The organism is Paenilisteria rustica (genome assembly GCF_013820765.1).
GTDB classification, from domain to species: Bacteria; Bacillota; Bacilli; order Lactobacillales; family Listeriaceae; genus Listeria_A; species Listeria_A rustica.
Map to the genome: position 1 here is coordinate 57,672 of NZ_JABJVM010000006.1, position 57,671 is coordinate 115,342.

Annotated in this window: 55 protein-coding genes and 3 pseudogenes (2 of these 58 cut by a window edge); 10 read left to right on the plus strand and 48 right to left on the minus strand. The window is 44.1% G+C overall.

The genetic code is table 11. The features are described from left to right. From rpe to HPK16_RS07600, 13 genes are all read right to left on the minus strand, one after another. Positions 1 to 88, minus strand: the beginning of a protein-coding gene (gene rpe / locus HPK16_RS07540; RefSeq protein WP_181676388.1) for a ribulose-phosphate 3-epimerase. 554 nt of this gene lie to the left of the window's left edge; 88 of the gene's 642 nt are visible here — the first part of the coding sequence; the start codon lies at positions 86 to 88; its stop codon lies beyond the left edge, outside the window. After that, positions 85 to 2,106, minus strand: a complete 2,022-nt coding sequence (gene tkt / locus HPK16_RS07545) for a transketolase (RefSeq protein ID WP_181676389.1) — start codon at positions 2,104 to 2,106, stop codon at positions 85 to 87. The genes rpe and tkt (HPK16_RS07545) overlap by 4 nt, the downstream gene beginning before the upstream one ends. Before the next feature lie 39 nt (positions 2,107 to 2,145). Next, positions 2,146 to 2,817, minus strand: coding sequence for a ribulose-phosphate 3-epimerase (locus HPK16_RS07550; protein WP_181676390.1), 672 nt, complete (start codon positions 2,815 to 2,817; stop codon positions 2,146 to 2,148). Continuing rightward, entirely contained in the window at positions 2,818 to 3,471 is a 654-nt protein-coding gene (locus tag HPK16_RS07555) for a transaldolase family protein (protein WP_181676391.1), read from the minus strand. 10 nt (positions 3,472 to 3,481) lie between these two features. Next, positions 3,482 to 3,931: a ribose 5-phosphate isomerase B gene (rpiB, locus tag HPK16_RS07560; RefSeq protein WP_181676392.1), complete on the minus strand. Its 450-nt coding sequence runs from the start codon at positions 3,929 to 3,931 to the stop codon at positions 3,482 to 3,484. A gap of 201 nt (positions 3,932 to 4,132) precedes the next feature. After that, the gene (locus HPK16_RS07565; protein WP_181676393.1) at positions 4,133 to 5,164 is read right to left on the minus strand and encodes an alcohol dehydrogenase catalytic domain-containing protein; all 1,032 of its coding nucleotides are present in this window, start codon (positions 5,162 to 5,164) and stop codon (positions 4,133 to 4,135) included. Between the two features lie 8 nt (positions 5,165 to 5,172). Continuing rightward, positions 5,173 to 6,219, minus strand: a complete 1,047-nt coding sequence (locus tag HPK16_RS07570; RefSeq protein ID WP_181676394.1) for a galactitol-1-phosphate 5-dehydrogenase — start codon at positions 6,217 to 6,219, stop codon at positions 5,173 to 5,175. Between the two features lie 27 nt (positions 6,220 to 6,246). Then, positions 6,247 to 7,527: a PTS galactitol transporter subunit IIC gene (locus HPK16_RS07575; protein ID WP_036060425.1), complete on the minus strand. Its 1,281-nt coding sequence runs from the start codon at positions 7,525 to 7,527 to the stop codon at positions 6,247 to 6,249. A 69-nt stretch (positions 7,528 to 7,596) separates the two neighbouring features. Further along, complete coding sequence (locus HPK16_RS07580) at positions 7,597 to 7,875, minus strand: PTS sugar transporter subunit IIB (protein WP_220132282.1); 279 nt, start codon at positions 7,873 to 7,875, stop codon at positions 7,597 to 7,599. After that, positions 7,872 to 8,360 (minus strand): PTS sugar transporter subunit IIA, encoded by a 489-nt coding sequence (locus tag HPK16_RS07585; RefSeq protein ID WP_181676395.1) that lies wholly within the window; start codon positions 8,358 to 8,360, stop codon positions 7,872 to 7,874. Before HPK16_RS07585 ends, HPK16_RS07580 begins: the two co-directional genes overlap by 4 nt. A 12-nt stretch (positions 8,361 to 8,372) precedes the next feature. After that, positions 8,373 to 10,445 (minus strand): BglG family transcription antiterminator, encoded by a 2,073-nt coding sequence (locus tag HPK16_RS07590; protein ID WP_181676396.1) that lies wholly within the window; start codon positions 10,443 to 10,445, stop codon positions 8,373 to 8,375. A 328-nt stretch (positions 10,446 to 10,773) separates the two neighbouring features. Beyond that, the gene (locus HPK16_RS07595; RefSeq protein ID WP_343064807.1) at positions 10,774 to 11,520 is read right to left on the minus strand and encodes an aldo/keto reductase; all 747 of its coding nucleotides are present in this window, start codon (positions 11,518 to 11,520) and stop codon (positions 10,774 to 10,776) included. 125 nt (positions 11,521 to 11,645) lie between these two features. Continuing rightward, a complete protein-coding gene (locus HPK16_RS07600; RefSeq protein ID WP_181676397.1) occupies positions 11,646 to 12,002 on the minus strand; it encodes a winged helix-turn-helix transcriptional regulator in 357 nt (118 codons plus the stop codon). A gap of 181 nt (positions 12,003 to 12,183) precedes the next feature. On the opposite strand from HPK16_RS07600, the gene ygjK reads away from it, so the two are divergent. After that, complete coding sequence (gene ygjK, locus HPK16_RS07605; RefSeq protein WP_181676398.1) at positions 12,184 to 14,547, plus strand: alpha-glucosidase; 2,364 nt, start codon at positions 12,184 to 12,186, stop codon at positions 14,545 to 14,547. A 148-nt stretch (positions 14,548 to 14,695) separates the two neighbouring features. Here ygjK and msrA read toward each other — a convergent pair whose 3' ends face one another. From msrA to HPK16_RS07650, 10 genes and pseudogenes are all read right to left on the minus strand, one after another. Then, complete coding sequence (msrA, locus tag HPK16_RS16980; protein ID WP_343064808.1) at positions 14,696 to 15,298, minus strand: peptide-methionine (S)-S-oxide reductase MsrA; 603 nt, start codon at positions 15,296 to 15,298, stop codon at positions 14,696 to 14,698. Between the two features lie 15 nt (positions 15,299 to 15,313). After that, positions 15,314 to 15,529, minus strand: a pseudogene (locus tag HPK16_RS17100) (bacteriocin immunity family protein); the annotation flags it as partial. Positions 15,530 to 15,622: 93 nt separating this feature from the next. Then, positions 15,623 to 16,390, minus strand: coding sequence for a DeoR/GlpR family DNA-binding transcription regulator (locus HPK16_RS07615; protein WP_181676400.1), 768 nt, complete (start codon positions 16,388 to 16,390; stop codon positions 15,623 to 15,625). A 164-nt stretch (positions 16,391 to 16,554) separates the two neighbouring features. Next, positions 16,555 to 18,558, minus strand: coding sequence for a transketolase (gene tkt / locus HPK16_RS07620; RefSeq protein ID WP_181676401.1), 2,004 nt, complete (start codon positions 18,556 to 18,558; stop codon positions 16,555 to 16,557). A gap of 13 nt (positions 18,559 to 18,571) precedes the next feature. Next, positions 18,572 to 19,326, minus strand: a pseudogene (locus tag HPK16_RS07625) (SDR family oxidoreductase). A 24-nt stretch (positions 19,327 to 19,350) separates the two neighbouring features. Continuing rightward, on the minus strand, positions 19,351 to 19,992 hold the full coding sequence (gene dhaL / locus HPK16_RS07630; RefSeq protein ID WP_181676402.1) for a dihydroxyacetone kinase subunit DhaL: 642 nt from the start codon (positions 19,990 to 19,992) through the stop codon (positions 19,351 to 19,353). Positions 19,993 to 20,007: 15 nt separating this feature from the next. After that, positions 20,008 to 21,006: a dihydroxyacetone kinase subunit DhaK gene (locus HPK16_RS07635; RefSeq protein ID WP_181676403.1), complete on the minus strand. Its 999-nt coding sequence runs from the start codon at positions 21,004 to 21,006 to the stop codon at positions 20,008 to 20,010. Beyond that, complete coding sequence (gene rpiB / locus HPK16_RS07640; protein ID WP_181676404.1) at positions 21,003 to 21,470, minus strand: ribose 5-phosphate isomerase B; 468 nt, start codon at positions 21,468 to 21,470, stop codon at positions 21,003 to 21,005. Before rpiB (HPK16_RS07640) ends, HPK16_RS07635 begins: the two co-directional genes overlap by 4 nt. A 21-nt stretch (positions 21,471 to 21,491) precedes the next feature. Next, positions 21,492 to 22,739: an MFS transporter gene (locus HPK16_RS07645; protein ID WP_220132283.1), complete on the minus strand. Its 1,248-nt coding sequence runs from the start codon at positions 22,737 to 22,739 to the stop codon at positions 21,492 to 21,494. Positions 22,740 to 22,757: 18 nt separating this feature from the next. Continuing rightward, complete coding sequence (locus HPK16_RS07650) at positions 22,758 to 23,870, minus strand: MDR/zinc-dependent alcohol dehydrogenase-like family protein (protein ID WP_181676405.1); 1,113 nt, start codon at positions 23,868 to 23,870, stop codon at positions 22,758 to 22,760. A 503-nt stretch (positions 23,871 to 24,373) separates the two neighbouring features. On the opposite strand from HPK16_RS07650, the gene HPK16_RS07655 reads away from it, so the two are divergent. Together HPK16_RS07655 and HPK16_RS07660 are read left to right on the plus strand one after the other, a co-directional pair. Further along, positions 24,374 to 26,089: a toxin Cry1Ac domain D-VI-related protein gene (locus tag HPK16_RS07655; protein WP_181676406.1), complete on the plus strand. Its 1,716-nt coding sequence runs from the start codon at positions 24,374 to 24,376 to the stop codon at positions 26,087 to 26,089. Positions 26,090 to 26,222: 133 nt separating this feature from the next. After that, on the plus strand, positions 26,223 to 26,963 hold the full coding sequence (locus HPK16_RS07660; RefSeq protein ID WP_181676407.1) for a WxL domain-containing protein: 741 nt from the start codon (positions 26,223 to 26,225) through the stop codon (positions 26,961 to 26,963). A 108-nt stretch (positions 26,964 to 27,071) separates the two neighbouring features. Here HPK16_RS07660 and HPK16_RS07665 read toward each other — a convergent pair whose 3' ends face one another. Next, on the minus strand, positions 27,072 to 27,506 hold the full coding sequence (locus HPK16_RS07665) for a hypothetical protein (protein ID WP_181676408.1): 435 nt from the start codon (positions 27,504 to 27,506) through the stop codon (positions 27,072 to 27,074). A gap of 668 nt (positions 27,507 to 28,174) precedes the next feature. Here HPK16_RS07665 and HPK16_RS07670 point away from each other — a divergent pair. Next, the gene (locus HPK16_RS07670) at positions 28,175 to 29,047 is read left to right on the plus strand and encodes a helix-turn-helix domain-containing protein (RefSeq protein WP_181676409.1); all 873 of its coding nucleotides are present in this window, start codon (positions 28,175 to 28,177) and stop codon (positions 29,045 to 29,047) included. A 340-nt stretch (positions 29,048 to 29,387) separates the two neighbouring features. On the opposite strand, the pseudogene HPK16_RS16815 reads toward HPK16_RS07670, so the two are convergent. The 8 genes and pseudogenes from HPK16_RS16815 to HPK16_RS07705 all read right to left on the minus strand — a co-directional run. Beyond that, positions 29,388 to 29,477: pseudogene (locus HPK16_RS16815) on the minus strand (recombinase family protein); the annotation flags it as partial. A gap of 199 nt (positions 29,478 to 29,676) precedes the next feature. Further along, positions 29,677 to 30,021: a hypothetical protein gene (locus tag HPK16_RS07675; protein ID WP_181676410.1), complete on the minus strand. Its 345-nt coding sequence runs from the start codon at positions 30,019 to 30,021 to the stop codon at positions 29,677 to 29,679. Beyond that, entirely contained in the window at positions 30,018 to 30,299 is a 282-nt protein-coding gene (locus HPK16_RS07680; protein WP_181676411.1) for a hypothetical protein, read from the minus strand. Before HPK16_RS07680 ends, HPK16_RS07675 begins: the two co-directional genes overlap by 4 nt. A 739-nt stretch (positions 30,300 to 31,038) precedes the next feature. Continuing rightward, positions 31,039 to 31,674, minus strand: a complete 636-nt coding sequence (locus HPK16_RS07685; protein ID WP_181676412.1) for an alpha-amylase family protein — start codon at positions 31,672 to 31,674, stop codon at positions 31,039 to 31,041. Between the two features lie 82 nt (positions 31,675 to 31,756). After that, on the minus strand, positions 31,757 to 32,104 hold the full coding sequence (locus tag HPK16_RS07690; protein WP_181676413.1) for a DUF3139 domain-containing protein: 348 nt from the start codon (positions 32,102 to 32,104) through the stop codon (positions 31,757 to 31,759). A gap of 809 nt (positions 32,105 to 32,913) precedes the next feature. Beyond that, positions 32,914 to 34,572: a sugar phosphorylase gene (locus HPK16_RS07695; protein ID WP_181676414.1), complete on the minus strand. Its 1,659-nt coding sequence runs from the start codon at positions 34,570 to 34,572 to the stop codon at positions 32,914 to 32,916. A 4-nt stretch (positions 34,573 to 34,576) separates the two neighbouring features. Next, a complete protein-coding gene (locus tag HPK16_RS07700; RefSeq protein WP_181676415.1) occupies positions 34,577 to 37,153 on the minus strand; it encodes a glycoside hydrolase family 38 N-terminal domain-containing protein in 2,577 nt (858 codons plus the stop codon). Between the two features lie 70 nt (positions 37,154 to 37,223). Next, a complete protein-coding gene (locus HPK16_RS07705) occupies positions 37,224 to 39,227 on the minus strand; it encodes a fructose-specific PTS transporter subunit EIIC (protein ID WP_181676416.1) in 2,004 nt (667 codons plus the stop codon). A gap of 181 nt (positions 39,228 to 39,408) precedes the next feature. Here HPK16_RS07705 and HPK16_RS07710 point away from each other — a divergent pair, with 181 nt between their 5' ends. Beyond that, complete coding sequence (locus tag HPK16_RS07710; RefSeq protein ID WP_181676417.1) at positions 39,409 to 40,164, plus strand: MurR/RpiR family transcriptional regulator; 756 nt, start codon at positions 39,409 to 39,411, stop codon at positions 40,162 to 40,164. A gap of 9 nt (positions 40,165 to 40,173) precedes the next feature. Here the strand turns inward: HPK16_RS07710 and HPK16_RS07715 are convergent, their stop codons facing one another. The 3 genes from HPK16_RS07715 to HPK16_RS07725 all read right to left on the minus strand — a co-directional run bounded on the left by HPK16_RS07715 (position 40,174) and on the right by HPK16_RS07725 (position 42,187). Next, positions 40,174 to 41,007, minus strand: coding sequence for a class I SAM-dependent methyltransferase (locus HPK16_RS07715; protein ID WP_181676418.1), 834 nt, complete (start codon positions 41,005 to 41,007; stop codon positions 40,174 to 40,176). Positions 41,008 to 41,099: 92 nt separating this feature from the next. Further along, entirely contained in the window at positions 41,100 to 41,531 is a 432-nt protein-coding gene (locus tag HPK16_RS07720) for a hypothetical protein (RefSeq protein WP_181676419.1), read from the minus strand. Beyond that, positions 41,519 to 42,187, minus strand: coding sequence for a type II TA system antitoxin MqsA family protein (locus HPK16_RS07725; protein ID WP_181676420.1), 669 nt, complete (start codon positions 42,185 to 42,187; stop codon positions 41,519 to 41,521). Before HPK16_RS07725 ends, HPK16_RS07720 begins: the two co-directional genes overlap by 13 nt. A gap of 358 nt (positions 42,188 to 42,545) precedes the next feature. Here HPK16_RS07725 and HPK16_RS07730 point away from each other — a divergent pair, with 358 nt between their 5' ends. Next, complete coding sequence (locus tag HPK16_RS07730) at positions 42,546 to 43,439, plus strand: tyrosine-protein phosphatase (RefSeq protein WP_181676421.1); 894 nt, start codon at positions 42,546 to 42,548, stop codon at positions 43,437 to 43,439. Between the two features lie 63 nt (positions 43,440 to 43,502). Here HPK16_RS07730 and HPK16_RS07735 read toward each other — a convergent pair whose 3' ends face one another. The 13 genes from HPK16_RS07735 to HPK16_RS07795 form a co-directional block, all read right to left on the minus strand. Beyond that, entirely contained in the window at positions 43,503 to 43,760 is a 258-nt protein-coding gene (locus HPK16_RS07735; protein ID WP_181676422.1) for a hypothetical protein, read from the minus strand. 49 nt (positions 43,761 to 43,809) lie between these two features. Continuing rightward, positions 43,810 to 44,604, minus strand: coding sequence for a Cof-type HAD-IIB family hydrolase (locus HPK16_RS07740; RefSeq protein ID WP_181676482.1), 795 nt, complete (start codon positions 44,602 to 44,604; stop codon positions 43,810 to 43,812). Positions 44,605 to 44,631: 27 nt separating this feature from the next. After that, complete coding sequence (locus HPK16_RS07745) at positions 44,632 to 46,692, minus strand: PRD domain-containing protein (RefSeq protein WP_181676423.1); 2,061 nt, start codon at positions 46,690 to 46,692, stop codon at positions 44,632 to 44,634. A 40-nt stretch (positions 46,693 to 46,732) separates the two neighbouring features. Beyond that, positions 46,733 to 47,449 (minus strand): L-ribulose-5-phosphate 4-epimerase, encoded by a 717-nt coding sequence (locus HPK16_RS07750; RefSeq protein ID WP_425487926.1) that lies wholly within the window; start codon positions 47,447 to 47,449, stop codon positions 46,733 to 46,735. After that, positions 47,397 to 48,299, minus strand: a complete 903-nt coding sequence (locus HPK16_RS07755; RefSeq protein WP_220132284.1) for an L-ribulose-5-phosphate 3-epimerase — start codon at positions 48,297 to 48,299, stop codon at positions 47,397 to 47,399. The genes HPK16_RS07750 and HPK16_RS07755 overlap by 53 nt, the downstream gene beginning before the upstream one ends. A gap of 6 nt (positions 48,300 to 48,305) precedes the next feature. After that, entirely contained in the window at positions 48,306 to 48,944 is a 639-nt protein-coding gene (locus HPK16_RS07760) for a 3-keto-L-gulonate-6-phosphate decarboxylase UlaD (RefSeq protein WP_181676425.1), read from the minus strand. A 9-nt stretch (positions 48,945 to 48,953) separates the two neighbouring features. After that, complete coding sequence (locus HPK16_RS07765; RefSeq protein WP_281368028.1) at positions 48,954 to 49,433, minus strand: PTS sugar transporter subunit IIA; 480 nt, start codon at positions 49,431 to 49,433, stop codon at positions 48,954 to 48,956. Positions 49,434 to 49,435: 2 nt separating this feature from the next. After that, complete coding sequence (locus tag HPK16_RS07770) at positions 49,436 to 49,726, minus strand: PTS sugar transporter subunit IIB (RefSeq protein WP_181676426.1); 291 nt, start codon at positions 49,724 to 49,726, stop codon at positions 49,436 to 49,438. Positions 49,727 to 49,747: 21 nt separating this feature from the next. Next, on the minus strand, positions 49,748 to 51,172 hold the full coding sequence (ulaA, locus tag HPK16_RS07775) for a PTS ascorbate transporter subunit IIC (RefSeq protein WP_181676427.1): 1,425 nt from the start codon (positions 51,170 to 51,172) through the stop codon (positions 49,748 to 49,750). 32 nt (positions 51,173 to 51,204) lie between these two features. Next, entirely contained in the window at positions 51,205 to 52,269 is a 1,065-nt protein-coding gene (ulaG, locus tag HPK16_RS07780; RefSeq protein WP_181676428.1) for an L-ascorbate 6-phosphate lactonase, read from the minus strand. Positions 52,270 to 52,523: 254 nt separating this feature from the next. Then, on the minus strand, positions 52,524 to 54,665 hold the full coding sequence (locus tag HPK16_RS07785; RefSeq protein WP_181676429.1) for a right-handed parallel beta-helix repeat-containing protein: 2,142 nt from the start codon (positions 54,663 to 54,665) through the stop codon (positions 52,524 to 52,526). Positions 54,666 to 54,879: 214 nt separating this feature from the next. Then, a complete protein-coding gene (locus HPK16_RS07790; protein ID WP_181676430.1) occupies positions 54,880 to 55,122 on the minus strand; it encodes an AbrB/MazE/SpoVT family DNA-binding domain-containing protein in 243 nt (80 codons plus the stop codon). Between the two features lie 46 nt (positions 55,123 to 55,168). After that, on the minus strand, positions 55,169 to 55,510 hold the full coding sequence (locus HPK16_RS07795) for a DUF1433 domain-containing protein (protein WP_181676431.1): 342 nt from the start codon (positions 55,508 to 55,510) through the stop codon (positions 55,169 to 55,171). A 133-nt stretch (positions 55,511 to 55,643) separates the two neighbouring features. On the opposite strand from HPK16_RS07795, the gene HPK16_RS07800 reads away from it, so the two are divergent. The 4 genes from HPK16_RS07800 to HPK16_RS16985 all read left to right on the plus strand — a co-directional run. After that, positions 55,644 to 56,315, plus strand: a complete 672-nt coding sequence (locus HPK16_RS07800) for a Tle-like phospholipase domain-containing protein (protein ID WP_181676432.1) — start codon at positions 55,644 to 55,646, stop codon at positions 56,313 to 56,315. A 98-nt stretch (positions 56,316 to 56,413) separates the two neighbouring features. Then, positions 56,414 to 56,815, plus strand: coding sequence for a hypothetical protein (locus tag HPK16_RS07805; protein ID WP_181676433.1), 402 nt, complete (start codon positions 56,414 to 56,416; stop codon positions 56,813 to 56,815). 27 nt (positions 56,816 to 56,842) lie between these two features. Further along, positions 56,843 to 57,232 carry a hypothetical protein gene (locus tag HPK16_RS07810; protein ID WP_181676434.1) on the plus strand — a complete coding sequence of 130 codons (390 nt, stop codon included), beginning with the start codon at positions 56,843 to 56,845 and terminating at the stop codon, positions 57,230 to 57,232. A 297-nt stretch (positions 57,233 to 57,529) separates the two neighbouring features. Then, positions 57,530 to 57,671 carry the beginning of an LPXTG cell wall anchor domain-containing protein gene (locus HPK16_RS16985; RefSeq protein ID WP_181676435.1) on the plus strand. It continues 1,406 nt past the right edge of the window, so only the first 142 of its 1,548 coding nucleotides appear in the window; its start codon is at positions 57,530 to 57,532; its stop codon lies beyond the right edge, outside the window.

Below are 57,671 nucleotides of genomic sequence, written 5' to 3' on the forward strand. Positions count from 1 at the left end.
AATCGACACCCGCCGATTCCATTCTTTTGATTTCCTCGCCTAGTTTTAGATAGTCTGCCGCGAGAAGGGACGGGGCAATAAGTGTCATGATTGTACACCCTCTTTTGCGAGCAGGTTAGCTGTTTTTTCCGCGATGATCGGCGCGCTAAGACCATACGCTTCAAAAAGTTTATCCGCTGGGGCTGAGTCGCCGAAGTGATCGATGCCAATGTTGAGTCCAGATGTTCCTGTGAATGCTTTCCATCCAAATGTGGCGCCGGCTTCGATGGAGATTCGTGCTTTCACCGCGCTTGGCAACACGCTTTCTTGATAGGTCTCGGCAGTCTTAGCAAAGCGGTCCCAACTTGGTAAGCTCACGACGGAAGCATCAATGTTGTATTGATCATGCAAAACTTGTTGGGTTTCTAAGGCAAGCGCGACTTCGGAACCTGTCGCAATCAGGACGGCTTCTGGGATGGCTTGGCGCGATGGTGAGACTGTGTACCCGCCATTTTTGACGCCTTTATCGATGTTTTCTTGTGGATTTGAAAGCACCGGCAAGTCTTGGCGAGATAGGACGAGCGCGATGGGACCTTCTTTATTTTCTGCTGCAAGCGACCATGCTGTGCGAGTTTCTTTGGCATCGGCTGGACGGATAATCGAGAGACCAGGCATTGCTCTTAGTGACGCCAAATGTTCGATTGGCTCATGTGTTGGGCCATCTTCGCCGACTGCGATGCTATCGTGTGTGAAAACGTAGGTCACAGGCAGTTTCATAAGTGCCGCCATTCGGATTGCTGGACGCATATAATCGGAAAAGACGAAAAATGTGGAGCCAAAAACGTTAAGTCCGCCGTGCAACGCCATTCCATTCAACATTGCGCCCATCGCAAATTCGCGGACGCCGAACCAGATGTTGCGTCCTGATGGTTTTTTTGCTGTGTAAGCTGGACTGTCGTCGATAAATGTTTTATTGGAGCAGCCTAGATCTGCGGAACCTCCGAATAATTCGGGAAGCTTGGTTGCCAATGCATTAATCATTTTTCCAGATGCAGTTCGGGTTGCTATTTTTTTATTGTCAGCGCCATCAAAAGTCGGGAATTCGGATTGCCATTTTGTTGATAATTCACCTTTCACAACACGTTGAAATTCAGCGGCAAGATCTGGATAGGCTTTTGTATAATTCGCAATCAGATTATTCCACTGCGCTTCTTTGTCGGCACCTATTTTTGGATAGTTTTTGAGATATTCTTGTACTTCTTTAGGTACTGTAAAAGGTTCGTGATTCCAGTTGTAGGCTTGTTTTGCTGCGGCAGCTTCTTCTGCGCCAAGTGGTGCGCCGTGACTCGCAGAACTGCCTGATTTTGTTGGCGCTCCGTAACCGATGACCGTTTTCACTTCTATTAAGGTTGGTTTTGCGCTCCTTTTTGCTTGGGTAATCTGCGCTTGAATTTCCGTTAAATCGTTCCCATCTTCTACGCGTAAAACTTCCCATCCGTAAGCTTCGAAACGCTGTTGTACGCTCTCGCTAAACGAGGCGCTTAGATCGCCGTCAAGTGAGATATCATTGGAATCGTAAAGCACAATCAGCTTTTCTAACTGAAGATGTCCAGCGAGTGAGGCAGTTTCTGCGGCCACGCCTTCCATCAGATCGCCATCACCACAAATCGCGTAGGTAAAATGGTCAACTATCGGATAATCAGACTTATTATACTGCGCGGCAAGGTGAGATTCGGCCAATGCCATTCCAGCAGCCATCGCAATTCCTTGTCCAAGCGGGCCACTTGTTGCGTCCACACCTGCTGTAAAGCCATGTTCTGGATGCCCTGGAGTCCTACTCTCATACTGACGGAACTGCTTTAAGTCGCTTATTTCCAAGTCATAGCCAAATAAGTGCGTGAGGCTATATAATAAAGCTGATCCATGACCTGCGGCTAAAACAAAGCGATCGCGGTTGAACCAATTTGGGTTCGTCGGATTGAATTTGAGGTTTTTGGCCCAAAGCATGTAAGCCATTGGCGCTGCTCCCATCGGCATTCCTGGATGTCCTGAGTTTGCTTTTTCTATCATATCGATCGATAAAGTTCGGATTGTATCTACCGTTTGTTGGTCTAATGTTTTTTTCAATGCATTCACTCCTAATTGTGATTTTTCGCACATAAATATTTATCTTTCTACTTGCGACCAGATTTGAACGCAGCGTTCGGAATAGGTTTTATTGTCATTTTTGTGAAAAAGAGCAGACGTTCCGAGTACGAACACATCTGGAATACAGTCGCTCATTTTGCCGATCGTCGTTGCATTGATATTGCCATCCACTTCGATTAAAGGTGCATACGCGTTGTCTGCGAGTAGCCCTTTTAACGCACGCAATTTTTCTAACACATCAACTTGAAAACTCTGACCCGCAAAACCGGGATTCACCGTCATCATCAAGACCATCTCAACCTCATTTAAGTACGGCAAAATAGCTTCAAGAGGTGTTTCTGGATTAAGTGCGATGGCTGGTTTGATATGGTGAGCACGGATTTTTTGAATAACAGCCGAGACATCTTCGCAAACTTCTACGTGAAAAGAGATGTACTCTGGTTTTATCTTGGCGAACAATTCTATATATTTAAGTGGCTCTATCGTTGCCAAATGAATATCAAGTGGGATATTGGTCGCGTTTTTCACTGAGGCCAGCCATTCTGGGCCTAGCGCTAGGTTGTTGACATAAACGCCATCCATGACATCGCAATGTAGGAGATCGATTCCTGCTGCATCTAGTCTTGCTAATTCGTCTGCAATATGTAGCTGATCCGCGCACATGATAGACGCTGCAATACGTGTTGCCATTTAACGACGACCTCCTTTTGCATCGAGATTGAAGGCGTGGATGCTATCTGCTGCTAACTTATTTTGCATCATCACTGTCACTAAATCTGTTGGAATAGTGACATCCGTCGCCCCCGCTAAAAGTGTTTCTGTAATCTGTGCTGTATTTTTGAAACTAGCTCCTAGTATTTTCGTCGGTACGCCAAGCTGTTTAAAAAGTTGGGCAGTATCTGCTATCACATGCGCTGGTTGAAGTCCTTGATTCGCCATTCGATTCACGTAAGGCGCTACCCAATCGCATCCGGCAAGAGCCGCAAGATAACTCTGTTCTACTGAAAAAATCGCTGTCGCTAAAATTTCGACATCTGGGCGTTCTTGTTTTAATTGCGTCATCACGCGGAATCCTATCTCATTTGCTGGAATTTTAATCGCAATTCGGGCATCCTTTGAAAGAATTATTTGGGCATCTTCGTATAGCTCCGTTTGCGTCTCGCCTGTCGCTTGAATAAAAAGACGCTGTTCTTCACTCAAAATCGATAATATTTCCCGGGAAATATCCGCACGCGATCGTCCTTTTTCTTTGGCAAGTAAGGTTGGGTTTGTCGTAACACCCGTTATCCAGCCAAATGCCAGCATCGCTTCGATCTCCGTTATATTCGCTGTATCTAAAAACATTACCTTCACCTCACGATTCGTTTTTTAGTTCGATATCTGTGATCATTTGCAATCGGCGTTCATGACGTTCGCCTCCAAATGTCGCATCTAGCCAGGTATCTACAATGAGGAGCGCCAACCCTTCGCCAACTACACGTTCTCCGAGACATAGGATATTGCTATTGTTATGTTCCCGTGTCGCCTGTGCGCTAAAGCAATCAGAGACTACAGCTGCGCGAATTCCTGCAACTTTATTGGCCGCAATTGACATCCCGATTCCAGTACCACAACATAAAATGCCAAGATCGACCTCACCACTAACAACTTGATGCGCCACTTCCTCTGCATAAGAGGGAAAGTCTACACTATCATCGCTATACGTTCCAATGTCTGATACATCAATGGCTCGCGCCTCCAAATGAGTCACAATGGCATCCTTTAATCGTCTACCTCCGTGATCACATCCAATAGTTAATTTCATTTTATTCACCCTCATCCTAGATTTTTAACCCCTGATTCGCGTATAATGAATGGCAACAGATCTCATGTGATACGCCAATATGACATCAGATCTGTTGCTTTTTAAAGGATAGCAATATGCTTGAACGGGCTCGCCAGCTTGGTCTTGTGTATTCGTTGTCCTTTTTTTAATTGGTTCAGCATTTTTGCCATCCTCCTATTCTTAAGATTTCACTAAAACTTTAATCTCATTTCCCGCCATCACGGCCTCAAAACCGTCACGCCATTCTTCTAGATCATAGACTTTTGTAATCATGCGTTCCGTATCAATTTTTCCATTCGCTAGTAGATCAAGCGCAATATGCCACGAACTTGGTTTCTGCGAACGACTGCCGATATATGTGATTTCGCGTTGAATAATCGATTCTTCATCAATTGGATTACATTTTTCAGCAAAAAGCCCAACTTGGCCGAATGTTCCTTTTTTCGCGGTTAATGGAAGTCCTTGATTCACTGCGGGAACAGCGCCTGAGCAATCAAATACTTTATCTGCGCCGTAGCCATCCGTCATCGCAAAGACTATTTCCCTCAAATCTTCCTGCATCGTATCCACAATTCGGTCCATTCCTAGTTCAGCCGCCAACTCCAAGCGATCGCTGTCCTTCGTAATCCCCGCCATAATCACCTTGGCACCTTGCGCTTTCACGACTTGTGCCAATAAAAGTCCGATCGGTCCAGGTCCGAAAATCAATACGACATCGGTCGGCTCAATCGTCGTTTTTTCAAGCGCTGCATGGACACAACAAGCAAGTGGTTCTGTAAGCGCCGCGGCTTGATACGAAATCGAATCCACTAACTTATGGCAGCTTTCCTCTCGTGACAAGACATATTCCGCAAAACTTCCGTCCGCTTGCGTTCCAATTCCACGCCTGTGCGCGCATAAATTATACTCTTTTTCCAAGCAAAATTTACACTTCCCACACGTTTCAAAAGTCGTCTCACTTGTTACGCGGTCGCCAATTTTAAGCTCCGTCACATTTGGCCCAATCGCAACCACCTCGCCAGAAAATTCATGCCCCAGCGTCACCGGTGTTGTTGGATTTCCGTATTCGCCTTTAAACGTATGAATATCGGAACCGCAAATCCCTGTATAGGCGACTTTAATTTTCACACGATCGCCGTAAACCTCAGGCTCAGCAACGTTCTCCAATACCATTTTGTCAAATCCTGATTCTGTTTTAACAACTGCTTTCACTTTTTTCCTCACTCCTCCTGTGGTAAAATCATCACTTTGTTATAGTCCTCTTTTCGCCCTAAAATCATCGCAAAAGCGTCTGCCGTCTGATCCACTTTATACCGATGAGAAATAAGCGGTTTCAACTTGATTCGCCCTTGATTCACGAAAGCAATAGATGTCGTCCACTCTTCCCCTGGAAATGGCGCTGAATAAGAATTCCAAAAACCTTTCAACGTTAATTCGCGGCGGAAAATATTTTCAAAAGCTTCTTCTGGTAGCAAGACGTCAGCATACGCAATGCCTAAATATCCAATCTTGCCCTTTTTCTTCGTTACACGTAAACATTGTTCCTGTGTGATCTTAGAACCAGCACACTCAAGCGCAATATCCGCGCCACTTCCGCCAGTATATTCACGCACTTTTTCAGCCAAATCTTCCTGAAGCGGATTAATCGTGTAACTACAGCCAAATTTGCTCGCCTCGGCCAACTTTCCGTCGCTAATATCCACCGCGATAATATCCTTCACGCCCGCCAATTGCAGACACTGCACGACAAGAATTCCGATTGTCCCAATTCCAAAAACAACAACCGTATCGCCGAGCTCTGGCTTAATTCCTAACACGCCATGCATCGCCACAGCAAGTGGTTCCAACATCGCCGCCTCTTCAAAATCCATATCACCGATTCCGATCACATTGGTCGCCTTAAGCACCACATTCTCCGCAAAAGCGCCGTGAAAATGTGATCCTACCATTCGATAATTTTCGCATAAGGAGAACTCGCCTTGTTGGCAGTACTCACATGTCCCACAAGGAACGAGCGGGATTCCTGCCACACGTTCACCGATAGCAACACTCGTTACATCCACGCCTTTTTCCACAACAACACCTGCAAATTCGTGTCCCATAACTGCTGGAAGTGGATATTTCCACCGCGTCTGCATTTTATGAATATCCGAACCACAAATCCCAGCTGCCATGACTTTCACGCGCACTTCATCCTTGCCACAAATCGCTTCTTCCACCTGCTCTGCCTTGATTTCATTATTTTCATATAAAACCGCTGCTCGCATTTGCTAACTTCCTTTCAAAAAAAGCTTTTATTTCCCGAAAAGAGCTTGATAGCCTTCTGAGAATTTCAAAATTAACCAGTTTAAGAAGTTTCCACCTAGATCAAGACTCGATACTTTTGTTGCTCCGTCTGGCATTTTAAAATCGGCGCCGTTCATCATCGCCGTGTGTGTATCCGCGAAATTCGTTGCCATCAGTAGAGAGAATGCGATAACGATCGTCCCCGTGATGAGTGATTGCACAATATTCCCTTTTCGAGATGCTACAATAAATGCGATGTAAAATGGAATTGTCGCCAAATCCCCAAACGGTAAAACCCGGTTTCCTGGCAAAATAACCGCTAAGAAAAGTGTGATTGGTACGAGCATTAACGCCGTCGACATAACCGCTGGATGACCAACAGAAAGCGCCGCATCAAGCCCAATATAGAGCTCACGACCTTTAAATTTCGATTTCATAAACTCACGTGCCGCCTCTGAAATTGGAATTAAGCCTTCCATCAAAATTTTAACCATACGAGGCATTAGAAGCATAACCGCTGCCATCGAAATACCAACTTGGAATACTTCCCCGACATCGTAGCCAGCAAGTAAACCGATGCCAATACCTAGGATTAAGCCCATCATCATCGGCTCACCGAAAATACCAAAACGTTTTTGAATCGACTCTGGATCAGCATGAAGCTTACGCAATCCTGGTATTTTTCCAACAACCCAACCAATCGGAATTCCGACCAGTCCAAAAGCTGCCGTAGAACCAGTTGGCATCGAAATACCTTTTAGGCCATAAAAACTTGCTACCATAGGCGCTGTTTTATCTGCAATAATCAGAACCGCAATTTCGTATAAAATCGCGCAAAGAATAGCGAACCACCAGTTTCCACCAGTGACAACATAACCTGTGGCACCAGCCGCGATAAAATGCCAATAGTTCCAAATATCAATATCTAACGTTTTTGTGATTCTGAAGAAAATAAGTAATAAATTCACGATAAGACAAACCGGAATTAAAATGGCTGCTACCGGTGATGCCCACGATGCTGCAGCCGCTGATGGCCAACCCGCATCAATAATTGTTAAGTTAAGTCCGAAACGCTCCACCATTTGTTGCGCCGCGGGGCCAAGATTAGTCACGAGTAAATTAATAACGAGGTTAATCCCTACAAAACCAATACCTATCGTAATACCTGAGCGAAATGCCTTTTTAAAGCCAGTCCCAAAAATCATACCGATAATCAGAATTGCAATCGGCAAAATAACCGTCGGACCAAGATTTAAGACATATTGTACTCCATCTAAAAGCTTATCCATACCCTTTTCCTCCTTTTTAAATGGGAGCTATATTCGATTGACGTCAAGCTCCCTGTACCCATTCTCTATTTACTTCAAATTTGCTAGGATTTCTTCATCCAATTCTTCCATACCAATTCCTGAAATATAAGCCGTCGCAATAATCGCTGGGATGCTATACGTTGTTGGTAAAATAGTTGTCGATACGATTAAATCTGCTCCCGCTTGTTTCGATGCTGCTTCCGCAATCTTAATTTGTTCTACGTTGGCATCAATTCCGTTATCCTTCAACAAATTCTCCACACGATTCATAACGACTGTCGATGTTGCGATTCCTGCTCCACATGCTACCAATACTTTTTTACTCATAATTTTTCCTCACCCTTCAAATGTAATACGACTTGCGACAACGTTTCGATGATATCATCCGCCGATTTTGCCGCGAGCAGTGCTTTTACGTGTTCTTCATTTTGGATTGCGCCCATTAATTGTTGCAAAACGGCAAGTTGGCTGTGTGGCTCATTTAGCCCCAACACAAAAATTAAATTCGCCGTCGTTTCTTGATTTGCGTCCGCCATCTGCTTGAACGGAATTCCCACCTCGCTTGTTAACACCGCGATAAATTGTTCGGTCACACATTCTGGGTCCGTGTGCGGTAAAGCCACCCCGAAATTCTCTAACTGCAAACCTGTTGGAAAAATTGCTTCCCGTTCCGTGAGCTTCTCTAAAAACTGATCTGTAATCATGTCTTTAGAAGCTGCACGCGTCGATACTTCTGCAAAAAGCTCGGTTTGATCCTGGCAAGGCGTCTGCACCCAGATCAAATCTTTCTTTATAAACTGTACTAAATCCATTCCCATTCCTCCTTATTTCGCTTTTCCCTCGAGTTCTACGATGAATTTTTGAATTGTCTGATGGATGATTTGCGGTTCCTCTAGTTGCGCGATTTTTTTCAATGTTTTTTTATGTCCAGCAAGTTCCATCAATTGCAGTAAAGCTTGAAAATGAGCGTTTTTATCAATAGCCGCAATCACTACGACAAAATGCAATGTGCCACCAGATTCAAGCGCGAGGCCTTCTTCGATATAAAGCATGCTCATTCCGAGTTCTTTCACGCCTTTTTCAGTTTCTGCATGAGGAATAGCAATGGTCTGCCGTAACACAATATGCGCTGCTGGCGTGACATGTTGCCGCATCATCTCGTCAACATATGCTTCTGTGATCGCTCCTTTTTCAAGTAACGGTTCGGACGCCATCTGAATCGCTGTTTGCCAATCTTTCACTCTTTTCGTTCGTTGAATCATCTCTGGTTGCAATAAATCAATTAACTGTTTTTTTTCGTCTATCAAATTTTCAGTCATATTCATTGGCTGCGTTAAGCATTCCGCAAGCGCCCGAGCCAGCCGCTCCTTATCCTGAACATCTGCGTATTTTTCGACTGCCCGCATCAACTGTTCCACGCTCACACCGCTTTCGCCAACCATATAAACCGTTCGCATCACTCGACGTCTAAGCTCCAATCGTTCCTGCTCATCCATCAATTGATTTATTAAGAAAATTTTCTTGTCCGATTGAAGTGGCACTGCCGAAAAAATTAAATCATATCGCACGTTTGTCCGTTCAAACTCACGAATCGACATGGCTTGATAAAAAAAGATTTCTGGAAATAAACTGCGCAACGTCTTTTCCATCAGGCGCGAAATTGACAATCCGTTCGGGCAAACAACGACGGCTTTCAGTCTCGTCTGCAATCGCTCCGTCGTATCAATCAAATGACCACCAATAAACAACGTGATAAAAATACTCTCATTTTCAGGAATACGCGTTCCAATAAATTTTTCTAGCGGTTTGAGGGACTGCTTCACAATATAATGTACCGCTTCAAATTCCTGATCAATCTTGTCCAAAAGACTATAATCCGTCGTTAAATGGTATTTTATCCGATAATACGCCGGTTTGATGTGCGCAAATAACTTTTCAAGTAGCGAATCCTTATCCACAAATTGAATGCACGCCTTCTTCTCAAACTCACTCAAAACCTGAGCCACAGCCATTTTCAAGCGCGGCGATGTTTCATTCGTTAAGTCATTTTTCGGTAACACGTTCGAAGTTAGCAGTTGCAGCGAAATGTATAGCCGCTCCGTCTCCGAAATATACGGTTCATCCTCGATCAAAAGCTTGGCCGCACCATATTCCTGCGTATCCGACAGCTCGTTAAAATCAATTAAAAATTCCGTCGTAATACGCTGCCCTTTCCGGATTCGCCTGAAAATACTTTCCAGAATATACGGTAAAATCTGCATTTTGTTATCGATAAACGTCAAATTCAACTGCACTTCCACCGCCACTAAATGATCCCGAATCTGCTCCACGCGCGCCGTTTCAATCTGCATAAAATGACGCAATAACTGCTCACCATTATAGCTCGAAATAATATGTCCCGCCGCGTAAATCAAGGCCGAACGCTGATTCCACTCGTCACCGCAGACCTGATAACCGTTCATCCTCGAATAATGCACCTCAAGCCCAAACGTATCGAAAATCGCCTGCACACCCTTCAAATCTCGCAAAACTGTATTTTTACTTACTTCGAGTTCACTAATAAAATGATTAAGCGACAGCTCCTCTTGACTCGTTGAAAGCATCAAAATAATCAAGCTCGCCCGTTCCTTTTCGGACAAAATATACCGATCTTCCTCCTCCCCATTTGCCGTGCCTTCCACTAACTGAAACAGGTCAGGTTCCACAACAAAACGCCCATTCGCCGACCGATGAATTTTCGGATATGCCTGCTCTTCCAACCACTGATTCACCTTCTGAAAACTATAATCCACCTGCCTGCGGGTCAATCCGAACTTCTCCTGTAGCTTGGCATTCGATATATTAGGATGCCGCAAAATCTCTTTTAACAGCACATTGCTTCGTTCATCCAAATACATGATATCCCTCCTGTTCTCTTTTATTATAGAACGGTTTCCACCAAAATTGTACACGCTTTCATCCCAACATCTCGTTAAGAAATTGTACAGCATGGGGCTTTACTTGTGATTCTCTTAACAGAATCGCGTCTATAAAAACGCAAAAAAGCTCGTCTGGCGCACAACTTGCGTGCCCAGCGAGCAAAACAAAAACCACGTCTACCATAACTATACGGGGCAGACGTGGAGATTTCAATAAGAATTATTTGACATGATTTATAATTCTAAAAAAACGGTTCTACATACAAACTCAAATATTTGCCTCACAATCGTCTCTTTTCATTTATTATTAACCTTTCAGAAATGTTGTAAACCATAAGAAGAATTTATTATGTGGATTTGGTCCTGTTCTTTTATCCTTATCTAGTTTAGCGATTGCTTCCATATCCGTTTGTTCGAGAGCGAAATCCCAAAGGTCAATATTCGATTCAAGTCTTTTTTGATTGGATGATTTCGGGATAACTATCGTATTTCTTTGCAAATGCCACCTCAATATAATTTGCCCAATGTTTTTATGATATTTTTCAGCTAGAGCCTTCAATGTTGGTTCTTCAAAAAGTCCTTTATTCCCTGCTCCAAGAGGGCTCCATGCCTCGTGCGCAATATTATGCTTTGTTAGGAAGTCAATCATCTCATTTTGTTGGAAATATGGATGTATCTCTATTTGGTTTACTGCCGGTACAACGCTCCCATGCGCTAATATATCTTCTAAATGTTCCAGCGTAAAGTTAGAGACACCAATCGATTTGGCCTTACCTGCTGCGTAGATTTCCTCCATCGCTTTCCAGCTTTCCATGTATTTTTTCGACGGCCAATGAATAAGGTAGCAATCCACGTAATCTAGTTGTAGTTTTTTTAGTGATTTTTCAAATGCTTTTTTAGTCTGGTCATAGCCATGGTCCGAATTCCAAAGCTTCGTCGTAATAAATAATTCTTCTCTCGTTATATCCGTTTTATTAAGCGCATTACCCAGAATATGCTCGTTTCTATAAAACATTGCCGTATCAAATGGCGATATCCAGCCTCGAGTGCCCATAAAACTGCATTTTCCAACTCTTCTTCTTTTTTCAAACGGTATAATCCTAATCCAATTTGCGGCATGGCAACTTTATTATTTAAAATTATTTCCTCCATTTTTGATGCTCCTTTTTAGTAGTAAAATTATTTGGTATCTGATTTTCTAGCTAATCGAGCCTCGCCCCACGCACATAATTCATCTAATACTGGTATGAGCGACTGCCCATCTTCGGAAAGACTATACTCCACTTTAGGCGGTATTTGACTGTATTCTTTTCTTATGATTAATCCGTCCTCTTCCAATTCCCTCAATGTATTCGTCAGTGTTTTGAACGAAATATTTACGAGTTCTCTTTTTAGCGCGTTATATCGAATCGGCTCTTTATAGGAATACAGCACGTACAAAATGAGCATCTTATACTTGCCGCAAATCAAAGACCATGTGTAGCCAAAGCCTGTCTTTTCTAAATCTACATTCTTCGTATTGCAATCTAATTCCATTTTCACACTCTCCTCGTATAATAAGTTTATAGTTATTGTTTCCCTGCCGTATCACATAATACACCTGTATGATGATTGGAATCAAATAAACACCAACTAGCAATTTCACCCAAAATACGTTATACTTACATAGTTAACTGAAAGCGTTACCATAAATATTAGAATAATCAGGAGGTATGAAATGAAAAAGAAGCATTACTTATTTATCAGTTTGGGTATTATTCTGCTAATTGTGGCCGGAGTTGCGGGCTTTAATCTGCTGAATAAAGACAAAAAAGAGGAACAAACATCGGATTTAATCGAAAAAGCACCGAAACCAGAGGTATCCAATTTTAAGAATGTTATTGATATCTCGGCAAATCCGACCGAAAATATGTACGGAAATTATGATACGAACAGGTTTAATAACTTCTCGGATCTTGGCGCTTGGCACGGCTATTATTTACCGGATGGCAATTCACCTGAAATACTCGGCGGCTTTGCTGGCCCTGTCATCATCGGTGAAGAGTATCCAGCGAATTTGGCGAAGACTTTCAACAAAATTCAAATCGCAAACGATGATACAAAAACGACTTATGATTTGAGCAAGGCCAGTACTGATTTTGCGTATTATCCTGGCAAGCTAGCCCAGACCTACGAACTCGACGATTTAACGCTAGAATTAGACTTGATTTTTACTAGTAATCGTTCGGCCCTCGTTAAAACGAATATCACAAACAAAACAGAGAAACCGCTTCATTTATCGCTTTCTTGGCAGGGAACGTTGCTTAATAAGCTGAATGACGGCAGTGAAACGATCGACTTGAAGCAAACACTCGAATCAACCGCTAATGGAGTTCAAGTTAATTTTCCTGATATGAGGGAAATTTGGACGTTCTTCTCCACGAAACAAACGAAGTATTCTATCTACCATGATATGCCCGTCGTGAATGATGTTGCCAATAATACATATACATCTAAGGCGAAAAGTCCGATCACAATCGCGCCAAATAAGGATTTCGCGACGTTTGCCGTAGAAAGTTATACGTTCACGGATCAAGAATTGCAGGATGAAAAAGCGAATTGGGATTCCTATATCGCGGATCAAGACAAGCTTTTCCAGGATAACAACAAGCGCTGGCAAGGCTATTTAGACAAGACTTTTGCCGATAAAAAAAGCAAGAACCACCCGGAATATAAAAATGCTGCCGTGAAAACAATCGAAACGCTGACAACGAACTGGCGCAGTCCGGCTGGCGCGATCAAACATGATGGTATTGTGCCGTCGATGTCCTATAAATGGTTTATTGGGTTGTGGTCATGGGATTCATGGAAAGAAGCCGTTGCAACGGTGAATTTCAACCCCGAACTGGCAAAAAATAGCGTGCGTGCCTTATTTGATTACCAAATTCAAAAAGATGATCCGAACTTGCCACAAGATTCCGGCGCGATTATCGATGCCATTTTCTACAATAAAACACCAGAACGCGGCGGAGACGGTGGGAACTGGAATGAGCGCAACTCGAAGCCACCACTTTCTGCTTGGGCAGTTTGGAATATTTATACAGAGACAAAGGATAAAGCTTTCCTCAAAGAAATGTATCCGAAGCTCGTCGCTTATCACGATTGGTGGTACACGAACCGCGACCATAATAAAAACGGTATCGCGGAGTACGGAAGCATGGTCAGTGACGCCAACTGGAAAAAAGACGCGAACGACAAGAATATCAAGGATGCGACTGGTAATTTCGAGCTGAATGACGAAGCCGTTATCGAAGCCGCGGCATGGGAAAGTGGTATGGATAATGCCGTCCGTTTTGACAAAGATGGCGTTGGGAAAAATGATCCCGGCGTGCTCGTTTTTGAAAATAAAGATAGCGCAGATAAAGTCATCGGTTACTCGATCAACCAAGAATCCGTCGATTTAAATGCCTACCTTTACGCGGAAAAGGGCTTCCTAGTTTCCATGGCAAAAGAGCTCGGCAAAGATGACGATGCGGATAAATACAAAAAAGAAGCAGAAAAAGTACAAACCTACATCGAAAAAAATATGTACGACAAAGACACCGGTTTCTATTACGACCTGCAAATAAACGATGATGATTCCAAAACAAAACTGCTTGTCAATCGTGGCAAAGGAACAGAAGGCTGGATTCCACTTTGGGCGAAGCTTTCCGATGAAGACAAGGCAGCGAGCGTCCGTGAAAACATGCTTTCGCCAAATAAATTCAATACCTATGTGCCGTTCCCAACCGCATCAAAAGACAATTCACGATTTAGCGCAACAGAATACTGGCGCGGACCGGTGTGGCTCGATCAAGCATTGTTTGGCGTCGAAGCCTTGCAAAACTATGGCTATAAGTCAGACGCAACCTTCCTATCGAAAAACTTATTTAACCACGCGAATGGCTTAATGGGCAACGGACCGATTCACGAAAACTACGATCCGCTTACCGGAGATGGCCTGAGTACAAAAAACTTTAGCTGGTCCTCTGCCGCGTATTATTTAATGTATCAGAATACGATTGTAGGAGACGAAACGACCAGTCAAACCGGGATAAAATAAGACACAAAGAATAAGTGGGGCTGGGACATAACTAAAATCCACCTCTAAAAACCTAAAAGCAGGAACCTCTGTATAGAGCCATTATAAAAAATGGGGTATACGAGATTCCTGCTTTATTTTTCGTTCTAAAGATCCTTTTATCTCAATCTCACTCTTTTTTTCTGCCAACGCGTTGCCAAATCTTGTTTTGAATCCGCTGAAACGACAAAAACTGTCCACGCGAACGCTTAAGTTTCTTGTACCTTTTCGGGTTTTTCTGATAAAACTGTTGATGGAAATTTTCAGCTGGCCAAAAGGTGCTTGCCGGTTCAATGGCGGTCACGATGGGATGTTTGTACTTCCCAGATGTCGCTAAATCTTGCTTTGACTGTTCGGCAATTTGGCGTTGCTCCTCGTTTGCCACGAAAATAACCGGCCTGTAGCTACTGCCACGATCCGCCATTTGACCAAATGCATCCGTCGGGTCAGTCAGCTGCCAGTAAAGTTCGACTAGCTTTTTATAATTCCAAACGCGCGTATCGAAAATAATCTCGACCGCCTCCACATGCCCAGTATAACCGCCAAGCACCTGCTCATATGTGGGATTATCCATATGCCCGCCGGTGTAACCTGATATAACCGAGATAATACCGGGTTGCGTTTCAAACGGCTCGACCATACACCAAAAACAGCCACCAGCAAAAATCGCGCGCGCCTGATGTGGCCCGTCTTTCGCGTAATGTATCGCTAAGTCGAATGAACTGCCTGCCATTGGATCATCCGTTATTTTTAAATAAAAATCCGTGACGTCGGGGGTTAAATTATTTCTTAGAGCTAGTGGGCGAAACTCAGCTTCAAGCTTTGCAATCTGATCGTCAAAATTCGCCCCATTATCGATGCCCAGTTTGGCCGCCCGTAATAGAGATCGTTCCCAATCTCGGGTAGCTGGATTGAGCAGTAAATTGTAGAGGTCGCCGATAATTTCAGTTTGGTTGGTTTTCATTTTTAGAACCACCTTTGTGATTTGATTGCCGCTTTATTTGACATAAAGGTATAGTGAACCCTATCACATGAACGGATATCCTTCTAATTGTCGTCAGTTTGCGATGTCTACAAGAACTTTCGCATCATCCAAACGCGCCTCTAGTTCTGTCGAGAGCGCCTGGTCTGTCACAAGTTGTTCGATGTCTTCGATTTTCGCAAAAGTCGCGATGGAGCTTTTGCCGAGCTTGCTGTTATCAATCAGCGCGATTGTTTTTCGAGCTGTGGCTACCATTTCGCGCTTGAGTTCGACTTCGTATAGGCTGAAATCAGTTAGACCATCCGCAGCATTTAACGCGTAGGCAGATGTGAATAGTATGTCCACGTTCACCTTCTTCAAAAGCTCATGCCCAATCAGGCCTTCAATCGAATTGGAGCCACTACGAACAATGCCGCCAATAATGATAACCGTCAAATTCGGATTCTCTTTTAGCATCGTGGCTGTCGTTAAGCCGCTTGTCACAATCGTTAGGCGTTTCGTGGATTCTTTAATGAATTTCGCGAGTTCAAAACAGGTCGTGCTGGCGTCGAGAATGATGCATTGGTCGTCTTCGATGTATTCAAAAGCCGCTGCTGCAATGCGCTGTTTCTCGGAGCGGTGTTTCTTTTCGCGGACGGCGTATTTTTTATCGATATCGTCTTTTTCTTTCATCATGGCGCCACCGTGTGTTCGTGTGAGTAAACCTTGCTGTTCCATGGTATTCAAATCCGCCCGAACGGTTGCTGCGGAGACGTTTAGCTGCTCACTCAGTTCGTTGACGGACACTGTTTTTTGTTCTTGAACCCTATGTAAAATCTCACTTCGACGTTGATTTGCGAACATGGATTTTCACCTACTTTTTCATATAATAGTGTAATTCATCGTTTGCTTCTATTTACTTTCAATAAATCACACTTTCATTTTACCACATGCCTGCCAATAATTGTAGTATCTGGCAACCAAAAGAGAGTCTAAGCAAGTATGTATCACGCTCAGACTCTCTTTTATCAAACCTTTTGCAATGTCGCCAAAATCTGATTTGCTATTTTTTCAGCGGAGAAACCGAAGTCTTCGGCGAGTTCTGTGCCTGGACCGGATTTTCCGAATGTGTCGATGGCGATGATTTCACCTTTGTCACCGACGTATTTATGCCATCCTTGTGATGAAGCCATTTCGATTGCGATTCGGTGTGTGATTTCGCTCGGAAGCACGGCCTCTTGGTAGTCAGCGGATTGGCGTTCAAATAGTTCCCAACTTGGCATGCTGATGACGCGGGCGCCGATTTTTTCTGTCGCTAAGCGTTGGCGTACTTCCATTGCTAGCGAAACTTCGGAGCCAGTCGCGATTAGAAGCATGTCTGTCGTTGCGGTCGGTGATTCAGCTAGGATGTACGCGCCTTTTTCGACGTCTGTCGCGGCTTTCATGTCTGTCGTCGGTAGGATTGGCAGCGCTTGACGGCTGAGCACGAGCATAACTGGGTTTTCTTGTTGTGTTAGTGCGTATTTATAGCTGGCCACTGTTTCGTTCGCATCTGCGGGCCTTAAAACGACCAGGTTTGGCATTGCTCGGAATGAGGCTAGGTGCTCGATTGGCTCGTGTGTTGGGCCGTCTTCTCCAACCATGATAGAATCGTGCGTCATCACGTATGTTACTGGAAGTTTCATGAGAGCAGCCGATCGAATCGCGCTCCTTAAGTAGTCTGAGAATACGAAGAATGTCGCGCCATATGGCTTGATTCCGCCGTGCAAAGCCATTCCATTCAAAATTCCACCCATCGCAAATTCGCGGACGCCAAACCAGATATTTTTGCCTTCGTAATGGTTGGCGAGGAAGTCATCGCTGTTTTTAAGCATCGTTTTGTTGGAAGATGACAAGTCAGCCGAACCGCCGAATAGGCTTGGTAATTGGGACGACAGCTCATTTAAAAGGGTACCAGAAACGTCGCGGGTTGCCATTGGAGCATCCTTGGTCGTGTATGTTGGTAAAACGAGTGCCTGATTCGCGGTTTCTTGATTATCAATGAGGCGTTGTAGCTTCTCCGCTTCTTCCGGATAGTCGTTTCTGTATTTGTTGAACGCTTGGAGCCACTTCGATTCGCGATGGTTTCCTTTAGATAAGTAGTAGTCTTTTTGATAGCCGACTGTTTTTGGTAGTTCGAAAGGTTCTAATTCCCAGCCGTAGTTTTTCTTGATTTGGGCGATTTCAGCTTTGCCAAGTGGTGCTCCGTGCGCTGCGGCTGTTCCTGCTTTGCTTGGACTTCCGTCGCCGATTATTGTTTTTATTTCGATTAAGGTCGGTTTCGCGGTTTCGGCTTTTGCAAGGAGAATGGCGCTGTTGATGGCCTCGACGTCATTTCCATCGGGGACGCGCAATGTTTGCCAGCCAGCGGAGCGAAAACGCAAATCGATGTCTTCGGAAAAACTTTGCGAGAGTTCACCATCTAAGGAAATATCGTTGGAGTCGTAAAGCACGATGAGTTTTCCAAGTTGCAGATGGCCGGCGAGTGAGCTTGCTTCATAGGAGATGCCTTCCATCAAACAACCGTCGCCGCACAAGACGTATGTGTGGTGATTGATGACTTCGTGGGATTCTTTGTTGAACATCGCGGCCAAATGTGCTTCTGACATTGCCATTCCGACGCCCATCGCGATGCCTTGTCCGAGTGGGCCGGTTGTTGCGTCGACGCCTGGTGTATGCCCAAATTCAGGATGACCCGGCGTGGCGCTGTCTTTTTGGCGGAAATGGCGCAAGTCTTCTTTACTAACATCGTAGCCAAAAACGTGAAGTAGGCTGTAAAGTAGCGCCGAGCCGTGACCCGCGGACAAGATGAAGCGGTCACGGTTGAACCAGCTCGGATGCGCCGGATTAAATTTCAGATGGTTTTTCCATAAGGTGAACGCCATTGGTGCCGCGCCCATTGGTAGGCCGGGGTGTCCCGAGCTCGCCTGTTCGACCATGTCCATCGATAGTACGCGTAACGTTTTTATCATTTGTTGATCCATGAGTGACATATGCGTCCTCCTTTTATTGAATGGTGTAACCGCCGTCGATCACTAGATTTTCACCGGTGATTAAATTCGCGGCGTCGCTTGCTAGAAATAGTGCTGAGGCTGCGACTTCTTCTGGATAGCCAAAACGGCCGATTGGAATCTGTTTTTTCATCGCTTCGCCGACTTCTCCAGCCCATGCTTTCTTGCCGAGTTCTGTCAGGATAACGGTCGGCGAAATGGCGTTCACATTGATTTTATAAGGCGCCCATTCCATCGCCAAAACTTGCGTCATCGAAACAATCGCGGCCTACTCGCGCAATAGGCTACGTGTTTATCCAGCGCTACGACAGAGGCTTGCGATGCCATATTGACGATTTTCCCGCCACGACCTTGTTTTATCATTACATTTCCTGCTGCTTGCGCGATTAAAAACGATGCCTTCAAATTCAGCTCCATCGTCTTGTCCCAGTAGGATTCCGGAAGGTCCGCAGCTTTTTCGAGAAGCGCAATTCCAGCTGAGTTCACGACGATATCGATACTACCGAATTGTTCTACAACCGTTGCCATCACGCCTTCTACGATTTCTTTTTTGGTAATGTCCGCTTGGATGCCGAGCGCTCGTGCACCGCCGATTTGTTGCGCGATTTCGGCTACGTCTGGCTTAATATCGACGAGCACGACGCGCGCCCCTTTTTCGAAGAACAGTTCCACGATTGCCCGTCCAATCCCGCTTGCACCGCCAGTTACGACAGCCACTTTATCTGTTAATGCAAAATTTTTATCGAACATGTTTGTCACTCCTCGTTTCGATTTTTACTCTAGTACACTTTCTGGTAAACTTACGAGAAAATTCGTCAAAATCAGATAGGCCGATGTCGCACCTGGATCTTGATTGCCAAGAGAACGATCGCCGAGTCTACTAGATCGGCCTCGTTTGGATAGCAAATCGATGGTCGAAATCATGCCAGCTTCAGCCGCGACCACCGCTACGCGAAACGCTTCTTCAAAATTACCAGACTCGGAAAAAGCGTGTTCCAATGCGATTCGCGCTGGTTCCAATGTGTCAATCATCGTTTTATCGCCAACTTCGGCCTGCCCGCGTTCCTTCACGCCGCCCATAAATGCTAGCCAAAAAGCGGTCAAATCCGCATCATTAAGTACTTCTTTGCCCTTAATCACCTTCGCGCCTCGCAAAAACCCCGTAGCGTAAAGTGGGCCAACTGACGATCCGACAGCTTCTAGGAAGGTTTTCCCCGCCAGAATCGCCAATTTTGAACAATCTAATTCTTCCTGTTTTGCCAGCTCTTTTTTGATTGCCTGCCAACCAATCGACATGGTCACGCCATGATCGCCGTCACCTAATTTTCGATCGAGTTCGCATAAATAATCTTTTTCCCGTTCCATTGTTTCCGTTACGATATTTAAAAAGTTGCGAAAATCCGCCGCATAGTACATACTCGTCACGCCTCCTCATTTCTGAACATACATCGGGCAATCCGCCGGGTAATCGATGCATTCCTTTAGCTCCGCGTCTAGTTTTATCAACGTCACCGAACTGCCACCCATCTCAAGCGACGTACTGTAATCCCCAATAAATGACCGGTAAATCTTGATACCACGCTCGCTTAAAAGTTGCTCCACACGTCGGAACATAATTAGCAGTTCCATTCGCGTCGTCGAGCCCAATCCATTGATTAGCACCGCAACCTCTTCTCCCGTCGCGATTGGCATATCTTCCAAAATCGCCGTAACGAGACGATCCACTACTTTGTCCGCCGTCTCCAATTTACCTTTTTCAATACCAGGTTCGCCGTGATGCCCCAACCCGATTTCCATTTCATCCTCCGCTAGCGTAAAACTTGGCTTCCCAGTTTGCGGTAACGAACACGGTGACAAGCCCACGCCCATCGTCCGCGTCACCTCATTCGCACGGTTCGCAAGCCGCGTCACACCCACCAAATCATGGCCCAGCGCGGACGCCACACTCGCCACTTTCGTCACGAAAAATTCACCCGCGATTCCGCGTCGTTTTGCCATCTCGTTTTTAGGAGCCGAAGCAACGTCATCCGTCACGACCACAGACGCCACCTCAATATCATGCTCCAAATCAGCCATTTCCGCGGCCATCCCGAAGTTCATAATATCCCCGGCATAGTTTCCGTAAACGTGCACCACACCTTTGCCCTGATCAATCGCCTCCGTCACAGCAACAATCGGACCCGGCGGCGGCGATGCGAAAATATTCCCGACCGCCACACCGTCCGCCATCCCCGCACCAACGTAACCCATGAAAGCGGGCTCATGTCCCGAACCGCCGCCGATCAAAACGCCGACCTTATCCGCGTCAAGCTCAGAACGCACCAGCGCCCGCGGATTTTCCAGTTGCTTCACATATTGCGGAAACGCCTTCACGTAGCCATCAATCATTTCCTCCACCACATGATCCGCGTCATTGATTAACTTCTTCATCCTTCCACACTCCCCGTCTTCAAATATGCCTGTTCCTGACTCGAAATTTGATCAATTTTCCGTTTCGATTGGCCGCCCGCGAACGCGACATCCAGATACGCGTCCACAATTTTCTTAGCCAACTCGAGCCCAATCACTTTCGCGCCGAGCGTTATAATTTGTGCGTCATTGCTCAACTGCGCGCGCTCCGCCGAATACACATCGTGGCACTGCGCCGAACGAATGCCCGGCACCTTATTCGCCGCAATCGACATCCCGATTCCAGTCCCACAAACCAAGATGCCGCGCTCCACAACGCCCCCCTGAATCGCCGTCCCCACTTGAAACGCGATATCCGGATAATCCACTTCGTCCTCCGAGTAACAGCCGAAATCAACGACCTCATTTCCCGAGCCCTCGATGTACTCCCGCAACGCCTCCTTCATTCCAAACGCATTATGATCCGCACCAATTCCAATTTTCATTTTTCCAACACTCCAATGCAATTAATCCACCGTACTCGCCGGCACAACCAAATTCTGATTTTTCGGCAAGGTTACAAATTTCATCAAGAAGGCACTAAAAACGTAAAGTCCCGCGAACACCCAAATGACGCCAACCGTGCCAAGACTTCCAATAAAAATTCCCACGACAGCAGGTCCTAAAAACGTACTCAGCCCCGCGCCCAAATTCAAAATCGACATCGCCGCACCCTTATTTTCAGGAGCAAGCGTTGGCATAATCGCCGAAAGTGGCACGTAAGCCGCCAAACAAGCGCCGAAGCAACCCGCGATCAGCATCGTCAGCAAGAAGTTCGCGCCAGACCATAGCGGCACATAGTAAAACAGCACCGTAAACGTCGCGCAACCCATTCCGCCAAACCACATCACCGTATTCCGCCAGCCAAGCCGATCACTAATGACCCCGAACAATAAGTTAAAAATAATATTCACCGACCAAAGGCACGCATAGATTTGCAACCATTCCCCACGCGTAAAGCCAATTTCCATGAAGAACAACGGCATAAACACTGTGAAACCGTACGCCGCCGATGTATTAATCGTCCGAACAATACCGCCCATCCCGATTTTCGGCTTTTCAAAAGCGATCGTGATTCCCTTCAATAAATAAGCCATCGTTGGCCGTTCGCCAGTACCTTTTTTCGCTACTTTTTCACGGTTTAAGAAAATCGCAATCGTCGCGCCGACAACAACGAAGACTAGCGCGCTCCACAATGTTGCCATCTCACCTAAGTAAGGCAGCGCAATGCTTGAGTAGAGCGCCCCCAACACATTCAGCCCGCCACTATAGCAAAACCAGAAAATTCCGACCGCTGAACCTAGTTTTTCCGTAGGCGCTTCATACGCCACCCAAACAAGGAATGAATAAGCAAAAAGTGGATAGCCGAACCCACGAAGCGCATACGTCGGTATCATCACAAATAAATTATGACTCGGTAGTCCGACAGAAATAAAGAACACCGAACCGATGATAAAAATAACCACACCCGCCGTCATCACTCGCTGCGCCCCAAACATTTCCGATAAAACACCAGATAGCCAAGCCGCAAGCGCCGCCGCAATCCCGTATACACTAAACAATAACGCCGACTGTTGAATCGAAAGTCCGCCGCTGATTAAGAACGGCGACAACCAGCCCTGCTCTAAACCTTCCCCCATCATGAAGACGACAAGTCCCGCATATCCCATCATTAATTTTGGCGGCAAACCGATTCTGTTTGTTAAACTTTTCATGTCACGTTCCCCTTTCGATTACAAGTTTGGGTTCAATACGACCTTCAGCGACTCTGCACCACTTCTTACCAAATCAAAACCAGCCTTAAAATCCTCGAGCGGCAATGTATGCGTTACGACACCTTCTGTCGGTAAATCCCCATTTTGAATGCCTTCAATCACGAGTGGATAACAATACGGTCCCAAATGCGAGCCCAGCACGTCCAGCTCCTTCCGATCACTAATAATGCTCCAATCCACTGTCACCGGCTCCTTAAACACCGAAAATTCAACAAAAGTTCCCAGTTTGCGAATCAGCGTCAGCCCTTGCTCCACCGATTTTTGCGCACCAGTTGCTTCAATATAAATGTCGCAACCATAGCCGTCCGTCAAATCCTTAATAATCGTGATAACATCGTCCTTCGCTGGGTTCAGCACCATATCCGCGCCAAATTTCTTCGCAAGCTCCAACCGATCCTCAAACAGATCCAGAACAATCAATTTCTGCGGACCAGACTTTTTAATCGCACCAATCATGCCCAACCCAAGCGTTCCCGCACCAGCCAGCACCACGACATCGCCCAATTTAATATTCGCACGCTGCACCGCATGGAACGAACACGCATAAGGTTCAATCAAAATCGCTTTTTCAATCGGCAAATCGTCTGGAACCAAATAATTTATCGCTTCTTTCGTAAATTTCATATATTCTGCCATGCCACCGTTTACATTCTTCTGAAAACCGTATAAATCATGTTTTTCACACATCCAATACTGACCACGCTTACAAAAACGACAATCCCAACACGGCACAATCTGCTCCGAAATAACACGATTCCCAAGCTCAAACTCCGTCACCTGGTCCCCATAACCAACGACGTGCCCAATAAACTCATGACCCGGAATCATCGGCGCTTTTATGTATGCCGGTTGCTTCGCGTCGCCCCAAAAACTAGGAGCCCCGTCAAAAGCCTTCAAATCCCCCGCACAAATCCCACACGATTCCACCTTCACCAAAATTTCGTGAGGTCCAATCTCAGGAACAGCGACCTCCTCCAAACGATAATCACCAGGGGCATACGCAACAATAGCTTTCATTTTTTGAGGGATATCTTTGCCTAACACAACATTACCTGTTTTCTCTTGACACATAAGAACATCTCCTTCTTTTTTAGTAAAGCGCTTTCTTGATTACCTCCCCATTATATTTTTATTTCCTCACTTTGTCAATCATTTATTTTCATTTGCTTTCGTTTTCTATCGATTGTCACTAATTTCACTAAAACAACGACAAAAAAGCCGAAACAGTTATCGATTTGTACGTCGATATTTTGTTTCCGCTTTATATTTTCAAGAAGAAAGCCTTGTCTATTCTATTCTGCTAGAGAAATACTTTTCCTTACTTTTTTCTCCTACAGCCATATTCTAATCCAAATCCCCATGATTCAATAATTCACAAAATCTACAAATAGTCATGTATTACGCCGATTTAAGACGTTTTTCCTGAATAAATATTCTTTCACGTGAACATTCCGCCCTAGATCCTTCCCCTAGATGCATTTTCACCTAAAAAATATAATTTCAAAAAGCTATATACTGATATATGTACCAACGAAAAGGAATAGCGATTGAAACAATAAAAAGAAGGTGATGTTATGAAAAAGAAATTAATAGTAGTGGTTCTTATATTTTCTATGCTAATAGAGCCAACAAGTTTTTTCGTTCATGCAGCCGAGGAATCACCTAATGAAATACATCAAACTTTACTAGGAAGCACAGCCACAGATGCTGAAACTGCTGTAAATGATTTGTTTATTGATAATGACCCCACCAAAGAACTCAAACCAACGACCGATCAAGTTGCAATTGATGCAGCGCAAGCACAGGTAAATGCGGTAACAGATGCAACATTAAAAACAGCGCTACAAAAGAAACTTCAAAGAGCAAAAGACTTATTAGAAGTAGATGCAGCAAAAGCCTCCTTCCATGATTTTATCGTAACAGCGACTGGGTGGTCCGCACTAGTTGATGAGAGTCAAAGATTACGATTTTATTATACATTCTACCTCAATGATACTTATTGTTCCTCCTTTGACGGTGGCACAATGTACTATGGCGGCCAAAAAGTGGTTGGAAACTATCGTAATATATATCAAGGTTTGAATCTGAAGGACGGCGATATTCTTAAAGCAACAGTAAAAGTGAACGACAAGTTTTACACCATACAAACCATCACTGTCGACAGAACCTATGATAATGCAAAAGCAGCAGCCGACGCCTTATTCATTGATAACAATCCCACCAACGAAATCAAAACCGCAACAGACCAAAAAGCAATCGACGCCGCTAAAGTTTTGGTGGACAAAGTTACCGATCCAACAAAAAACGCAGAACTCAATGCTGAAATCGCCAAAGCTCAAGCTCAGTTCGATATGCGAACAGAGAAAGAGGCACCAACCGCAGATACGGTCATGCAAACGTTTGATAAAAACGCCGTAATCCCTGACGCTAGCACATTTTTGACTAACGTTCACGACAATGCAGATGACATTTTACCCAATAATATCACGATTAGTTATGTCACACCGCCAACGACAGCAAGCATCGGTGTTCGCACAACGCAAATCTCCATTAAAGATAGAGCTGGAAACACTACGATGAAAAATGTCAACTATATTGTCCAAGATGAGACGGTAGCGATCAAGGACAACTACGTCATTCATAGTGACGATATCCAGCTACAAACAAGTGAGCTAGCAAATAAGACTCCCTCACAAATCGCCGAACTTCTTCGTCAAAAAGCGGGTGTGCAAGGCTGGGATAGCGCAACTGCGCAAGACATCACGAATCAAATAACCTCCGACTCCCCGACACCTCAAACTCCTGGCTCCTTCGAGATTACCTACAAACTCGGTACGGCAAGCATCACTTCCAACGTCGTGATTACAGATAATACAACCTTCAAGTTTACCGCGACACCGGCCGATTTAAATTTTGAAACAGCTGAGATTAATTCTAGCGAAACAACCATTGCCCGCGCAGATACGGATTGGAATATTGGCGTGACGGATGCGCGAAATAATGGCACAGATTGGTCTATCACCGCCACGGTCAACGGTCCTTTTACAGCCGCCGATATGAGCTCCAAAACATTAGCCGACGCGCTTACTTTTACGACAGCAACGACAGAAACTAGAATTCGAGATAACGAAGCCTTCACAATTTACAATGGCAAATCAGGCGCCCAAACAGATACTAACGTCCATTGGGCAAAAGATCAAGGCATCCGGATGAAAGTCAACACAACTGGCGTTAAAGCAGAAACGGATTATGCAACAAGTATTACGTGGACATTGAACGACACGCCGTAAATAAAAATGATTATAAAGGATGTGATGCTAAGGAAATCCCAGGATATTTCTTAACATGATAGGACAAAAGGCAAAACCAAGTGATCTCGGGGTAGCTCCATCAAATCCTGGCACTTTAAAGGAGAACTTTATAATGACTTTCAAAAAATTCGCGGTAATCGGTTTAGTAACAGTTTCAGCAGTAGCAGCAACTTTAGGCATGGGTAATCACGCATCGGCCGCAGAAGTTGGCTCTGTCACCACAAACGGTAAAGTGAAATTCACAAAACAAGCAGAAGGTAGCGTTACACCGCCAGTCAACCCACTAGATCCAGATAAAACAATCGATCCAGACGGCGGCGAAGGAACTGGAACAACAGGCCCGCTAAATATTGCTTATGTTTCATCGTTCGATTTTGGCACGCAAGAAATTTCTGGGGAAACAAAAACGTACAATGCTAAACTTGATACAGTCAAAGTGGACGGTCAAAACATCGAAGTTCCAAACAGCGTCCAAGTAGCGGATAACAGAGGTAATAACGCTGGGTGGAATCTAACCGTTTCACAAGGCGGTCAATTGAAAGATGGCTCTGCGCGTAACTTAGAAGGCGCACAAATCGCACTGAAAAAAGGAACTGCCGTTACCAAAACAGGAACAGGCGTAACCGCTCCGACATCCAATCAAAATATCACATTAAATCCAAACGGCACCGCATCTATGGTTATGAACGCTGGAGCAGATCAAGGTATGGGCCAATGGGTCAACAAATTTGGCGCAGACAACACAGCCGCAGTAGATGCCGTAACATTAACAGTCCCAGGTAAAAGCGCGAAATATGCCGATTCAGATTATACAACAACGCTTACTTGGACACTTTCTGATACACCTGAATGATTAATAGCAAAATGAGTCCAAGTCATCACTGAAAAATATAAAAGCAGGAATCCCTGTATAGAGCCATTGCAACAATGGAGTATACGAGATTCCTGCTTATTTTTCATTCTAAAGCACATTCATCAGCCAAATAATAAAGAAAACGAGGAGAAACGTCGTTGTTCTCCAAAAAAACTTAGAGCCCTTCCAAACCAGCTGACCATTTGCCCCCTGTTGTTGCTCCCGATACGTTTCCACATCAAGACTAGCCGTCCCGTCCGTCAAAATATTAACAACAATCGGCGCCTGATTCCGCGTATTTATTTTTTCACGCAACGGAAAACTATACTCCACCCCACGAATCGTGAAGTTCAGCTCACACACCGTTGAATTCGAAACAGGAAGATACAGACTCCGCCTCTCCCCAATTCGGAAAACATTCCCCCGCTGACGCTGATCCCCACTTACCAAATATGTATCAAAAAGTGTATGCCTTGTCTTATTTTCTATTTTTATCTCATGAGCAATCACCGGCCCAGCAAACAAATCCGTCAAATGAGACATGCTTTTCACCCCTTCAATAATTTACCCTTTTTTATTCCCGTAAAATTTATTACCATGATTCGGACATCTCATATGGTATCGAATGAATAATCCCAACCAAGACATAACTTCCCGACATAGCACAATAGCCGTTGCGACCAACTCCCGCAAGGCTCCCCATAAACTTCCCCGCATACGCTTCATCCCTTTTTGATTTTAGAATCATTTATAACAAAAGGATTCGAAGCAAGTTCACTACATAACATAGAAAACTACCTGAATCCTTGTCACGAAACCCTATCACATTCATCTCAAAAATTAGTGATTTTGTTTTTATTTAGCAAATAAGACCCAAATATATCATTTTTATTTACTTAAGTGCTAGCCGAAGTAAGTTGTATGTTATATAATGGATTTAAGTCTTATTTTTCACTCATTAATTAGTTTTAACTTACTTTTCAAAAATTAATTCCACCAGAAAACGATTTCAGAAACTTAAAACTCTCATCTGGAAAAATTGTGTTGCCCATTTAGTCAGGCATCAATTACCCAAATTAGTGGATCCATCATGTGTATTTCACCCCTCTGCTGTTCAACCATTACATGTTCATATTATAGCTATTCTATATAGAATTGTTGTTTTTGTTCCTTATTTCCATCAATTCACATTAAAAATTGGAGGCGTTATCATGAATTTTGGAGCGACCATTAAGAAAATTAGAAAAGATAAAAATCTAACACAGAAAGAGTTATCCGATGGTATACTTACACGCTCACACCTTTCTCAGATTGAGACCAATAATTATTTTCCATCGTATGATAAATTTTTCTTACTTCTTGATAGATTAAATGTTGTTTTTGAAGAATTCCTTTTTATTCAAAATGATCAAAAGATGCACTTTAAACAGCAAATACGCTCAAAGATTAGTGAAGCCGCAAACTTGAATGACACAGAAAAACTTAAAAATTTGGCTGTTACAGCTAAAGACTTGCACGAAAAAACTGAAGATATTACTTACTATCACTATATGTTAATCTGTAAAGCTTTGATTTCATATAGCGTGACACATACAGTTAACGATGAGATGATTCAATTTGTGAATCCTATCAAGGAATATTTATTCAAGATGGATAACTGGTATTTGTATGAACTAAAATTATTTAATAATATTATCTACTCTTTAACAGTAGAGGAAGCTTTGTTATTTTCTCGTACTTCCTTAAAACGCCTAGATAACTTTCAATATTTTATGGAATTCCAGCACACAGAACAGCATATTTATTTGAATTTATCCACACTTTGCATGGAATATGAAGATTTTGATGCTGCTAAGAATTTTGCGGAAACAGCAATTGAAAAAGCAAAAAAGTATACCCTTGTATATGAGAAAGTTTGTTCAGAAATGAATCACGCTATTGCCTGCCTCAAAATTGGACAAGATTTACAGGCATATGAAACCATAAGGAAAAATATGCTCATCATCAATTATTTAGATTTTAATAGCTTACATTCACATTTTTCAAAGCTTCTGGAGAAGTTTAAAATTGAAGTGGAAATTTAAGCTTGCTATCTCTATATCGTCACCAAATAAAAACGATGATTACTACGCTTATTCACGCTAGCAGCCATCGTTTCTATTTATACATCTCCTAAACAAATCATCTACATAATGTGCCTAAACAATATTGGGTTACAATACTTTTGAATTATGAAATTAGCTCGTTACTCTGCCATACCCAAAACATGAAAAACCTTCGTAGTTTCCTTATCATGGTTCATAAATACAGAATATCAACGGAACGAAAATGCCCATAGGCACACGCATATTAGTGCCTTATTTCGAGGTAATGTCTGTGTTTTTTTGCAGATTTTCGTGTATTAATCGCTCGATATAAAGAATCCTAGGATATGCCGGTGCGTGTAATAATCTCTTTAATGGAATAATTTTCACTATCATATATTCTTAAAGAGACTGATAATTTTTCTTCATCTTATTTTTACTAGTTCGAGTTTTTGTTTTCTATGGGCTTTTTCGTTCCATGACTACTCTGGGGAAACCCTTCAATTCAAAGCATTTTAATCGCCATATAATGCGTCTCTACAACACAAAAACTAGATACCTCTAAGGATATCTAGCTCATTGGTCTTTTTTATAGCCATATTTTTAGTACATTTTTGCAGTACTTAGAATTATGCCCCAGTTCTCGCAATCGTATTCCTCTTGCTTTGAATAACTTTTCCGGTAGTAGCGTTTCTAACTACAATTATAGTATAACCAGCATATGTACCGGTAGGTTTATTTGCAAAATATACATACGTTATTACTTTAATTGGATATTGCGCCCCTACTTTTCCTGTGAACAGTTGTTTAACAATTGCTGATCCTCCCATAATTGTTAGAACCGCTCCTACTGTTTTACCAACAACACCTAATGTTCCTGCACCCAATCCAACAATAAATTTCGCTAGTTCATTCGCAGCTTGTTCTTGATTTTGTACCTTAATAGATTTAGTATCGATCTTTGATGATTTCAAGTAATGCCCCGAAATCGCTTTTGAGCAGTGACTCCACTGTTATCAACAGGAACATTTGCCCGCAATAATGGATTGCTTGGTAATACCGCAATCTCTTCTGGAACATCGTACTCTATTGCTCTATTTTCACTTTCTAAGCTATAGAATATTTCTTCCCCATTTAATTGGTTCTCTTCCTGTTCAACCGCTTCGCTAGCATTAACAAATGTTGGTAATATCGTTGTTAGTACCAAGGTGCTAGCAAGTACGACAGGTATAAAAATTTTATTCTTTTTCATTTCCAAACATCTCCTTTTTATGTTAATATAGATAATATAACATAATAGTATATTAAAATGCAATACTCTAAATATTTTAACTTGGAAGGTGATCTTATGAACATTAAGCAATTTGTGAAATCTAACTGGCTCCTCATTCTGGGGTTAATCTTTTTTATCGCAATATTTTCTTACGTTAGCTTTACTAGCCAATTTTTTTATTATCTATTAGTGAGTGGTGCAGGTATGTTAACTTTTATATTAATGATGTTAATAGACTACTGGAAGAATAAAGACAAGTATAGAAGAATTACCTAAAGTAGATTAAGAAGCCCTATCAATGATTCTTCCATTCCCAATAAGAGCAAAAAAGAGTCTAGGACAAACTCCCATGTCAGCTTACGCTGACACCAATCACAATGAAAAAAAGCTATCGACCTACAACTGTTTTTCTATCATAATAGAGATAGAGGAATAAGTTGTAGGTCGATGGCTTATTGAGGTTCTCCAAAACCTCGCGGGACAAACTGAACCGTCATGCTCATTTGTACCATTCATTACGCTTTCAAGCATGCGTATAAAAACGCGAGATAAAGCAAAAACGCCCTTCCCTTTACTTCGGGTAGGGCGAAAAATTTTGCTTTACACAAATCGAGCGAAAGCGTTTGTATTCGGGTTATGCCCCAGACCCTTTTTACTATTGCCTCTTCACGTCTATACTATCCCATCAAGATAAGGATTCAGAGTATCTAATCACTAATTATTTTATCCAAGCATAACCATACGGTGGCAAATCATATTTCCCATCGCGAATCTGTTCACCTGTTAACAGATTTTCCATACCCGCTGTCTCAATCGTAACTACCTGGTCGCTCACATTTGTGTAGCAATAAACATCGCCTCTTTTCAGTGCGAAAACATGGCTATCACTCGGGATAACTTCTTGTGGTTGATATGGATCGAACGCGGCTTCTGCTTGTCGGACTTTCGCCAATTTCTCGAGTCCTGTAAAAATAGCTTGGCGATAGGGGTTCGTTTCTAGTTCGCTTTGTAGTGTCGCTAAATCTAGTTTTTCACGGTTGATTCGTCTTGGGATTCCGGATGTTTCGGCGGCTTTTTTGTCGTTTCTTGAGCCGAATAGGGAATGATAGTAAATGGCTGGGACGCCCATGACGGAGAAGAGGATGTGATGGGCGGCGAGCATTTTTTGAATCGCTTGTTCGTCGGATTCGCCGGTGTTGCGTAGGGCATCGCTGTAATTGATGTTTAGTTCGTAGATGGATTTGCTGCCATCTGGATTGTTTTTATAGGAAATTTGACCGTCGTTTTGGATGACTTTTTCGGCTAGTTTTTCGCGGTCGGTGTCGGTTAGAATGCCTTCTGTTGGCGCATACAATTGGAACCCTACTAGAAAGATGCCGAACACCAGAACTTGGCGAGCAGCATCTTATTTTGTGCTTAATTTGATTTTAAATAGCTTACTTCAACGGTGGATATTTCACGTCTTTATCATTCTGCCCCGATCCATATTTAAACACCAGTAGAGATATATGATGTGGATAAGAAAACTTTTTATCGTAATTATATTCATAAGTCATCTCTGGGTCATCCTTCAACTTTACCGTAGCAACATATCCTCCGCCCTTCCAATCTTTTTTCATCTTCTCTGACTTTACATGATCATCAGATAGTCCCTGTTCTTGCATATAAGCGTTGACTGCATTTGTGGCCGTGTATTTTGGAATAGCAAAGAAAAATATATAACCTCCAATGCATAAAATAAATATAATTCCTAGTGTTAACCATAAATTTCGATGCTTCTTCATTTTAATTCACTTCACTTTCCATGAATGACTTCCAATGGTTTATTTTTAATTTCATAACACCCTTTGTATTATTTTTTTCGACTAATTCTATGTCATTACTTCCAAATGCCCAAACTTCATTTGTTTTCCATTTAACTGATGCTCCAGCCTTCCAGCCCTTATTATTATTCAAATAAAAAAAGTAATTACGATTTCCCGTAGCATCCTTCTGGTTTGCTGGTGCTTTATAAAAAGTAATCTCATTTACTTCCTTTTTTCTGGTGTAAGGTATCCCTTTGCAAATTCCTTTGCTATTTTATTTTCGATTTTCCTGTCTCTTATCAGCGCTTCTTCGTTCGTCTTATTCATATAGAGTTTGCCTCCTACCAATATAATAACGATAACAGTTACAATCAAAATCAACCATATATATTTTTTACGCATCATACATCCCCTAGTTACATCATAATAAAAGCGTGCTCTCGGAAAAATTCCTGGATTAGCTGTAATGTCTCTACTACCAAACGTTAACATACCTCGAATTTTTTGTAAACGATTGCCTTATTGCATGTATGTACGTGTTCCTTCAATCACCAGTGAAAGATTATCATTTATCCGCTAATTATTTTCTTTCCTAGCAAAAACAAGATTTCTTCCTCTCTTTTATGTCATAAAAAGAACCCACTACCTAAAGAAACCTTGCTTTATCGCAAGGTTTCTTCTATAACACGGTTATCTATTTCTATTTTTTATAAGCATTTTCGATACGACTTATAGCCATCACCTAAAAAAGCTTCTCCCATCGACCAAAAATTTTTACCTATCACTAATTATTTTATCCAAGCATAACCATACGGCGGCAAATCATATTTACCATCGCGAATCTGTTCACCTGTTAAAAGATTTTCCGTTCCCGCCTTCTCAATCGTAACTACCTGATCGCTCACATTCGTGTAGCAATAAACATCGCCTCTTTTCAGTGCGAAAACACGGCTATCACTCGGGATAACTTCTTGTGGTTGATACGGATCGAACGCGGCTTCTGCTTGTCGAACTTTCGCCAATTTCTCGAGCCCTGTAAAAATAGCTTGGCGGTACGGGTTCGTTTCTAGTTCGCTTTGTAGTGTCGCTAAATCTAGTTTTTCGCGGTTGATTCGTCTTGGGATTCCGGATGTTTCGGCGGCTTTTTTGTCGTTTCTTGAGCCGAATAGGGAATGATAGTAAATGGCTGGGACGCCCATGACGGAGAAGAGGATGTGATGGGCGGCGAGCATTTTTTGAATTGCTCGTTCGTCGGATTCGCCGGTGTTACGTAAGGCATCGCTGTAATTGATGTTTAATTCGTAGATGGATTTGCTGCCGTCTGGATTGTTTTTATAGGAAATTTGACCGCCGTTTTGGATGACTTTTTCGGCTAGTTTTTCGCGGTCGGTGTCGGTTAAAATACCTTCTGTTGGGCGCATGCCGATGCCATCATGGGATGCTAGGAAGTTGAAATAGGTCGCCGTTTTGCTCATCGGGGTGATTGTTTTTGCCCAACTTGTAAGGTGGGTCGCGTCGTGGGTCGTGAAGGCGTGCAACGTGAGTGGTGGCAACGGGAATTGATAGACTTGATGGGCTTCGTTGGTGCCATCGCCGAAATAGCTGATATTTTCTTTGTGCGGCACGTTAGTTTCTGTAATGATTTGTGCGTTCGGTGCGAAATAGTCTGTTAGCAAACGCCAAATTTGGATAACGGTGTGGGTTTGCCGCAGATGAATGCAAGTCGTGCCGGATTCTTTCCAGAGAAAACCGATGGCGTCTAGTCGAATGGATGTGGCGCCGCGCGTGATGTAGACAAGTAGCGTTTCGGTTAGGCGGATGAACATCTCGGGGTCTTGGATGTTGACGTCGACTTGGTCTTTGCTGAACGTGGACCAGACTTGTTTTTCGGTGGTGCCGTATGTGTGAAAAAGTGGGCTCGTTCTCGGGCGGACAACGTTTGTGGCGTCGAATCCGGGTTCTTTTTCCACGAAAGCATGTTCAAATCCGGGTTTTCCTTGTAGGAATTGTTGGAACCAGTCGCTTGATTCGGACATGTGGTTTGCAACGAAATCGTACATGAGTCGGTAATTCCCGGCGAGGTCGTCGATGTCAGACCAGTCGCCGAGTTCTGGGTGGATTTGCAGATAATCGGTCACGGAAAAACCGTCGTCGGATGTGTAGGGGAACATTGGTAGTAAATGGACGTCCGAGATAATATCGGCGACGGTCTCGTCAAGCATGATGCGCAAGGCTTGTAGCGGTTTTTGACCAGGTGACTGGATGCTGTCGCCGTATGTGATTAGGTAGATATTTTGCTCATTGAGCGCGGCGGCTTGTGGAATCGTTTGTTGTTCTTGTGCGTCGATGAGTTTTGCTAGACGATTGCTGATATCACTGCGTTTTGGCTCGTTGAAAAGTGTAGCTATGTGGTCGTTTAGTTGCTTATTTAAATCGGATCGCTTCATCGTTTTAGAGCTCCTTTATTTTTAGTGTTAGGTGGCTTTGTGGTGCGATCTCTGCTGGGCTATTGATTGGTAATTCGGCCATATTTACAGTGATATTTGCTTGGTTGGCCTCGATGTTGATTGGCTTGTCCGTTGGGTTGAAAGCGCGTAATATGATGCCGTCGCCGTCTTCTGCTTGTTTTAATGTGCTGAAAAAGGCGTCGTCGCTGATTGTGAGCAAGCTCGCGGACGTTGGTAAATCGCGCATCGCGGCTGGTTGTGGCAATTCGAAACGCTCCACTCGTTCTTCAAAACTATTCAGCGTTTGAAGGTGGTAGCTTAGTTGGTGTGTGCGGACGCGTTCGGTTGTGCGGAACCAATCGGCGGTCGTGAAGCTTGCTGTGAAGCGATAATGGTAGCTGAATTCCAGGTCGCCGAGCATCTGTGCGTCTGGTGTTTCAACGACTTTATTGTTGATACCAGAAGCGCGGCCGGGACGCCAAGCGATATTGTCTTTGCCGAGCAGCCCGACACTCCGGAAAAGCGTGAGGGCAAGGTAATCCGTGGTCGCTTCATATTCTTTCAACCCTTGTGTCACAACGCCAATCGCGCCTTTATCGCTGAGACTTACGGCAAAATTTTCAAGCGGATAAATCGGGACTGGTGCTTCGGCAAAACGGTTTTCGCGCCAGTTCGCAAAATGTCGATTCAGGTTAGCGCGGTTGATAGCAGTGAACGCTTGATCGGCGTAACTTGCCTCGCTATTCGGCGCTTCGAACCTGACGCGGATGCGATGGTTTTTCGTTTTATTAGTAAGGCGATGCTTGATGCCAAGCGTATCTTCGCCCTTTTTGAGTGTGAACGTGGTCTCGATTTCCGTCCCTTCACCGCGCGTTAATGTATGGCGAATCGTCATTTCCGAAACGAGATCTGATCGCTTCACCGCGATACATTCCGCCGCGCTTGCAAGGTCCACAATGTCCCCCGCAAGTGGAGAAAAATCATAGGAATCTCCGTCATCTGCTACATCTTCAAATTGCATGAAATTGGAGAGTTGCGCGCCGAACTTCGTCGTTAATTGTAATTTCCCAGCGACAACCTCGATTGTATAAAATTCATTCGCAATTTTGGCGTCATCTGTTGGCGCTAATAGATTTACAGCGCCTTCGATAATTTGCAAAACTTGATAGCTAAGCGGCTTCATCGCGATTTCGGCGCTTACAACCGTGCGATAGTATCCCGGAATTTCGACTTCCCGTTCCCCGCCTGCCGTCACCACAACTTTTTTTCCACCAGAAATGTAATCTTGAGACAGAATCGTTTGCGGGACAACAACGCCTGACATATCCGCCAAACATACCGCTTTTTCGTTCGTGAAAAGGACCGTCTCGACTTGTTTTGTTATCGCTTTTGGCAGCAAATGAAAAACAAGAACGGCACCCTGCTCCAATTCCGTCCCAATTCCGCGTGCGATTTGCTTTTTCAAAACGTTGATAAGACTATCACAAATACGCTCGGCCTGCTCCAAACGATGTATAATCGCGCGGTTCGTCTCGTCCGAATTACAACCGCCGATAGAATCATGCGCGTGTACATCAAATAACAGTTTAAAAACCTTATCCAGCCAGCGTTTCGGGTACGGCGCGCCATACTTATTCGCCATCACCGCCAGTGGTTCCAGTTGATGATATATTTTATCCTCGATTCGACTATTCGCGAGTTTAATATCCACACGTTGCGACCGAATCGTATTGTGAATCCGCGATTTCTGTGACGCCAGCAGTTCCCCCTCGATCACCGTTTCGAATTCCTCGTTCTCCCACGTGGCTTCCATAAACGTCTCATAATCCGACAACACGAAGCGATAATCTGATTGCTCGGCATTCAACGCCTCCACCGTCTCTGGAAAATGTTCACGCACCAACACCTGATCGCCGCCCGCTGGAAGCAACATGTGCGCCGTCGATGCATTCATTTCCCGCAACGTATCCAAAATCGGCGTCAACGTCCCCGACACATACTCCCCATCCGTCGCCAAAAATTTCCCCGGTCCATAGCCAAAATACATATAATTCGTTTTTACCATCACACCATCCGGAGCGACCCAGCGGAAATTCAAATCCGTCGCCACATCCTCCGTGTACAGACCACGCTGCAAAATCGCGTATTCCATCCCAAAAGACTGAAATATCGACGGTAAATACGCATTTTGTCCAAATATATCCGGTAAATAGCCGATTTTCATACTATGGCCCATCTTAGTCGCAGCACGCGATCCGTACAGTAAATTCCGTACAATCGACTCTTTATGCACAAGTAGCGTGTCCGTCTGCGTATACCAAGGCCCAACAAAAAGCCGTTTTTGCCTAATTAGTTCCTGCAATTGTTTCTTTTTCTCCGGTAAAATTGCGAGAAAATCCTCGATTACCGACATCTGCGCATCAAATACGAACGACTTATACGCCTCATCTCGCTCCAAAACATCGATTAAATGACGCAAATTTTCGATCAGCATCACGTTTGAATCTTCTATTGTAAAATACCATTCACGATCCCAATGCGCATGTGGCACGACGTGAACTGTTTTTTGTCTATTTGTCATTTTTAAAACCTCACAATCTCTATAAAAAAACGGATTGGGACCCCAAATTTCTGAGTCCCAACGTGTCTATTTAATAATCAATTTTTTCGCCATTACGTTCTTTACGTTTAATAATCGCATATCGAATGAAAATATTACCGAACGCGATGATCGCGACACCGACTAGCATGCCGACGAGATAAGCTGGTAAATTCTCAACAAGCGGCCAACCCCAGATAGCTGGAAGTGGTAACCATTGAACCGCGCCGAGTGCCACACCTGTACATGCGCCAGCGATTGCGCCAATAAGATTTAACGGAATCGTGATCAGCGGGTTACGAAGCATGAACGGAATCGCACCTTCTGAAATCGCTAGAAAACCGAGTAGGAATGATGTGTTTCCAAGTAAACGTAAGTCTTGTGAAAAAACGCGGCGGCCTACGACGAAGCGGTCAATAATCGTCGCCAAACCAATACCTAGCGGTGGAATAACGATCGCCAACACACGCGGTGTCAACGGGAAAATCCCATCTGCCGACAAGCCAATCGCAATCGCGCCCGCCGCTTTATTTACCGGTCCGCCAAGGTCAAACGCTGTCGCAGCCGCGATCATCGCCGATAAGCTCAGCGTTCCAGACGTACTCATACTCGCAATCGTGTCCGCAATCCATTTATTCAAATGCCCGAATACCGGATCAATAACGTATAAATTCAGAATAAAAATAACCAAAACACTGATTCCCGGCACGATTAGCATTGGCTTCATCGCCACCAGATTTTTCGATAATTTGACGCGTTGATTCAAGAATTTTGCAACGTAACCTGCTGTTAGACCCAGGATTAGCGCTCCTAAGAAACCGCTCGGAATGCCGCCTTCGATGCCCCAGAACGTGTAATGCAAGCCACCTGCGAACAAACCGCCCGCAAAACCTGCGATAAGTCCAACGCGGTCCGCAATCGCATACGCCACGAACATCCCGAACACCGGATAAATGAACTTGAAGAGCATATTGCCAAAACCGTCAAGGTAATGTAGGAATTCCTGCAAACCACCAACGCTATTGTACGTCGGATCGCCAATCATGCCGATATCAAGGCCCAGCGCGTAAACCCACGTCAGCTTCGCGATACCGAGCATCAAACCTGCCGCAACGATGAGTGGAATCATGTACGAAATCCCAGTCATGATGGCAGCCGTCATATCTGCGCCGACTTTTTTCCAGCCTGTTTTCTGATTTTTGCTCGCGACAACGCCTTCTGATTCTGCGCTCGCCTCCACTGTGCCATCTGGATCGGATAGGGAGCGAATCAGGATTTCCTTGGCGTGACGCAATGGATCTGCGACTTTGACTTCGACGTAATTTTTGCCGGCAAAGCGTTCCTTCTCCTTGACTTTCGTATCTACAGCGAACAGAATCGCGTCTGCGCTAGCAATTGCCGCCGCATCGTGTGTGTCTTCCATCCCGTTCGCGCCCTGTTTTTCGACACGAACATCGATTCCGAGCTCCTTACCGGCCTGTTCCAACGCTTCCGCCGCCATGTAAGTGTGAGCAATTCCTGTCGCGCAAGCCGTGACCGCCAATACCGATTTCCCAGCATATGCCGAATCGCCAGCCACTGTTTCCGTCACCGCTTCACCACCAAGCGCCTCAAAAAGTGTCTCTTTACTAGGCGCCGCAAGCAATCCGTCCAAATAGGAGGCATTCATCAAACGCCCGCTAAGTTCCGCCAACAATTTCAAATGTGTCGTGCCGGCTTCCTCATCTGGAATCGCTAACAAAAATACGAGCGAAACTTGATTCGTCGGGTCAACAGACTCCCAAACGTTCGCCGCTAATGGTGTTTTCAGTTTTGCCACAGTAAAAACGGCTTTGTTCACGACGCTCGATTTGCCATGTGGAATTGCCAAACCGCGCTCCATTCCAGTTGCCGAATGCGCCTCACGCTCCAAAACGGCCTTTTGAAACGCCGCTTTATCTGATATATAGCCTTCCTTGTCTAAATGATCCACTAAAAATGAGATTACTTCTTCCTTTGACGTAGCTTCGATGTCGTAGAAAACTAAATTTTGCGTCGTCATCTCTTTTAAATTCATTGTCAATCCTCTTTTCTAAGTTCATGAATTCGCTTACAGATTACCTTTCGAAAGTATAATCGAAGCATAGCATAAAGCAGAAAGCCTTTTCATACAGAATCCGTATAATTGTACGGCGCCCACTATGATTCTCTTTTAAATCGTGATAAAGTAGGAAATGAAGCGATTGGAGGTTTTTTGAATGGGAAAAGTAGCAGAACGTTTCGTCGAGGATATTGCAAATTTGAGCGACTCGGAGAAATACGTTTTTTATTACGCAGATAATCATATTGAACAGGTGAAAAATAGCACGCTAACCAATCTTGCCGAGATACTAAATACGTCCAACACCACGATTATCCGGATGTGCCATAAGCTTGGTTTGCAAGGCTTTTCGGAGTTCAAATTTATTTTAGCCAGTTTCAGCAATCAAAAAAAGACTCGCGAAAACGGGAGTCTCAAAGAAGATTATTTGGCCCAGCTGACCCAGACCATTCATGCGATTGACCTGCCAAAGATGGATTATATCGCCACGAAAATCCTGAACGCGAGCACCGTGATTGTGGTTTCTGTTGGTTTGACGAAGATGATTGGCGAATATATCGGAAAACGGCTGATTCAGGTGCAGAAACCAACGATGTACGCATATGAATCACATATTATTGACCTTTTGCCGAGCTTTATTAAGCCGAACGATGTTATTTTATTCGTTTCAATGAGTGGCGATACGAAAACGCTTGTTCAGGCCGCGAAGAAGCTCGAGTACAGTGGGTGTTTTATGTTTGCTATTACGAACCGCGGGGATAGTGCTCTGGCGCAGCTGATGGATACGAATCTGAGCAGCGATATCCCGACGGTTTCTTATGCTGGATATGATATTACATCACGCTCTGGGCTGATGATTCAAGCGGATATTTTGCTAGAAGTGTATCTTAAAAAAATGCTGGAACGCGGGTAAATAAAGTTTTCACCCCTCTATCACGCAACAATACGAGCTCATCGGCAACACCGTATCCACTCGAATCAGATTCGCCTGTGTCAACAGCAACTCCTTAAACTTCGCTGGCAACGCGTCTTGTTTTGCGATTTCATCCGCGATATGATTGACGACAAACGACGTCTCCCAACCTGCATCTTGCATTTCACGCGTCCAGACATCCCCTTCACGCGTCACCTGCCAACCTTGACTCTGCGCCATTTCCGCGATATCATCCGGTGTGATAAACGTCCGCACATTCGATTCCGTTTCAGACTTAAACGCCTCATATTGCGCTTGCACCAACACCGCCAACAAATGCGATTCTTGACGCGGATCTGTGAGACGTGGATTCCATTCCGCAAAACAAATCCGTTTCGCCCACTTTTTCAGGACACGAAACATTTCTAGAAGTTCGGTTTTGGAGCTAAAATACCAGGACGCATGCGAGATAACTGCAACATCGAACGTGCCCTCGTCAAACGCCAAATCGCCACGCAGAATATCTGTTTCCAGCTTAAATTCGATACGGCTTCCAAGCTCAGACTGCAATAAATGATACGTCGATTGCGCCAGCGTAAATGGTGCGCCGTAATCTGGTGACGCAATGTCCACCGCATACACAGAGCCAGTTTTGCCGACATGATATGCCAATACTGCCGTCGTATCGCCTTGCCCGCAACCAACCTCCAGCACCTTGTCGCCCTCTTTTATGCCCCAGAATTCCGCAAGCTTGATGCGATGCCCAGTTTGTACCGTTTGAATCTCATCCGACGCCGCATCCCGAAGCATGCACGCCACAATAAAATCTATATCACTTCTCATCTTCTCTCTCCAATCTTTTAAACGAATTTTTAGATTAAATATTTTCCTAACAGAATAATAATCAAAAATACCAACTTCAAGCAGCTGGTATTTCATTCGCGATTAATTTCATTATTCTGTTCTTCAAAAAGTTTTCCTATCCTTGCCTCCATAACACTAACTTCAACTGGTGGTATTATCATCGGAGACAAGAATATTTTTTCTGTGAGAAAGCCTACAATCAAACTCGCCTGCTCTAGAACTGGCTCAGTGAGGTGAATCCTTACATCACTATCCTCAGACAATTCCTCGATACCTGCAAGCTCGCCTTCAATTAGATAGGTCGCTTCTACCTCCAAATAAAGTAAAACATTATCTGTATCAACATCGTAAATGCTTTCTTTGTCAACAACAAATAATACGTTATTTTTACCTAAGCTAAATTCTATCTCATTCTTCCTTGAAAGTGAGCCTTTATCGACAGAAATATTGGTCTCTATTTTAGATAGCCTTATTTGCTTTATCGTCAAATCTAAATTTTCCATGGAGATTCTCCCTTAAAATTTGATACACTTGAATTTCCACGCTTCTCATGAATAGTTACATGCTTTCCACTAGACAATTTAGCTACATAAGATGAGATAGTTTGCGTTTTATTAGTATATCCTAAAATCTGCTCTCTCACTTTTTCTAACTCCAAAGTTTCTGGCTTATAGTCCGACTGACTGATTTTCTCGCCATCGATAGACGCAATGTTTTCAAGCATTTTCTCATATTTTGCATTCCCAGTTGCTTGAAATTTCCTATAAACAAGTTTATGGAACGCTTTTGGTATAGTTGCTAAAACAAATGTCGAATTATGATGATCTGTTTGAATCGCACCGCCTTCATATCTGCAAAGTGTTGCATGGCTTATCCCCAGTACATCAGCAAATTCTCTCTGACTCATACTATACATGTCTCTAATCATTTTGATTTCGTCAGGTTGCAATAATCCCTTAGCTGCTCTATAAGCTTTAAAATCTACTATATAATTATAATCTAGATTAGCGGGATCCTCTACTAGCCCCTCACAAACGGAACATTTCAAATATCTATGTTCTACCTCTAAATCTAAATCTCTTACTGTCACTATCTCCGTTATGAACTCCTCATCGTGCTTCGTTTCCTCATAACAATTCATACAAAATGTTTTCCTCATACTCTTACACCTCATTTATGTGGATACTTAAGTTTTCTTCCCCGTTCTGATTCATGGAAAGATATACAACAAAAACTTGGAGCATTCGGTGACGGAAGGTCGTGTATTTTAACATAAACTTCATATCCCTCTATATTAACTCCAAACACCCACACTCCTCCTTTTCTAGGACCACTACTACCTATGTTCATCTCTGGTCCAGAAACATAAAAATGATGGAATTGTATTTACTATTATTGAATTCAACATCCTTTCCAACTTTACATTTCCCGCGCGATTCTTTACCCCCTCTTTACAGAACCTCAAAACGAATCGGCATTTCGCTCGCTATAATAAGGCGTATGAGGAGGGGAAAAATTTGAATAAATTCGTAACTATTTCTGGTGTCGTCGTTGTTGGAAGCTCTTTGTTACTCGCAGGTTGCGGGCCTAGTGATGTGAACTCACTCGCCGCCAAACAAACCCAAACGCAGGTCAAGCCTGGTGGTCAAATTAAGCTCGACGGTGCGGTGAACATTCGCGATCTTGGTGGCTATAAAACCACCGATGGCAAAACGATTAAGTCCCACAAACTGATCCGCGCCGCTGAACTTGCCAATCTTTCCAAAAGCGACATCAAAAAGCTGACTTCTACATATGGTCTAGCTGAAATTATTGATTTCCGTACCGATTCCGAGGTGAAAGCGAAGCCCGATCCAGTCATCAAAAACGTCGATTACCTGCACGATTCGATTATGAAGGACAACGGTTCATCGACAAGCGCGCAAGACATGATCGCCAGCCTAGCAAAAATGGACAATCCCGAACAATTTCTAATCAGCGCTAATAAAAGTTTCGTCACCGACCAGCAATCGATCGACGGTTATAAACTTTTCTTCCAAGAACTGCTGGCGAATAAAAACGGCTCCGTACTTTGGCATTGCACCGCCGGCAAAGATCGCACTGGTTTTGGTACAGCACTCGTTCTCGCAGCACTTGGCGTCGATCAAAAAACGATTATGAACGACTATTTACTTTCCAATAAATATCGCGAGACAGAGAATCAAAAAACGCTCGACGCCCTCGCAAAACAAACCGATAATCCAAAAGTTCTGGCAGGTATGAAAGCCGTGCTCGACGTCCGCCCATCCTATTTAAACGCCGCGTTCGATGAAATCAACGCCAAATACGGCAGCACAGATGCATTCCTCAAAAAAGGGCTCGGCTTAACGAATAAAGATATCAAGGCACTCAAAAAAACCTATCTACAATAAATATAAAAATGTGATCAGTCCTCGCCAAATTTAGTGCGAGTTGCTGATCACATTTTTTCTATTCTAGTCTAATTTTTCGCCGTAGAATTTCTCTTTTGCTTTACAAATTGGGCATTTTATCTTGTGTTTCTCATGCGCGCACGACTCATCGCCGTTTGATGTCATCATCTTATAGGCTTTTTTCAGCAGTGGAATCGCGATAACAATCCCAATCAGCGTCATCAATGCGATAAAGCCAATGAAAATCAGCCCCGCCGCGATACCAATTACAAAAATTTTCTTCACCGTGTGTCCTAGATCAAAGCGTTCTTCCTCTTCCATTTTGAATCAGCTCCCTAGATAAAATTTCTTCCAATTTCAGCATAACACGTTACTTCTCAAAATCAAGTAAAAACTGACCGAGTCCGCCGGTATCATGATGACCTGCGACAAAATCCGCAATCGCCAGCGTCTCTGGAATACTGTTCTCCATCGCGACGCCCATTTTTGCAAGTTCGATCATACCGATATCATTCTCGTTGTCGCCAAATGCAATTGTTGTTTCCAAATCAAGCCAACCAGCTTCGTCCAAATACGCAAGGCCATGCGCTTTATCGATGCCAACATTCATAATATCAATCAGCGTCGTGCCAGAAGCCATCACGGAAAGTGGTAATTGGGCCAATGCTTCGCGCACCGCCACACGTTTATCCGCGTCATCCGAAATAACAAGAACTTTCAGCGCAAACTCACCAGAACGAACGATTTCTCCAACGACATCCTCCGTCACAGTCAACGGAACCCGCTCATTTTCCGGAAGCGTCTTATTCGCCTCGACGAACCCAGCAATTTTTCCAGTCACCGTCGGCCCAACAATTCGCTCCGTTGTGTAGACATGGTAATCCACGCCAAACCCGCGCACCAGCTCAATAACCTGTCCCAGCAAATCATACGAAATATCACTTTTCATCAGGATCTCGTTTTTCTGGAAGTCACGAACTAGCGCGCCGTTACACGAAATAACAGGCATCGTGATCCCCAACTCGTGAATAAACGGCATAATCGCCAAATCCAGCCGACCTGTTGCCAACACTAATTTTTTCCCGCGTTTCTGCCAATCTAGTAGCACCTCTTTATTTAAGGGTTGAATCACTGCGCCACCTTTTGCGAGCAGCGTTCCATCCATATCCGTTACAACTGTTTCCACAATCCATCATCCTTCCACACTCATTTGAAACGCCTCAAATAGTCCGACTCCGCTCTCTAAATGCATCAAAAACGGTGAATTCAGCAACACATCCAATTCGAAAAGTAGCGGCACATGCGTCATTTTTTCTTCGGTCGATAGCAAAATGAATAAATGAACCGCCTCGCCATCGATGAAAAACGCTTCCTTCACGTATAACATGCTCACACCAGGCTGGAATGACCCTTCCCGGTAATCCGTGTGCAATAATAACACGCCGCGAAATAAGAATAAAAGCCGTTTTCGCTCGCAAATATCGCGTTCAATTTGCGCCACGTACTCCGTTTTAATCCACTTCCGGTCAAGCAGTGGTTTCGCAATTTGCGTGAGCACCTCAGAAAATGACGTAACCTTTCGCTGTTCAAAAAACAATTCTTCCTGCCGAAAATCCGCTAATGTCGCGAGTTCTGAATGGACAACCGAGCGTTCCTCGTCCGAATAAAGCAATTCCACTTGGTCAAGCAGAGCCTCATCTGGGACGCCATTACTATTCGAATTATAAAGCAGTTTGCGCAACTTGTCACGCCTGCCCATCATTTTATCCGGCGTTTTTTTCACATTAAAAAGCCGTTTCTTATCCTCTTCCGACAGCACCGCACCAACATAAATCGTCTGCCCCGTCATGTGAATATAATGCATATCTGTCGTGATACAAAAATTGATTTTCTGCGTTAGAAAAGGCGCCATATCCGTCGTAAAAATACCTTCTAGCACCATTTCGGGTAAAAGCTGCTTCAATTGCGTCTCCAAAAGTGAATTTAACACATCTGCATAATCCGAAACGATAATTAACTTATCCGGCGCTTTTTTCAGTTGCTCTTTCACGATTGCCTCTTCGAAAAACAACGCAATCCCCGCTATTTCTTGACTGGTTAAACGTTTGGTGAAATATTTTTGGAACAGCCAATTAGAAGATAGCATTTGAAGCATTTTTTCGGTTAAGCCAAATACTTTTTTGTACTGTTTTGAAACTTCATGTAAGACCGGCGGATGGATATTGATTTGGAAAACATGGCGGTAGTAAATAACTTTGATGTGCGTTTGAATATTTTCAACGATTCGGTAGCGGAGTTTGAAATAAATGCCGGATATTTGCTCGAAGATCGTGACCATTGTCTCCGTTAATTGCACGAGTTCTTCAAACGGTGAGCTCTTGAAATGAACGTCCACATTTTTTTCTACGCAAAGAAGAAGCATGCCATAATAGAGTGCCTCTTCTTGTGGAACCGCCTGCTTAAACACACTCTGCAACTGCTGCAACATCGCCTCAGCCGCCTTGTATTCCAAGCGTTCCATAATAATTATTCGTTCTGAAAAAAGCCACTCTGGATGATTTCCCGCATCGCTCCGTCTAGCAAATAAAAGCATCGTTTGCGCTAATTTCTTCGCATCATTTCCGGAAATCTGCTTGTTCAAAATCTGCTCCGTATTGCGTAATTCCCGCTCCAATAACACCAATTTATCACAATTCAAATCGGCAATCTGCGCTAAAAAATGAAATGCCTGATCTTGCCCGCTGTCACCCATTTTCTGAACCGCTTGATAAATTTGCGTCCGACGCGCTCGTTCTTCTAAATCCATAAAATAGCCTCGCGCCTTATTCGAATGAATTTCCCGAATTGTTTTTAGCGCAGCAATATCTTTTACAATCGTATTTCGCGATACATCTAAAATTTCGATAAAATCACGCAAAAACCATTTTTTCGTTTCGAGTAAGATTAATAACTCTAAAATTTGGCGTCGTTCGCTCGTTTTCAAGCTGTATTTTCGTGTTTCCCGTCCTTCCAGCCATACCTTTATTTGTTCCGCTTGTTGCGCCTTAATTAGCAGTCCGCCACCCACTTTGCGCTCAACAGGTGGCAGATTAACTTGCCGAAACATGCTATCTAATTTTTCGGTGTAATAATAAATCATCCGTCTGGAAAGACCCGCAGCGTTCGCCGTCGCTGTAATACTCGAAATTTCAAGCCTTTCACTGAGAATATGGAGGAATAAGCAGTAATTCGTGTCTAAATGAAGCATTCTCATCGCCTACCTTCTGCGTTCTAATCCCATCATATCACAGCCACTAGCGTTGACCATAATAAGCATTTTCTCCATGCTTGCGATAATAATGTTTGTCCAAAAGATAATCCGGAATCATGCTCAAATTATGATCCAATTGCTCCGACTGAAACGCCATATCCGCAACCGTCTCCAAAATCAAACTATGCTCTACCGCTTTTGCCGCCGTTTTGCCCCACGTAAAAGGCCCGTGACTGCTCACGATCACGCCCGGAATCGCGCTCGGATCAAGCCCACGCTCAGTAAATGTTTTTGCAATCACATTTCCCGTTTCCCGCTCATAATCCGTACAAATCTCCTCATTCGTCAATTCACGCGTACAAGGAACCCTGCCGTAAAACGCGTCCGCATGCGTCGTCCCATAAGCCGGGATATCACGCTTTGCCTGCGCCCAAGCCACTGCCCACTTCGAATGCGTATGTACCACAGCGCCAATCTCCGCGAACTCCTGATATAAAACCACATGCGTTGCCAAGTCCGAAGAGGGCGCCAATCCCGACCCAATCGGTATTCCATCGAGATCCGTCACGACCATGTCCTCCGCCCGCATCTCCGCATACGCCACACCGCTTGGCTTTATCACAATAACGCCCAACTCCCGGTCAATCACACTCACATTTCCCCACGTCAACTTCACCAGTCCCGCTTTTGGCAATGCTAAATTCGCTTCAAAAACTTCCTGTTTCAGCGCCATTAAACGTGCCTCGTCCAACATCATCATAGCCAGCCTCCTTCATTTTCGGCATCAAAAACGCTAACGCTTCCCGAATCTCACGCCGCGGATCATCACTCGTTTCACTCCACATTTCAATCAAAAACGGCCCAGCGTAACCATTACTTTTCAGCGTCCTCAAACAGCCACCGAAATCCACACAGCCCGCGCCGAAAGCAACATTTTTAAACTTCCCAGGAAAATCCGCCGTCACCGCCAGCGTATCTTTCAAATGCACCCCCGCCATGTGAGGTAGCCCAATCGCAAGCTCCCGCCCAATATCATTCTGCGGCCACGCCGAAACGTTTCCGATATCAGGATAAACCTGCAACCAAGGCGACACAATCTGCGCTTTAATCTCCAAATACTTCGAAATCGAACTCATAAAAGGATCATCCATAACTTCGATCGCAAGCGTCACCTGTTTCGCCGCCGCCCAATCACACGCCTGTCTCAAATTCTCAATAAAAAAGTTCCGCGTACCGACATCTTTCGCTTCATAATAAACGTCATAACCCGCCAATTGAATCACGCGAACACCGATATCACTCGCCAAATCAATCGCCTTTCGCATCAGAATCATACCTTCCGCGCGCGTTGCCGAATCATGCGAGCCAAGCGGAAAACGCCGATGACCACTCAGACAAATCGACGGAATCCTAACTCCTGTCTCAAAAATCGCCTGCTGAATTTCCCGCCGTTGCCCCGCCGTCCAATCCAAACGCGCCAATCTCACATCCGTCTCGTCAATCGACATCTCCACAAAATCAAATCCAAGCTCGCCCGCCATTTCCAATCGACCCATCCAATCCAAATCAGCCGGCAACGCCTTCTCATAAATACCTAGAGGATTCGCCATCACCGCTCACCCCCAAATCCGCGCAATTTCCGCCTTAAAGTCACGTGCCGCCTGCCTCGGATCACTCGCATCACGAATCCCGCGCCCCGCAATAAACGTATACACATCAATCCCCGCGAAAAGTGGCAAAGTTTCCACTTCCAAACCACCAGTCACCGACACCTTAAAGCCCATCGAAACAAGCTTGCGAATCTTATCCAAATCCTTATCCGTCCAAGTTTCACCAGCAAGTAACGCGTCACGACTCTGATGATACACAACTTGCGTCAAGCCCGCCGCCATCCAAGCCTCCGCCTGCGCAAACGTCCAATCGCCGTACAATTCCACCTGCAAATCCCGCACCTCTTTTAGCGCAGCCTTCATCGTTGGAATCGTCGCACAGCAAATCACCGTCATCCAATCCGCACCAGCGTCCGCGCAATTTTTCGCAACCGTCCCGCCAGCATCCGCACATTTCGTATCCGCTAAAATCGTCTTTTCCGGGTATAAAGCGCGCAAACACCGCACAGCCTCCATCCCTTCCGCCAGGCAAAGAATCGTCCCCGCCTCGATCACATCTACCTCATCACCAACCAGCCGAATCGACTCCAACGCCTCACTCAAAACACCATTATCCAACGCGATTTGTAATTTCGGTAATCCCATTCTGCCCACTCATCCCTTCTCCGTCACATACTGCGTTATATCCGCCTCATCAATCAACGCCAAAACCTGCGCCACATCCGTCATCCCAGCTAACCGCTCAATCACATTCGGCAGCTCAAACACCGCCACAATCTGCGGAATCGCGACCCCCGTATGAATCTCCGCCGAAGTCGCCGCAAGCGTAATCAAAACCGAAACCTCTTTCCCATCCGAAAACGCGACCGGTTCCGCTAACGTCACCAGACTAAACGCGTCCCGATTCACACCATCCTCCGGTCTCGCATGCGGCATCGCCATCCCCGGCATCAACACATAATACGGCCCATAATGCACCGTCGAGTCAATAATCGCCTGCGCATATCCCGCCTCCACCGCGCCACTCACAACGAGCGGAGAAACGGCAACACGCACCGCCTCCTGCCAACTCCCCGCTTCCTGACCAAGTAAAATCGAATTATTCTCAACTAACGCCTGCTTCAAAGACAACATCGTCATACCTCCTCACTCACCAGCACGCCCAATTTCGCCTTAATTTCCGCATCATCCATCAAGTTATCCAGACCAACAAGTTCCCCCTTCGTCCGCCCATCCAACTCATGAATCAAATGCTTCGACGCCACCACGATATCGTACCCGCCAGCCTGTGATTTCGCCTCACCAACACTACAATAATCCACCTTAAAGTCCGCCACACCAATCTCTTTCAACACTTTTTCAATCTTCATTTTAATCACCATACTAGAACCCATTCCATTACCACACGCCGCTAAAACTTTTAACATTTTCAACATCTCCTTCAAATTTTATTCTAAACCTTGGTCGTACGCATTCCTGTCCTTCGCTCGTAAATATTGCAACCACGGAATCGCGAGCAAGAATACCACAATAATCACGAATCCGAAACGCCCTAGATAATCCATCGCGACCCCAGCCCATGGCCAGAATAGCTCGAAATCAATGTTTCCATGCCATCCGCCGAACTTGTAAAGCCCGAAGAATACCACCGCAAAAGCACTAATCGACACCTGCAAAATTCCCGACACAAACGAGCAAATCATCGCCGCCCGCGTCCCGCCACGCTTATTCGCATAAATCGCGATCGTCGCATTATCAAAGAACACCGGCACAAAACCTGTAATAATCAAAATCGGCGACTGGAACACAATCAACCCAATAATCGTGATAAACTGCCCCAATGCCCCGAAAATAAAGCCAAACAAAATCGTATTCGGTGGCGCAAAATTATACGTCGCTGCACAATCCACCGCAGGAAGCGAACCCGGTAAAATCCGATTCGAAATCCCTTGGAAAGAAGTCGTCAACTCCGCCACAAACATCCGCACCCCTTGCATCAAAATCGCTAAGTATACCGCAAAATAAAGCGATTGCGACAAAATATACATCGGAAACGAAGTCGTCGGCGTAAACAGCGGATTAATCTCCCGCAAATAATCTTCACCAAGCACCGACATTATAATCCCGAAGAAGAACAACATAAGCGTCCCCGTCGCTACGATATTATCATGGAAAATCGACAACCATTTTGGCAATTTAATATTCTCTAGATTTTTCTTCGGATCGCCTAGTTTTCCAGCAACCTTATCCGTAATCCAAATCGCAAACATCTGCTGATGACCGACCGCAAAACCAGCATTCCCAGTCAAACGCTGCGTCGGACCGACTGTTAAATTCGATGCCACAGCCCAATAAAGCCCAACTAACACACCGACCATAATCGCGCCCGTCATATTCCGATACTCAGGGAAAATAAAGAACACCATCCAAGTCACCGTCGTCGCCTGTTGTACCATGATGTGCCCTGTGATAAACAACGTCCGCAACTTCGTAAACTTGCGCAATAACACCACTAAAATATTCAGCACAAATCCAATCAACAACGAAATCATCGTCCACGAAGTCGTTAAGCCAATCGATTCCAGCGCCGCATTCACCGCGTTCAGTCCAAAATACGGATCAATAACCGCCGCGTCTAGCCCAAACCGATCTGACAATCCCGCCAAAATCGGCCGAAACGTCGTCACAAGTCCAGCCGCCCCAACATTCAAAATCATGTACCCAACCGTTGCCTTCACAAATCCCGCAAAACACTCATAAATCGGTTTTCGGAGCAACACATACCCAATAAAAACAATAATTCCCACGAAAAATTCCGGTTTCTGCAAAATATTATTCGCAAACCACTCAAAGCAATTCAGCAAAAAATCCATTCTTACCCACTCCATTCCTTAAGCTTATATCTCTATAAAAACGAAGGAAACGGCATATCCGCGTCCACAGTAAACACATCATCAAACCCGCGCGGATAGTGGTATTCCATTTTATCCTTGTCCGCTGGGAACGTAAATTTACCACCGACCTGCCAAATAAACGGCTTAAACTGATAATCCAAACGATCCTTTTTCGACTCCCACAACATCGTAATTTCCTTCGGGTCCGCCTGAAAATTCGCCCAAATATCATAATGCACCGGAATCACGACCTCCGCATTAAGCGACTCCGCCATTCGCAGCATATCAACCGACGTCACCTTATCCGTAATGCCCCGCGGATTTTCCCCATAAGCACCAAGCGCAACATCAATTTTATGCGCATTGCCATGTTTCGCAAATTGGTTCGAATAATGCGAATCTCCCGCATGATACAGCGATCCACCCGATGTATTAAATAAGTAATTTACCGCCACCTCATCCATATCCATCGGCATTTTCCCAGCCAATGTCACATCCTCAGGAACCGTCACCAGCGCCGTCCGATCAAATGCTTCCAAAACAACAATCTCAACATCCTTGACCTTCACAACGTCTCCCGGATGAACCACGATACACCGCTCCGCCGGCACACCCCAACCAGTCCAAATATCCACACACGCTTGTGGCCCAATAAACGGCACATCCTCCGCACAATTCTGCATCACAGCCGCCGCCGTATTAATATCAATGTGATCCGAATGAAAATGCGTCACCACAAGCGCGTCCAAATCCTTAATCGCAAACGGATCAATCACAAACGGCATCGTCCGCAAATTCGGCTGTAATCCCTTGCAACCACTCATCCGCTGCATCTGGTGTCCATCCTTCATCCACTTATTCTTGCGCGTCTGTTTCCCAGTCCCACACCACAAATCCACCAATAAATTCGTATTCTCATGCGTCTTCAACCAAATCCCCGTACACCCAAGCCACCACATCGAAAAACTTCCCTGTTCGACCTGCGTCTCCGCAATCTCCTCATTCAACCAAGTTCCCCACTCTGGAAACGTATTCAAAATCCAAGACTCCCGTGTTACCTCATTAATTTTCGCCATTCTACCCCAACTCCTCATCATTTTAGTAAGCGCTTTATTTATTGCTATACACCTATCTTACGAGAATTCCGCACACGAAAAAAGACCAACCTGTTCACAGTCGATGTGTACGAGGGTGGTCTTGTATTTAGCAGCTACTTTTTTTGCATGATAGGGAAAATAGCAATGGCTAGAAGACGAAAAAAAAGATGCGCAACTAGTACACATCTTCTTCCATAATATTGGCGGTACTCAATCTTCACCAACAAAATCTCCTAATTAGCATAATACCGAACATTCGGCAACGGGTTATACACACCTGCATTATCCGCAGCAAAAACTACAACACGATACTTTTTATTCTTCGGGTATTTGTTCCAATCAATCGTGTACGCAAAACCCCCGTAACCAGTTCCAAAACCCGCTTTCTGTATGTCAGCTCGATATTGATTCGCCTCTGTCATAATCGTGTCAACCACCGTATGCTGTTCATCATAAATGTTTATTTTAAGATTGGTCGATATCAACGTAGGTTCATCTGGATTCCAAGCCCATCCGATGATTTGTTTCGCGTCCACCCTATCTAAGTTTCCAAGCAAATTGGGTGTTGGTCCAAGAAATTTCTCACCCGATGGCAAATCAGAAGCTATGGCAATCGCGTGCTTAATTGGAGAAGCTACCGCACTTGCTTGTTGCTGAATATCGTACCGCGCAAAACCATTTTTATTCAGTGGAGTACTATTTTCTGTCATTTCAATCGAACGGCTATCTTGCCCTGTTGCCTTTCGGAAAGCTGCAAGATTCGTAAAACTATTCCAATCTTTAATCCCGGCTGTTTTAGTCGACCATTGAACAAATGTTGTCGCGCCTTCTAAACCAGTGCGATAATACACATTAGCGTTTATACTCACACCCATTTGGTTCCCAGTTCGTTGATACGTCTCATCTCGAAGCGCCACAACGCCTCCCCATGGACTCACCATTTTTGTTGGTAAGCCGAGAATATTGTTGGAAATTTTGATAGTGTTCACGTACCATGAAATATCTTTTGAATAGACGTGAGGTGCCCAATAACGATCCTTTTCCGGCTTGCGACTATCCTGTTGAATTAGAATTGACATCGGACTACCTGTTAGAGTGTTATTCCAAACTTCCATTTGATCCGAGTTAAAAATATGCAGACCATATCCTGCGTTATTATTAATCCGATTATTCGCGATTTTGCCCACCGAACTCAATTCAAAAGCTATACCCGTACTCATATTATTAGAAATTTCATTGTTCACAACCGTCGCGTCATAGCAATCTTCGTCAAACCACAGCCCGACTGATTTATTATCAACAATTCTGCTATTCGAAATCAATGTGCTATAACTACGGCTTAGTTTTATACCAGACGCAATCGGACTCATATTAAAATTCTCGAGGTTACTATTAGCGACATAGAGTTTATCGGCTTTTAAATTATGCGCTCGGTTCGTCCCAATTCCCAACAGACCGCTATTTGTCACGGTTACATTTTGAAGCGTCACATCCGCCGTACTAATTTGCAAACCAGTGGTAGCGCTATCCGTAATAATCACATTTTCCAGTTTGGAACCAATTGCTGGCTCAGAAATACGGACAGCGCCCAAATCTGGCACGGATGGCGCATAACGACGAATACCAACGCCGCGAACAGTAATTTTCGGAACATCCATCGATAGAGCTATTTGCAAATCACTTGCTCGAACTTCTTTGTTTGTCGGATCATCACCAAGATAGATTTTGTTGGTTGCATAATCCATGTAAAACTTATTCGGTCCTAGTTTATTGAGACTTTCCACCTGTTGCATTGCCTTCCCATTCATCCAAATTTGGTCTGGGTGGGCCGCCATCGGATAACTCGGATTAATATTTTTCCAATTCTCCGCTGTAAAATCTGGCGCGCCTTTTGTAAATGTTGGACTCGCATCAAATTTAATTGTCCAATTATCGTGAACCCAAGCCGCGCCTTCCTTTTTCCACCCTGTTACAGCGGACGAGCCATCAAACCAGACTTCCTCACCTGGATACGATTGAATAGTCAAACCCATGTCCCACATCGGCGCGCCTGTATCTTTCGTTAATGATTCATGATATGTTCCAGCGCGCAATACAATAGTCCCGCCTTCTGTCTGGATTATTTTTTGAGCGCGGGCGACCGTATCTACCGGATTGGTGATTGTTCCCGTTCCTCCACTACTCCCGCTTGGCGAAACGAATACGGCATCGGCTGGTATGGCATAATTAGTCGATCCTAGCGGTAGCGCGCCTTTGGTTAACACACTTGATGTATCCGCTGCCAATACTTTGTTGCCTGTTAATGATAATACCAAAAATCCCAATACTAACATACTGCAGACCGCTCCGGCTTTTAATAATTTAGTGATTTTCATAGACTTTTTCCTCCTTTTTATATAGTGAATCCGTGTTACCTCTATGTTAAAATAGCTATCGGGTTAATTTGTTACTCATTGAGCAAGAATGAAAACACTATTTCATACATCATTAATACATAGAAACGCCTAAACATATATAAAAAGCGCACTAAAAATTCTTATTCATAGCCTTGTTTGAGGTTTAAGTTCATCTTGATGGTATCTCCTTGCCTTACCATTTTTCATCACCCATTGGCTCCAATTCTTGTAACTTTGTTTGGAAAGCCTCGCCCTCGTAATTTGCGAATAAATCTTCAATAGTCAAATCACCAACTTTTTTTGTAAGAATCATTTGATTATCAACAACTTCAATAGTAAGACTGTCATTTTCCTGTATATTTAGAGCACTTAAAATATTATTGGGGAGACGAACAGCCTTGCTATTTCCCCACTTTTCAACACTCACGATGGTCATGAAAATCCCTCCTTCACTTATAGATTCAGTATAATATGACGCATTCTCATTCTTGCTTCTCTTGCTCACGTTTTTCAATCTCTGACACAGAAACCATGTTATGATTCAAATCTTTTGTATACGGAAACGAATCTCCCGTTGCATCCAGAGCTCCCTCAAAACGTTCATCATACACGCCTGCATCAAAAGATAATTTCTTGTCACCATTTACATATCCCATAATATGTGGAATCCCCGTAGGATTATGTACTACCTCAGTAACTGTTACAGAATCTATATTTTCATAATTATACTTCAGATATTTTTCAATTCTCGGCTTCTCTTCAGCAATCAATTTATTATCTGCTTCTTCTCTTGCTTCTTCCCGTTTATTTATTTCATGTTTCACAAATAACACACCCCCTGTTATACTGAATAGTAAAAGAATTCCAATACTTGCTAATATTATCTTGGTTTGCATTTTCATATAATCACCCTTTTCCATATATATCATATCACAAATTGAACTGGAGGAAATAGTTTTGGTAAAAATTACAGAAGAACAATATTTTGGACTAGCCGATAAAATATATAATACTACAGCCTTAAAAATAAATCCTGTACACACATTAACCCTCGTTGATAAACGCGAAATCCGACCTATAACTTTAAGTGACCTATCATCATGGGTAACAATCAACTCCATCAACAAAAAAAGTGGGCTCCAAGCTGCTGCCGTCGTTCCTTACCAAGAATACATAGACGTGTGTAGTGGAAAAACTAAAGAATTCACAAACATAATCTTCACATCCCGCGGTTCCGAAGAAAAAGCTGATTGGTCAACAAATCTAACTGACTTGCCAAAGAGTCAACTACCAAAACAAGAAAGTCAATTTAAAGAATACAATAATTTCGTAAACATCACGCTATCCAAACACACAACCAAAAACTACAGCTTCACTGGTCACAGTCTCGGCGGTGCACTCGCGCAATATGAAGCTGTCAAGCATACCAAACCCGCCGTAACCTTCGCGGCTGCACGTTCGTTCAATAAACTAACACCCGACGAACAGGCAAAAGCAAAGGATGGTGCATACTTTAATCTCATCAAGGATTTCCGACATCATGGCGATGTTGTAGGGCTACTTCCTCCCGACGCTTTCGTATTTACCAACAATATTATTCCAAAAATGGCGCGGCCAGTGATCCACTGAACGCTCATCTAACTGAAGGTTTCCGCAACCAATTCGGTAGCAACGGCGACACAAAACTTGCCATTTCTCCTGACGAAATTAAAGCGCTTGCGAATCGAATGAAAGATGTAGCAGCGGACATTGATCGCATGGTTCGCCTCATTGAAGATTTTCGTCAAGCCGAGAGTGACGCGGTCCAGAAAATGGCGCGTAAATTCAACGATGCTACATATGGCGGGGAGTATGATCTACTAAATGAAAACGATGTAGATGATGCCATGCACGACCTCGCTACCAACAAAACAGAAGGCGTCTACCGCTTCCACGATGAAGAAATTTTGCATGATTTACTTAATAAATTGTTAGAACGGCAGTATCATCTGCAACAATTCGCAAATGAAATTGGTAACGCGGGGCACCAAATGCAGCAAACAGATATCAACCTCGGTCATGATTTAGACCGTACGATTGGCAGTTTAGTTGGTATTGCAGCTGGTAACGCGGTTAATTTCTTCAAGTAGGCAAATAGAGACAATTGGGGGCACACAATGGATTTATTTCATGAAATTAGACAAATAGAAGTAGAGATTGCTAAGGCGATTCTGGCTGGTGCGGATGCTACGGTTGGCGCTTTAAAATCTCAGAAAACCGAATTCGAACGTCAGCTTCAACTTGCAGCTTTGAAGCGTGACATGTTGCGTGATGCTAATAATTTAGCCGAAGATTCTACTCATATCCTGCATGGTAAGGAAACAATGTTTGACGATTGGGGGCGAGAACTTACTCGTATTCAAAGTCAGCTGGGCATCTCTTTCGAAAGTAAAACGGGCGATGCGATTAGCTCACAATTACAAAATGAAATACAAAGCCTTTGCACAGATCGTGAAGAAGATTTCCTGGAACTTAAAAAATCCTGTAAAGTCAATATTCACATATAATCTATTCAAAAAAAATGTGTCGTATATTTCCCCAGTTTCCCCTCGACGTTACCGGAAATAAGCGTTTCCTCTACCTCCAACTCAAGGATAAAACACATGAAAGCATTGCTATATCTCGATTCCCATCCTTTCAAACACGCCAAATGCTGCGTTCAATCCCAATTCCTACATTAAAATTAAATGTGAACAAACTGTGAACTCGATAAATTTTGCTGTCAAATGTACATTTTTTCGCTAGCCAAAGAAATTGATACCTTGTACAATGGAAAGTAAGCATATAAAAAAGGGGAGACACTCATGTACCTAAAAGAAAAATCGATTAGCATCGCGCTAGTATTTGGACTAACTTTTTCAACTATCAGTCCTGTATTTGCCGAGGAAATGACATCCCAACAAGATTCACAGCAACAAGTTGGTTGGGCAACTACTGACGTCATAG

Coding starts and splice junctions, on each gene's coding strand:
- HPK16_RS07755 (WP_220132284.1), bottom strand. CDS start 48,299: ATGGCGAATCCTCTAGGTATTTATGAGAAGGCGTTGCCGGCTGATTTG.
- rpiB (WP_181676404.1), bottom strand. CDS start 21,470: ATGAAAATTGGAATTGGTGCGGATCATAATGCGTTTGGAATGAAGGAG.
- HPK16_RS07555 (WP_181676391.1), bottom strand. CDS start 3,471: ATGTTTTTAGATACAGCGAATATAACGGAGATCGAAGCGATGCTGGCA.
- ygjK (WP_181676398.1), top strand. CDS start 12,184: ATGAAAAAGAAGCATTACTTATTTATCAGTTTGGGTATTATTCTGCTA.
- HPK16_RS07805 (WP_181676433.1), top strand. CDS start 56,414: ATGAAAGATGTAGCAGCGGACATTGATCGCATGGTTCGCCTCATTGAA.
- HPK16_RS07680 (WP_181676411.1), bottom strand. CDS start 30,299: ATGAAAAAGAATAAAATTTTTATACCTGTCGTACTTGCTAGCACCTTG.
- HPK16_RS07665 (WP_181676408.1), bottom strand. CDS start 27,506: ATGTCTCATTTGACGGATTTGTTTGCTGGGCCGGTGATTGCTCATGAG.
- HPK16_RS07595 (WP_343064807.1), bottom strand. CDS start 11,520: ATGGGCACTCGAGGCTGGATATCGCCATTTGATACGGCAATGTTTTAT.
- HPK16_RS07585 (WP_181676395.1), bottom strand. CDS start 8,360: ATGGATTTAGTACAGTTTATAAAGAAAGATTTGATCTGGGTGCAGACG.
- HPK16_RS07695 (WP_181676414.1), bottom strand. CDS start 34,572: ATGAAGCGATCCGATTTAAATAAGCAACTAAACGACCACATAGCTACA.
- ulaG (WP_181676428.1), bottom strand. CDS start 52,269: ATGGCGAAAATTAATGAGGTAACACGGGAGTCTTGGATTTTGAATACG.
- HPK16_RS07770 (WP_181676426.1), bottom strand. CDS start 49,726: ATGTTAAAAGTTTTAGCGGCGTGTGGTAATGGAATGGGTTCTAGTATG.
- HPK16_RS07645 (WP_220132283.1), bottom strand. CDS start 22,739: ATGAAAAGTTTAACAAACAGAATCGGTTTGCCGCCAAAATTAATGATG.
- HPK16_RS07650 (WP_181676405.1), bottom strand. CDS start 23,870: ATGTGTCAAGAGAAAACAGGTAATGTTGTGTTAGGCAAAGATATCCCT.
- HPK16_RS07740 (WP_181676482.1), bottom strand. CDS start 44,604: ATGGATGGAACGCTGCTCGCAAAAGGTGGCGCAGTGATTCAACCCTTA.
- ulaA (WP_181676427.1), bottom strand. CDS start 51,172: ATGGATTTTTTGCTGAATTGCTTTGAGTGGTTTGCGAATAATATTTTG.
- HPK16_RS07580 (WP_220132282.1), bottom strand. CDS start 7,875: ATGAGTAAAAAAGTATTGGTAGCATGTGGAGCAGGAATCGCAACATCG.
- HPK16_RS07750 (WP_425487926.1), bottom strand. CDS start 47,449: ATGATGATGTTGGACGAGGCACGTTTAATGGCGCTGAAACAGGAAGTT.
- HPK16_RS07700 (WP_181676415.1), bottom strand. CDS start 37,153: ATGACAAATAGACAAAAAACAGTTCACGTCGTGCCACATGCGCATTGG.
- HPK16_RS07735 (WP_181676422.1), bottom strand. CDS start 43,760: ATGGAAGAGGAAGAACGCTTTGATCTAGGACACACGGTGAAGAAAATT.
- dhaL (WP_181676402.1), bottom strand. CDS start 19,992: ATGTACTATGCGGCGGATTTTCGCAACTTTTTAAATATCGTAACGGAA.
- msrA (WP_343064808.1), bottom strand. CDS start 15,298: ATGGCAGGCAGTTCATTCGACTTAGCGATACATTACGCGAAAGACGGG.
- HPK16_RS07615 (WP_181676400.1), bottom strand. CDS start 16,390: ATGTTCGCAAATCAACGTCGAAGTGAGATTTTACATAGGGTTCAAGAA.
- HPK16_RS07660 (WP_181676407.1), top strand. CDS start 26,223: ATGACTTTCAAAAAATTCGCGGTAATCGGTTTAGTAACAGTTTCAGCA.
- HPK16_RS07765 (WP_281368028.1), bottom strand. CDS start 49,433: ATGTTGTCTTTGAAGCAGGCGTTAGTTGAGAATAATTCGATTTTACTT.
- HPK16_RS07790 (WP_181676430.1), bottom strand. CDS start 55,122: ATGACCATCGTGAGTGTTGAAAAGTGGGGAAATAGCAAGGCTGTTCGT.
- HPK16_RS07570 (WP_181676394.1), bottom strand. CDS start 6,219: ATGCGAGCAGCGGTTTTATATGAAAATAATGAAATCAAGGCAGAGCAG.
- HPK16_RS07590 (WP_181676396.1), bottom strand. CDS start 10,445: ATGTATTTGGATGAACGAAGCAATGTGCTGTTAAAAGAGATTTTGCGG.
- HPK16_RS07725 (WP_181676420.1), bottom strand. CDS start 42,187: ATGAGGAAAACATTTTGTATGAATTGTTATGAGGAAACGAAGCACGAT.
- tkt (WP_181676401.1), bottom strand. CDS start 18,558: ATGTCACTCATGGATCAACAAATGATAAAAACGTTACGCGTACTATCG.
- HPK16_RS07705 (WP_181676416.1), bottom strand. CDS start 39,227: ATGAATTTAAAAGAGATGACGACGCAAAATTTAGTTTTCTACGACATC.
- HPK16_RS07670 (WP_181676409.1), top strand. CDS start 28,175: ATGAATTTTGGAGCGACCATTAAGAAAATTAGAAAAGATAAAAATCTA.
- HPK16_RS07785 (WP_181676429.1), bottom strand. CDS start 54,665: ATGAAAATCACTAAATTATTAAAAGCCGGAGCGGTCTGCAGTATGTTA.
- HPK16_RS07720 (WP_181676419.1), bottom strand. CDS start 41,531: ATGGAAAATTTAGATTTGACGATAAAGCAAATAAGGCTATCTAAAATA.
- HPK16_RS07760 (WP_181676425.1), bottom strand. CDS start 48,944: ATGGGATTACCGAAATTACAAATCGCGTTGGATAATGGTGTTTTGAGT.
- HPK16_RS07575 (WP_036060425.1), bottom strand. CDS start 7,527: ATGGATAAGCTTTTAGATGGAGTACAATATGTCTTAAATCTTGGTCCG.
- HPK16_RS07710 (WP_181676417.1), top strand. CDS start 39,409: ATGGGAAAAGTAGCAGAACGTTTCGTCGAGGATATTGCAAATTTGAGC.
- HPK16_RS07600 (WP_181676397.1), bottom strand. CDS start 12,002: ATGGAATTAGATTGCAATACGAAGAATGTAGATTTAGAAAAGACAGGC.
- HPK16_RS07550 (WP_181676390.1), bottom strand. CDS start 2,817: ATGGCAACACGTATTGCAGCGTCTATCATGTGCGCGGATCAGCTACAT.
- HPK16_RS07655 (WP_181676406.1), top strand. CDS start 24,374: ATGAAAAAGAAATTAATAGTAGTGGTTCTTATATTTTCTATGCTAATA.
- HPK16_RS07810 (WP_181676434.1), top strand. CDS start 56,843: ATGGATTTATTTCATGAAATTAGACAAATAGAAGTAGAGATTGCTAAG.
- HPK16_RS07745 (WP_181676423.1), bottom strand. CDS start 46,692: ATGAGAATGCTTCATTTAGACACGAATTACTGCTTATTCCTCCATATT.
- HPK16_RS07690 (WP_181676413.1), bottom strand. CDS start 32,104: ATGAAGAAGCATCGAAATTTATGGTTAACACTAGGAATTATATTTATT.
- rpiB (WP_181676392.1), bottom strand. CDS start 3,931: ATGAAATTAACTATTGGATGTGATCACGGAGGTAGACGATTAAAGGAT.
- HPK16_RS07715 (WP_181676418.1), bottom strand. CDS start 41,007: ATGAGAAGTGATATAGATTTTATTGTGGCGTGCATGCTTCGGGATGCG.
- HPK16_RS07635 (WP_181676403.1), bottom strand. CDS start 21,006: ATGAAGAAGTTAATCAATGACGCGGATCATGTGGTGGAGGAAATGATT.